General features: G+C 59.8%; 52 protein-coding genes, 1 other RNA gene and 3 pseudogenes (1 of these 56 cut by a window edge). 17 read left to right on the top strand and 39 right to left on the bottom strand.

Going from position 1 to position 55,828, the window contains the following annotated elements; translation table 11 throughout:
- The 6 genes from carB to grpE form a co-directional block, all read right to left on the bottom strand.
- Positions 1-1,339: the beginning of a carbamoyl-phosphate synthase large subunit gene (gene carB, locus ACZZ0Q_RS19975; protein WP_463541053.1), read on the bottom strand. It extends 1,883 nt beyond the left edge of the window; 1,339 of the gene's 3,222 nt are visible here — the first part of the coding sequence; it begins with the start codon at positions 1,337-1,339; the stop codon falls past the left edge of the window.
- Positions 1,340-1,374: 35 nt separating this feature from the next.
- Positions 1,375-2,511, bottom strand: coding sequence for a glutamine-hydrolyzing carbamoyl-phosphate synthase small subunit (gene carA / locus ACZZ0Q_RS19980; protein ID WP_463541052.1), 1,137 nt, complete (start codon positions 2,509-2,511; stop codon positions 1,375-1,377).
- Between the two features lie 196 nt (positions 2,512-2,707).
- A complete protein-coding gene (gene dapB / locus ACZZ0Q_RS19985; protein ID WP_463541051.1) occupies positions 2,708-3,511 on the bottom strand; it encodes a 4-hydroxy-tetrahydrodipicolinate reductase in 804 nt (267 codons plus the stop codon).
- 61 nt (positions 3,512-3,572) lie between these two features.
- Positions 3,573-4,706, bottom strand: a complete 1,134-nt coding sequence (gene dnaJ / locus ACZZ0Q_RS19990) for a molecular chaperone DnaJ (RefSeq protein WP_122454036.1) — start codon at positions 4,704-4,706, stop codon at positions 3,573-3,575.
- Positions 4,707-4,829: 123 nt separating this feature from the next.
- A complete protein-coding gene (gene dnaK, locus ACZZ0Q_RS19995) occupies positions 4,830-6,746 on the bottom strand; it encodes a molecular chaperone DnaK (protein WP_122493075.1) in 1,917 nt (638 codons plus the stop codon).
- A 100-nt stretch (positions 6,747-6,846) separates the two neighbouring features.
- The gene (gene grpE / locus ACZZ0Q_RS20000) at positions 6,847-7,614 is read right to left on the bottom strand and encodes a nucleotide exchange factor GrpE (protein WP_463560875.1); all 768 of its coding nucleotides are present in this window, start codon (positions 7,612-7,614) and stop codon (positions 6,847-6,849) included.
- Between grpE and recN the strand changes: the two genes are divergently transcribed.
- Entirely contained in the window at positions 7,613-9,292 is a 1,680-nt protein-coding gene (recN, locus tag ACZZ0Q_RS20005) for a DNA repair protein RecN (RefSeq protein ID WP_463541049.1), read from the top strand. The two genes, grpE and recN, sit on opposite strands and share 2 nt — an antisense overlap.
- Positions 9,293-9,486: 194 nt before the next feature.
- On the opposite strand, the gene fur is transcribed toward recN, so the two are convergent.
- Positions 9,487-9,891: a ferric iron uptake transcriptional regulator gene (fur, locus tag ACZZ0Q_RS20010; RefSeq protein WP_122454032.1), complete on the bottom strand. Its 405-nt coding sequence runs from the start codon at positions 9,889-9,891 to the stop codon at positions 9,487-9,489.
- Positions 9,892-9,988: 97 nt separating this feature from the next.
- On the opposite strand from fur, the gene ACZZ0Q_RS20015 reads away from it, so the two are divergent.
- A complete protein-coding gene (locus tag ACZZ0Q_RS20015; protein ID WP_463541048.1) occupies positions 9,989-10,507 on the top strand; it encodes an outer membrane protein assembly factor BamE in 519 nt (172 codons plus the stop codon).
- 114 nt (positions 10,508-10,621) lie between these two features.
- Here the strand turns inward: ACZZ0Q_RS20015 and ACZZ0Q_RS20020 are convergent, their stop codons facing one another.
- The 3 genes from ACZZ0Q_RS20020 to ACZZ0Q_RS20030 are packed head-to-tail and all read right to left on the bottom strand — an operon-like array spanning position 10,622 to position 12,765.
- Positions 10,622-10,927: an RnfH family protein gene (locus tag ACZZ0Q_RS20020; protein WP_463541047.1), complete on the bottom strand. Its 306-nt coding sequence runs from the start codon at positions 10,925-10,927 to the stop codon at positions 10,622-10,624.
- On the bottom strand, positions 10,920-11,354 hold the full coding sequence (locus ACZZ0Q_RS20025) for a type II toxin-antitoxin system RatA family toxin (RefSeq protein ID WP_463541046.1): 435 nt from the start codon (positions 11,352-11,354) through the stop codon (positions 10,920-10,922). The genes ACZZ0Q_RS20020 and ACZZ0Q_RS20025 overlap by 8 nt, the downstream gene beginning before the upstream one ends.
- Before the next feature lie 7 nt (positions 11,355-11,361).
- Positions 11,362-12,765: a sodium-dependent transporter gene (locus ACZZ0Q_RS20030; protein ID WP_463541045.1), complete on the bottom strand. Its 1,404-nt coding sequence runs from the start codon at positions 12,763-12,765 to the stop codon at positions 11,362-11,364.
- 176 nt (positions 12,766-12,941) lie between these two features.
- Between ACZZ0Q_RS20030 and smpB the strand changes: the two genes are divergently transcribed.
- Positions 12,942-13,424 carry an SsrA-binding protein SmpB gene (gene smpB / locus ACZZ0Q_RS20035; protein WP_463560876.1) on the top strand — a complete coding sequence of 161 codons (483 nt, stop codon included), beginning with the start codon at positions 12,942-12,944 and terminating at the stop codon, positions 13,422-13,424.
- Between the two features lie 109 nt (positions 13,425-13,533).
- On the opposite strand, the gene ACZZ0Q_RS20040 is transcribed toward smpB, so the two are convergent.
- Positions 13,534-14,301 (bottom strand): FCD domain-containing protein, encoded by a 768-nt coding sequence (locus ACZZ0Q_RS20040; protein ID WP_463381667.1) that lies wholly within the window; start codon positions 14,299-14,301, stop codon positions 13,534-13,536.
- Between the two features lie 310 nt (positions 14,302-14,611).
- On the opposite strand from ACZZ0Q_RS20040, the gene ACZZ0Q_RS20045 reads away from it, so the two are divergent.
- The 4 genes from ACZZ0Q_RS20045 (at position 14,612) to ACZZ0Q_RS20060 (ending at position 20,966) form a co-directional block, all read left to right on the top strand.
- The gene (locus ACZZ0Q_RS20045; RefSeq protein ID WP_463541044.1) at positions 14,612-16,303 is read left to right on the top strand and encodes a lactate permease LctP family transporter; all 1,692 of its coding nucleotides are present in this window, start codon (positions 14,612-14,614) and stop codon (positions 16,301-16,303) included.
- A gap of 91 nt (positions 16,304-16,394) precedes the next feature.
- Positions 16,395-17,564 (top strand): FMN-dependent L-lactate dehydrogenase LldD, encoded by a 1,170-nt coding sequence (gene lldD, locus ACZZ0Q_RS20050; RefSeq protein ID WP_122493085.1) that lies wholly within the window; start codon positions 16,395-16,397, stop codon positions 17,562-17,564.
- Between the two features lie 27 nt (positions 17,565-17,591).
- Positions 17,592-20,408 (top strand): FAD-binding and (Fe-S)-binding domain-containing protein, encoded by a 2,817-nt coding sequence (locus ACZZ0Q_RS20055; RefSeq protein WP_463541043.1) that lies wholly within the window; start codon positions 17,592-17,594, stop codon positions 20,406-20,408.
- 249 nt (positions 20,409-20,657) lie between these two features.
- The gene (locus tag ACZZ0Q_RS20060; protein ID WP_122493087.1) at positions 20,658-20,966 is read left to right on the top strand and encodes a hypothetical protein; all 309 of its coding nucleotides are present in this window, start codon (positions 20,658-20,660) and stop codon (positions 20,964-20,966) included.
- A gap of 88 nt (positions 20,967-21,054) precedes the next feature.
- Here ACZZ0Q_RS20060 and ACZZ0Q_RS20065 read toward each other — a convergent pair whose 3' ends face one another.
- A complete protein-coding gene (locus ACZZ0Q_RS20065) occupies positions 21,055-23,979 on the bottom strand; it encodes a response regulator (protein ID WP_463541042.1) in 2,925 nt (974 codons plus the stop codon).
- Positions 23,980-24,133: 154 nt separating this feature from the next.
- On the opposite strand from ACZZ0Q_RS20065, the gene ssrA reads away from it, so the two are divergent.
- Positions 24,134-24,521, top strand: a transfer-messenger RNA (tmRNA) gene (ssrA, locus tag ACZZ0Q_RS20070).
- A gap of 94 nt (positions 24,522-24,615) precedes the next feature.
- Here the strand turns inward: ssrA and ACZZ0Q_RS20075 are convergent.
- Together ACZZ0Q_RS20075 and mqo are read right to left on the bottom strand one after the other, a co-directional pair.
- Entirely contained in the window at positions 24,616-24,903 is a 288-nt protein-coding gene (locus tag ACZZ0Q_RS20075; protein WP_463541041.1) for a hypothetical protein, read from the bottom strand.
- A gap of 39 nt (positions 24,904-24,942) precedes the next feature.
- Positions 24,943-26,592: pseudogene (mqo, locus tag ACZZ0Q_RS20080) on the bottom strand (malate dehydrogenase (quinone)).
- 341 nt (positions 26,593-26,933) lie between these two features.
- Here mqo and ACZZ0Q_RS20085 point away from each other — a divergent pair.
- Positions 26,934-27,170, top strand: a complete 237-nt coding sequence (locus ACZZ0Q_RS20085) for a hypothetical protein (RefSeq protein WP_463541040.1) — start codon at positions 26,934-26,936, stop codon at positions 27,168-27,170.
- 74 nt (positions 27,171-27,244) lie between these two features.
- Here the strand turns inward: ACZZ0Q_RS20085 and ACZZ0Q_RS20090 are convergent, their stop codons facing one another.
- The gene (locus ACZZ0Q_RS20090; RefSeq protein ID WP_463541039.1) at positions 27,245-27,781 is read right to left on the bottom strand and encodes an RrF2 family transcriptional regulator; all 537 of its coding nucleotides are present in this window, start codon (positions 27,779-27,781) and stop codon (positions 27,245-27,247) included.
- A 294-nt stretch (positions 27,782-28,075) separates the two neighbouring features.
- Between ACZZ0Q_RS20090 and ACZZ0Q_RS20095 the strand changes: the two genes are divergently transcribed.
- Positions 28,076-29,278: an NAD(P)/FAD-dependent oxidoreductase gene (locus ACZZ0Q_RS20095; protein ID WP_463541038.1), complete on the top strand. Its 1,203-nt coding sequence runs from the start codon at positions 28,076-28,078 to the stop codon at positions 29,276-29,278.
- Between the two features lie 100 nt (positions 29,279-29,378).
- Here ACZZ0Q_RS20095 and ACZZ0Q_RS20100 read toward each other — a convergent pair whose 3' ends face one another.
- The 4 genes and pseudogenes from ACZZ0Q_RS20100 to ACZZ0Q_RS20115 form a co-directional block, all read right to left on the bottom strand.
- Positions 29,379-29,972, bottom strand: a complete 594-nt coding sequence (locus ACZZ0Q_RS20100) for a lysozyme inhibitor LprI family protein (RefSeq protein ID WP_463560877.1) — start codon at positions 29,970-29,972, stop codon at positions 29,379-29,381.
- 64 nt (positions 29,973-30,036) lie between these two features.
- The gene (locus ACZZ0Q_RS20105; RefSeq protein WP_463541036.1) at positions 30,037-30,558 is read right to left on the bottom strand and encodes an oxidoreductase; all 522 of its coding nucleotides are present in this window, start codon (positions 30,556-30,558) and stop codon (positions 30,037-30,039) included.
- Between the two features lie 98 nt (positions 30,559-30,656).
- Positions 30,657-30,761 (bottom strand): annotated as a pseudogene (locus ACZZ0Q_RS20110) (hypothetical protein); the annotation flags it as partial.
- 223 nt (positions 30,762-30,984) lie between these two features.
- Positions 30,985-31,197, bottom strand: a complete 213-nt coding sequence (locus tag ACZZ0Q_RS20115) for a hypothetical protein (RefSeq protein ID WP_463541035.1) — start codon at positions 31,195-31,197, stop codon at positions 30,985-30,987.
- 260 nt (positions 31,198-31,457) lie between these two features.
- Between ACZZ0Q_RS20115 and ACZZ0Q_RS20120 the strand changes: the two genes are divergently transcribed.
- Complete coding sequence (locus ACZZ0Q_RS20120) at positions 31,458-32,474, top strand: alpha/beta hydrolase (protein WP_463541034.1); 1,017 nt, start codon at positions 31,458-31,460, stop codon at positions 32,472-32,474.
- A gap of 72 nt (positions 32,475-32,546) precedes the next feature.
- Here the strand turns inward: ACZZ0Q_RS20120 and ACZZ0Q_RS20125 are convergent, their stop codons facing one another.
- The 8 genes from ACZZ0Q_RS20125 to ACZZ0Q_RS20160 form a co-directional block, all read right to left on the bottom strand.
- Positions 32,547-33,968: a mechanosensitive ion channel domain-containing protein gene (locus ACZZ0Q_RS20125; protein WP_463541033.1), complete on the bottom strand. Its 1,422-nt coding sequence runs from the start codon at positions 33,966-33,968 to the stop codon at positions 32,547-32,549.
- Between the two features lie 13 nt (positions 33,969-33,981).
- Complete coding sequence (locus ACZZ0Q_RS20130) at positions 33,982-34,899, bottom strand: LysR family transcriptional regulator (RefSeq protein WP_463541032.1); 918 nt, start codon at positions 34,897-34,899, stop codon at positions 33,982-33,984.
- A gap of 329 nt (positions 34,900-35,228) precedes the next feature.
- Positions 35,229-35,990 carry an ABC transporter permease gene (locus ACZZ0Q_RS20135; RefSeq protein ID WP_463541031.1) on the bottom strand — a complete coding sequence of 254 codons (762 nt, stop codon included), beginning with the start codon at positions 35,988-35,990 and terminating at the stop codon, positions 35,229-35,231.
- A complete protein-coding gene (locus ACZZ0Q_RS20140; protein WP_463541030.1) occupies positions 35,987-36,907 on the bottom strand; it encodes an ABC transporter ATP-binding protein in 921 nt (306 codons plus the stop codon). The genes ACZZ0Q_RS20135 and ACZZ0Q_RS20140 overlap by 4 nt, the downstream gene beginning before the upstream one ends.
- Positions 36,904-37,812 carry a LysR substrate-binding domain-containing protein gene (locus ACZZ0Q_RS20145; protein WP_463541029.1) on the bottom strand — a complete coding sequence of 303 codons (909 nt, stop codon included), beginning with the start codon at positions 37,810-37,812 and terminating at the stop codon, positions 36,904-36,906. Before ACZZ0Q_RS20145 ends, ACZZ0Q_RS20140 begins: the two co-directional genes overlap by 4 nt.
- 146 nt (positions 37,813-37,958) lie before the next feature.
- A complete protein-coding gene (locus ACZZ0Q_RS20150) occupies positions 37,959-38,237 on the bottom strand; it encodes a hypothetical protein (protein WP_122493408.1) in 279 nt (92 codons plus the stop codon).
- Positions 38,238-38,480: 243 nt separating this feature from the next.
- A complete protein-coding gene (locus ACZZ0Q_RS20155) occupies positions 38,481-39,134 on the bottom strand; it encodes a hydrolase (protein ID WP_122493409.1) in 654 nt (217 codons plus the stop codon).
- A 308-nt stretch (positions 39,135-39,442) separates the two neighbouring features.
- Complete coding sequence (locus tag ACZZ0Q_RS20160) at positions 39,443-41,800, bottom strand: DNA polymerase II (RefSeq protein WP_463541028.1); 2,358 nt, start codon at positions 41,798-41,800, stop codon at positions 39,443-39,445.
- A gap of 186 nt (positions 41,801-41,986) precedes the next feature.
- Between ACZZ0Q_RS20160 and ACZZ0Q_RS20165 the strand changes: the two genes are divergently transcribed.
- Complete coding sequence (locus tag ACZZ0Q_RS20165) at positions 41,987-42,475, top strand: GFA family protein (protein ID WP_463541027.1); 489 nt, start codon at positions 41,987-41,989, stop codon at positions 42,473-42,475.
- On the opposite strand, the gene ACZZ0Q_RS20170 is transcribed toward ACZZ0Q_RS20165, so the two are convergent.
- Positions 42,472-43,266 carry a bestrophin-like domain gene (locus ACZZ0Q_RS20170; protein ID WP_463541026.1) on the bottom strand — a complete coding sequence of 265 codons (795 nt, stop codon included), beginning with the start codon at positions 43,264-43,266 and terminating at the stop codon, positions 42,472-42,474. The genes ACZZ0Q_RS20165 and ACZZ0Q_RS20170 overlap by 4 nt on opposite strands.
- A 285-nt stretch (positions 43,267-43,551) precedes the next feature.
- On the opposite strand from ACZZ0Q_RS20170, the gene ACZZ0Q_RS20175 reads away from it, so the two are divergent.
- Complete coding sequence (locus tag ACZZ0Q_RS20175; protein ID WP_463541025.1) at positions 43,552-44,043, top strand: hypothetical protein; 492 nt, start codon at positions 43,552-43,554, stop codon at positions 44,041-44,043.
- 17 nt (positions 44,044-44,060) lie between these two features.
- Here ACZZ0Q_RS20175 and ACZZ0Q_RS20180 read toward each other — a convergent pair whose 3' ends face one another.
- On the bottom strand, positions 44,061-44,231 hold the full coding sequence (locus tag ACZZ0Q_RS20180; protein ID WP_463560879.1) for a hypothetical protein: 171 nt from the start codon (positions 44,229-44,231) through the stop codon (positions 44,061-44,063).
- Positions 44,232-44,267: 36 nt separating this feature from the next.
- Positions 44,268-44,456, bottom strand: coding sequence for a hypothetical protein (locus ACZZ0Q_RS20185; RefSeq protein WP_463541023.1), 189 nt, complete (start codon positions 44,454-44,456; stop codon positions 44,268-44,270).
- A gap of 96 nt (positions 44,457-44,552) precedes the next feature.
- Here ACZZ0Q_RS20185 and ACZZ0Q_RS20190 point away from each other — a divergent pair, with 96 nt between their 5' ends.
- Positions 44,553-44,717: a hypothetical protein gene (locus ACZZ0Q_RS20190; protein ID WP_463541022.1), complete on the top strand. Its 165-nt coding sequence runs from the start codon at positions 44,553-44,555 to the stop codon at positions 44,715-44,717.
- A gap of 4 nt (positions 44,718-44,721) precedes the next feature.
- On the opposite strand, the gene pcaK is transcribed toward ACZZ0Q_RS20190, so the two are convergent.
- From pcaK to ACZZ0Q_RS20235, 9 genes and pseudogenes are all read right to left on the bottom strand, one after another.
- A complete protein-coding gene (pcaK, locus tag ACZZ0Q_RS20195; protein ID WP_463541021.1) occupies positions 44,722-46,071 on the bottom strand; it encodes a 4-hydroxybenzoate transporter PcaK in 1,350 nt (449 codons plus the stop codon).
- Positions 46,072-46,485: 414 nt separating this feature from the next.
- Positions 46,486-47,314, bottom strand: a pseudogene (locus ACZZ0Q_RS20200) (IclR family transcriptional regulator domain-containing protein); the annotation flags it as partial.
- Positions 47,315-47,591: 277 nt separating this feature from the next.
- A complete protein-coding gene (gene zapE, locus ACZZ0Q_RS20205; protein ID WP_463541020.1) occupies positions 47,592-48,653 on the bottom strand; it encodes a cell division protein ZapE in 1,062 nt (353 codons plus the stop codon).
- 9 nt (positions 48,654-48,662) lie between these two features.
- Complete coding sequence (pcaG, locus tag ACZZ0Q_RS20210; protein ID WP_463560880.1) at positions 48,663-49,268, bottom strand: protocatechuate 3,4-dioxygenase subunit alpha; 606 nt, start codon at positions 49,266-49,268, stop codon at positions 48,663-48,665.
- Between the two features lie 13 nt (positions 49,269-49,281).
- Complete coding sequence (gene pcaH / locus ACZZ0Q_RS20215; RefSeq protein ID WP_463541019.1) at positions 49,282-50,001, bottom strand: protocatechuate 3,4-dioxygenase subunit beta; 720 nt, start codon at positions 49,999-50,001, stop codon at positions 49,282-49,284.
- A 103-nt stretch (positions 50,002-50,104) separates the two neighbouring features.
- Positions 50,105-51,034, bottom strand: coding sequence for a pca operon transcription factor PcaQ (gene pcaQ / locus ACZZ0Q_RS20220; RefSeq protein ID WP_463541018.1), 930 nt, complete (start codon positions 51,032-51,034; stop codon positions 50,105-50,107).
- Positions 51,035-51,086: 52 nt separating this feature from the next.
- Positions 51,087-51,446 carry a GtrA family protein gene (locus tag ACZZ0Q_RS20225; RefSeq protein WP_463541017.1) on the bottom strand — a complete coding sequence of 120 codons (360 nt, stop codon included), beginning with the start codon at positions 51,444-51,446 and terminating at the stop codon, positions 51,087-51,089.
- The gene (locus ACZZ0Q_RS20230; RefSeq protein WP_463560881.1) at positions 51,443-52,372 is read right to left on the bottom strand and encodes a glycosyltransferase; all 930 of its coding nucleotides are present in this window, start codon (positions 52,370-52,372) and stop codon (positions 51,443-51,445) included. Before ACZZ0Q_RS20230 ends, ACZZ0Q_RS20225 begins: the two co-directional genes overlap by 4 nt.
- Positions 52,336-53,682, bottom strand: a complete 1,347-nt coding sequence (locus ACZZ0Q_RS20235) for a hypothetical protein (protein ID WP_463541015.1) — start codon at positions 53,680-53,682, stop codon at positions 52,336-52,338. The genes ACZZ0Q_RS20230 and ACZZ0Q_RS20235 overlap by 37 nt, the downstream gene beginning before the upstream one ends.
- Before the next feature lie 309 nt (positions 53,683-53,991).
- Between ACZZ0Q_RS20235 and ACZZ0Q_RS20240 the strand changes: the two genes are divergently transcribed.
- The 3 genes from ACZZ0Q_RS20240 to ACZZ0Q_RS20250 all read left to right on the top strand — a co-directional run bounded on the left by ACZZ0Q_RS20240 (position 53,992) and on the right by ACZZ0Q_RS20250 (position 55,782).
- Positions 53,992-54,234, top strand: coding sequence for an exodeoxyribonuclease VII small subunit (locus ACZZ0Q_RS20240; protein ID WP_122453977.1), 243 nt, complete (start codon positions 53,992-53,994; stop codon positions 54,232-54,234).
- Positions 54,231-55,118, top strand: a complete 888-nt coding sequence (gene ispA, locus ACZZ0Q_RS20245) for a (2E,6E)-farnesyl diphosphate synthase (RefSeq protein WP_463541014.1) — start codon at positions 54,231-54,233, stop codon at positions 55,116-55,118. The genes ACZZ0Q_RS20240 and ispA overlap by 4 nt, the downstream gene beginning before the upstream one ends.
- Before the next feature lie 295 nt (positions 55,119-55,413).
- Positions 55,414-55,782, top strand: a complete 369-nt coding sequence (locus tag ACZZ0Q_RS20250; RefSeq protein ID WP_463541013.1) for a hypothetical protein — start codon at positions 55,414-55,416, stop codon at positions 55,780-55,782.
- Positions 55,783-55,828: the final 46 nt, after the last annotated feature.

A 55,828-nucleotide genomic window follows, 5' to 3' on the forward strand; every position in this document is an offset into this window, starting at 1 on the left:
TGCCGGCGCGGAAGGCGTCGGCCACATACCAGATGCGCTCAGCGCCCGGCACGGTCAGCTCACGTTTGAGAATGCCCTTGGCTTCTGGATTGCTCAGGTCGAGCTTCGGATCAAAGCCGTTCACACCTACTTCAAGGCCGCGCAAAGCTTTCTGTACGGACTCCTGGAAGGTGCGACCGATCGCCATCACCTCACCGACCGATTTCATTTGCGTAGTCAGGCGGGCGTCAGCTTTCGGGAATTTTTCGAAGGCGAAACGAGGAATCTTGGTGACGACGTAGTCGATGGCAGGCTCGAACGAGGCCGGGGTTTTACCGCCAGTGATGTCGTTCTGCAGCTCGTCGAGGGTGTAACCCACGGCCAGCTTGGCGGCGACTTTGGCAATCGGGAAGCCGGTGGCTTTTGAGGCCAGCGCGGAGGAGCGAGAAACCCGTGGGTTCATCTCGATCACGACCATACGGCCGGTGTCCGGGCAGATGCCGAACTGCACGTTCGAACCGCCGGTTTCCACGCCGATTTCACGCAGCACTGCCAGCGAGGCGTTGCGCAGAATCTGGTATTCCTTGTCGGTCAGGGTTTGCGCCGGCGCCACGGTGATGGAGTCGCCGGTGTGCACGCCCATCGGGTCGAAGTTCTCGATGGAGCAGACGATGATGCAGTTGTCCTTTTTGTCGCGGACCACTTCCATCTCGTACTCTTTCCAGCCGATCAACGACTCGTCGATCAGCAGCTCTTTGGTCGGCGACAGGTCCAGACCGCGAGCGCAGATTTCTTCGAATTCTTCACGGTTGTAGGCGATACCGCCGCCGGTGCCGCCCATGGTGAAGGACGGACGGATAATGCACGGGAAGCCGAGCTTCTCGAGCACCGCGTTGGCCTCTTCCATGTTGTGGGCAATGCCGGAGCGCGGGCAGGCCAGGCCGATGTCCTTCATGGCCTTGTCAAAACGCGAGCGGTCTTCGGCTTTGTCGATGGTGTCGGCGTTGGCGCCGATCATTTCCACGCCGAACTTTTCCAGAACGCCGTGGCGCTCCAGGTCCAGGGCGCAATTCAGTGCAGTCTGGCCACCCATGGTTGGCAGCAGCGCGTCCGGACGCTCTTTCTCGATGATCTTGGCAACGGTTTGCCACTTGATCGGTTCGATGTACGTGGCGTCAGCCATGGCCGGGTCGGTCATGATGGTGGCCGGGTTGGAGTTCACCAGAATGACCCGGTAACCCTCTTCGCGCAGGGCCTTGCAGGCCTGGGCGCCGGAGTAATCGAACTCGCACGCCTGGCCGATAACGATGGGGCCGGCGCCGAGGATCAGGATGCTTTTAAGGTCTGTACGTTTTGGCATTTTCTACTCTCGAATCCTTTGGTCAGTCGGCAGGCTTAACGGCGCGCGGCCATGGCTTCGATGAATCGGTCAAACAGAGGAGCAACGTCCAGCGGACCCGGGCTCGCTTCAGGGTGGCCCTGGAAGCTGAAGGCAACCTTGTCGGTGCGCTCGATGCCTTGAAGGGTGCCGTCGAACAGCGACTTGTGCGTAGCGCGCAGGTTGGACGGCAGGGTTGCTTCGTCCACTGCGAAACCGTGGTTCTGGCTGGTGATCATCACCACGCCGGTATCGAGGTCTTGCACCGGGTGGTTGGCACCGTGGTGACCATGACCCATTTTCACGGTCTTGGCGCCCGAGGCGAGGGCCAGCAGTTGGTGACCGAGGCAGATGCCGAACACTGGGATCTCGGTTTCCAGGACCTCTTTGATCGCCTGAATCGCGTAGTCGCACGGCTCCGGATCGCCTGGGCCGTTAGACAGGAATACGCCGTCCGGTTGAAGCGCTAGCACTTCGCTGGCGGGCGTCTGTGCCGGCACCACGGTCACGCGGCAGCCGCGTTCAACCAGCATGCGCAGAATGTTCAATTTCACGCCGTAGTCGAACGCAACCACATGGTGCGGCAGCTCGCTCGCGTCAATTTCCGGGTGGCTGTCGGTCTTGAGATTCCAGACACTGGAGCGCCATTCGTAGCGCTCGGTGGAACTGACCACCTTGGCCAGATCCATTCCTTTCAGGCCTGGGAAGCCGCGTGCCGCTGCCAAGGCTTGCTCGTCGGAGATGTTGTCGCCAGCCAAGATGCAGCCGTTCTGGGCGCCTTTCTCACGCAGGATGCGGGTCAGGCGGCGAGTGTCGATACCGGCGATAGCCACAACATTGTTGGCTTTCAGGTAATCGGACAGCGACATCGTGTTACGCCAGTTGCTGGCGACCAGAGGCAGGTCGCGAATAACCAGACCCGCCGACCAAACGCGATTCGACTCGGCATCTTCCGGCGTAGTGCCGGTGTTGCCGATATGGGGGTAAGTCAGGGTAACGATTTGTTGGGCATAGGAAGGATCGGTGAGGATTTCCTGATAGCCGGTCATAGCAGTATTGAACACCACCTCTCCGACGGTTTGACCGTCGATTCCAATGGCTTCGCCGCGAAAAATGCTGCCATCAGCAAGGGCGAGTATGGCTGGCTTAGTCAAGAAGACCTCCGGTAAATCAAGCCTGACGGGGCGTACGCAGGTTGTAAAAAAGCGGGATGACGCTTAGACACGTCACCCCGCTTTTTTGAGAATCACTTTTTCAAGTTAACTGCGCGCTTTTAGTGGACACACTAAAGCTGTAGCTTACAGAAAAAGGCATTTTTGGTCTACCCACGATGACAACCGTTTAGTCGTCTCAGTGCAGATCAAGCACATCCTGCATATCGTAAAGCCCCGCTGGCTTTTCGTTCAGCCACAGCGCCGAACGCACAGCGCCTCGCGCGAACGTCATGCGACTTGATGCTTTGTGCGTGATCTCAACGCGCTCGCCGTCGGCCGCAAACAGCACCGTGTGGTCGCCAACGATGTCGCCAGCGCGCACGGTAGCGAAGCCGATAGTTTCGCGATCTCGGGCTCCGGTCTGACCTTCACGACCGTATACCGCCACTTTCTGCAGATCACGCCCAAGCGCCTGCGCGACCACTTCACCCATGCGCACGGCTGTGCCAGAGGGCGCGTCGACTTTATGCCGGTGGTGCGCTTCGAGGATTTCAATATCCACGTCGTCGCCCAACACGCGCGCGGCGGTATCGAGCAACTTCAAGCACAAATTGACGCCGACGCTGAAGTTGGCGGCGAAGACGATCGAGATGTTCTTGCCCGCGTCAGCCAGCCGCTGTTTTTCCTCAACGCTGAAACCGGTAGTGCCGATCACCATGGATCTGCCAGCCTTGCGGCAGACTTCCAGGTTTTTCAGGGTTACGGTGGGATGCGTGAAGTCGATAAGCACATCGAACTGCTCAACCACCTCGGCAAGATCGCCCACCAGGGTCAAACCCAGCTTGCCCATGCCAGCCAACTCGCCGACATCAGCACCGATCAGACTGCTGTCCGGACGATCAACCGCAGCGGTCAGCTGTGCGCCATCGGCTTGCTGAATCGCCTCGATCAGGGTTTTGCCCATGCGCCCGGCGGCGCCCACTACAGCTATACGTTGCATTCATCCAGCTCCCAGCTAATAACTTGCAGCCGGCGAAGCACTCAGACCTCGCCAGCTCCGTTTACACGTCGCCGAAGAAACGCTTCACGCCTTCGAACCAGCCGCTTGCCTTCGGCGAATGGCTGTCGTCGATAGCAAGAGACTTACGGAATTCTTCGAGCAGTTCGCGCTGACGCTTATCCAGGTTGACGGGTGTTTCCACCGCAACCCGGCACATCAAGTCCCCAGCACCACCACCGCGAACCGGTGCAACGCCCTTGCCGCGCAGACGGAACAGTTTGCCGGTTTGCGTACCTTCCGGAATCTTCAACTTCACGCGACCATCAAGGGTCGGCACTTCCAGTTCGCCACCTAGCGCCGCGTCGGCAAAGCTGATTGGTACGTCGCAGTAAAGATGCTTGCCGTCACGCTGGAAGATCGCGTGCTCGCGCACGTTCACCACCACATACAGGTCGCCAGCCGGACCGCCCATGGCGCCCGCCTCACCTTCGCCAGACAGGCGAATGCGGTCGCCAGTGTCCACACCCGGCGGCACTTTGACCGACAAGGTTTTATGTTCTTCAACACGACCATGACCATGGCAAGTGCCGCACGGGTCGGCGATCATTTTGCCGTTACCATGGCATCGCGGGCAGGTTTGCTGAACCGAGAAGAAGCCCTGCTGCATCCGCACCTGACCGATACCACCACAGGTGGTACAGGTGACCGGACTGGTGCCCTTCTTGGCACCGGAACCATCGCAGGTTTTGCAGTTGACCAGCGTCGGCACGCGAATGGTGACCGTGGTGCCGCGCACGGCTTCTTCCAGGTCCAACTCCAGCGTGTAGCGCAAGTCGCTACCGCGCTGCGCACCGCCGCGCGAACCACCGCGAGCGCCGCCAAAGAAGTCGCTGAATACGTCGCCGAAAATATCGGAGAAATTTGCCCCACCAAAGCCGGCACCACCAGCACCGGCGCCACCCATGCTCGGGTCGACACCGGCGTGACCATACTGGTCAAACGCCGCGCGCTTGTTGGCGTCCGACAGCACTTCATAGGCCTCATTGGCCTCCTTGAAGCGTTCTTCAGCTTCTTTGTCGCCAGGATTGCGGTCCGGGTGGTGCTTCATCGCCAGGCGACGGTAAGCCTTTTTCAGCTCGGCTTCGCTCGCGCCACGCTCAACACCCAACACTTCGTAAAAGTCACGCTTAGCCATAATTCTTCAACACTCTTAAATCGGCTTCTCCAGACACGCCAACGCGGGAGCAAGCTCCCGCGTGGCGGATAACGCCCGGCCAACTGGTTAGTTGGCCGGGCTGGAGAGCAAGCAAATGGACGCTTACTTGTTTTCCTTGACCTCTTCAAACTCAGCGTCGACTACGTCGTCAGCGCCGCCTTTGGCCTCTTCCTGGCCAGGTGCCGCTTCGCCAGCCTGAGGCTGCTCGGCGTACATTTTCTGAGCCAGCGGAGCAGTCGCTTCGGAGAGCGCAGCCACTTTGGCGTCGATGGTTTCCTTGCTGTCGCCTTTGATCGCAACTTCAAGTTCACCCAGCGCCTTTTCAATCGCAGCCTTCTCGTCTGCGGTGGCTTTGTCGCCCGCTTCGGTGATCATCTTACGGGTAGCGTGAACCAATGCGTCGCCTTGGTTACGAGCACCAGCCAGCTCTTCGAACTTGCGATCTTCCTCGGCATTGGCCTCGGCATCACGCACCATTTGTTCGATTTCTTCCTCGGACAGACCGGAGTTGGCCTTGATCACGATGGACTGCTGCTTGCCAGTGGCCTTGTCTTTCGCCGACACGTGCAGGATGCCGTTGGCGTCGATGTCAAAGGTCACTTCAATTTGCGGCACGCCACGCGGTGCTGGCGGAATCTCGGCCAGGTCGAACTTGCCCAGCGACTTGTTCTGCGCGGCTTGCTTACGCTCGCCCTGCAGTACGTGAATAGTCACCGCGCCCTGGTTATCGTCAGCGGTCGAGAACACCTGAGATTTCTTGGTAGGAATCGTGGTGTTTTTCTCGATCAGCGCGGTCATCACGCCGCCCATTGTTTCAATACCCAGGGTCAGCGGGCTCACGTCCAGCAGCAGCACGTCTTTTACGTCGCCAGCCAACACGGCGCCTTGGATAGCAGCACCCATGGCCACAGCTTCGTCCGGGTTGACGTCTTTACGCGCTTCTTTACCGAAGAAATCGGTAACCAGCTTCTGCACCAGCGGCATACGGGTCTGACCACCGACGAGGATCACGTCGTGGATCGCGCCAACGTCGATACCGGCGTCTTTTAACGCGATACGGCACGGCTCGATGGTGCGCTGCACCAAGTCTTCTACCAGCGACTCCAACTTGGCGCGCGAAATCTTCACGTTCAAGTGTTTAGGACCGCTAGCGTCTGCGGTGATGTACGGCAGGTTGACGTCGGTCTGCTGAGCGGACGAGAGCTCGATCTTGGCTTTTTCAGCGGCTTCTTTCAGACGCTGCATCGCCAACGGATCACCTTTAAGGTTGATGCCGCTTTCTTTCTTAAATTCGTCAACGAGGTAGTCGATCAGACGAATATCGAAGTCTTCACCACCCAGGAACGTGTCGCCGTTCGTGGCCAACACTTCGAACTGGTGTTCGCCATCGACTTCGGCAATTTCGATTACCGAGATATCGAACGTACCGCCACCCAGGTCGTAAACAATTACAGTGTGATCGCCTTTGGCCTTGTCCATACCGTAAGCCAGAGCGGCTGCGGTTGGTTCGTTGATGATGCGCTTAACTTCGAGACCAGCAATGCGGCCGGCGTCTTTGGTGGCCTGGCGCTGGCTGTCGTTGAAGTAGGCCGGAACGGTGATTACCGCTTCGGTCACTGGCTCGCCGAGGTAGTCTTCGGCGGTTTTCTTCATCTTTTTCAGCACTTCGGCGGAAATTTGTGGCGGTGCCATTTTCTGGCCCTTCACTTCTACCCAAGCGTCGCCGTTGTCAGCTTTGACAATTTTGTACGGCACCATCTCGATGTCTTTCTGTACGACGTTTTCTTCAAAACGACGACCGATCAAACGCTTCACCGCATACAGGGTGTTGTGCGGGTTGGTCACTGCCTGGCGCTTGGCCGACTGGCCAACAAGGATTTCGCCGTCGTTGGTGTAAGCGATGATCGAAGGAGTGGTACGCGCACCCTCGGCGTTTTCCAACACCTTGACGCTGCCGTTTTCGAGGATCGAGACGCAGGAGTTTGTGGTCCCCAGGTCGATACCGATAATTCTGCCCATGTTTGCTCTCCTGAAACTGAATTTGGTTGCCGCAGCAGTGGTGGCTAACTGCGGTAGCACTTAAACGCTTGACTGATAAATGGGGGCCTTACGGCGAATTTCAAGCCTGCTCGTCAATCGAAGGTTGCGGCTCGGCTGACGCCTTGCTGACCACCACCATCGCGGGGCGCAGCAAACGGCCGTTGAGCAGATAACCTTTCTGGAACACTTTGAGCACGCTATTGGGCTCAACGTTGGTGGCCTCTTGCATCGCCATCGCCTGATGATGCTCGGCGTTGAACGGCGCGCCGTGCGGGTCAATGGCTTCGAGGTTGTAACGCTTGAGCGTGTCCTGGAACAGCTTAAGCGTCAGCTCGATGCCCTCACGAACAGGCTTGATCGCCTCGTCGTTCGGGTTGGACAGTTCAAGGCCACGCTCAAGGCTGTCGACAACCGGCAGCAGGTCGTTGGCAAACTTTTCCAGCGCAAACTTGTGCGCCTTTTCAATATCCTGCTCGGCGCGGCGGCGCACGTTCTGCATGTCAGCCGCAACGCGTAACGCTTGGTCTTGGGCAGCAGCGAGCTGTTCTTCCAACGTTTGCACGCGGGCCGCCAGGTCTTCGCCCACTGCCGACTCGGCAGCATTTTCAATATCTGGATTCTGGGCGTTCTGGGTCTGTTCGTCGGCCATGCGGTTCTCCTCTTTATATCGCTTGCCTGCTCGGGCTAAACCGTTCCGAGCGGTGAGTATCCAAGTCGCGAGCCTCAACTCACGGTTCTGCCGCTTATATGGGGCCACAATCTGACGATTCAAGAGCACGAGAGGATTGTCAGGCATAAAACAAACACTGTATAAATAACCAGACTTTATGCCTGGAGCCTCCGCCATGCTGGTACATCTCTCCGTACACAACTACGCCATCGTCGAGCACCTCGACCTCGAGCTGAATGGCGGAATGAGCGTGATTACCGGCGAAACCGGCGCCGGCAAATCCATCATGCTCGACGCCCTCGGCCTCACGCTCGGCGACCGCGCAGACAGCGGCGTGGTGCGCCCCGGCGCCGATAAAGCCGACATTCTCGCCAGCTTCGATCTCGCCGACATTCCCGAAGCCAAGGCCTGGCTGGCCGAGCGCGACTTGGACAATGATGGCCCGTGCATCCTGCGCCGCGTCATCACTGCCGAAGGCCGGTCACGCGGTTACATCAACGGCTCGCCGTGCCCGCAAGGCGACCTGAAAGCCATCGGTGAATTGCTCATCGATATCCACAACCAGCACGAACACCAATCCCTGCTAAAGCCGGAAACACACCGCCGTCTGCTTGATGAGTTCGCTGGTAGCCAGGAGCTGGCGCGCCAAGTGCAACTGGCTGCGCAGCGCTGGAAGCAAACTCGAAACGAGCTGGAGCGACTCTCCAGCGCCAGTGATGAGCAGCGCGCGCGCCATCAGTTGCTCAGCTATCAGCTAGAGGAACTGGACAACCTGGGCCTCGGCGAAAATGAGTTGGAGCAGCTTGAGCAGGAACATAAAACCCTGACGAATGCTGAAGGGCTGCTGAGCGCCTGCCGGCTGGTGATTGAACAGTGCAGCGAGAATGACGGCGGCAACGTGCTGTCCGCGTTAACTAGCAGCGTGAGCCGCCTGAGCAACTTCCGCAGCCAACCGGGCTCGCTAGGTGAGGCGGTCAACCTGCTCGCCAGCGCGCAGATTCAAGTGGAAGAAGCGGTCGGCGAACTGAACCGCTTCCTGGACCACTTCGACGCCGATCCCGAGCGCCTCCAGCTCTTGGAAGAACGCCTCGATACTATTTATACCTTGGCGCGCAAGCACCGCATTCTGCCCAGCGAACTAGCGAACCTGCAGCAGCAGTTGTTCGAGGAGCTGGAAAGCCTTAACGCGGACGACCAAGCCACCGAGCGACTCGCCGAAGAGCTGACGGCGTTCGCACGTCATTACCAGGAAAAAGCTGAAGAACTCAGCGCTCTTCGCCACGGCGCCGCCAGCAACCTGGCCCGCGCCGTCGAGGTTGAAATGCAGCGCCTGGGCATGCCCGGCGGACGTTTCACCATTGAACTGCACAACACCAACACCACCGACCCGCACCCGCAAGGGCTGGAACAGGTGGAGTTTTTGGTCAGCGCCAACCCGGGCCAGCCGCTTAAAGCATTGGCGAAGGTTGCCTCTGGCGGCGAGCTGTCGCGGATCAGCCTGGCGATTCAGGTAATCACGGCGCAGACCTCCCGTGTACCCACGCTAGTATTTGACGAAGTGGATGTCGGCATTGGCGGCCCAACGGCCGAAGTGGTCGGCCAATTGCTACGCCGGCTTGGTGAGCGTGGCCAGGTGCTGACCGTGACGCACCTGCCGCAAGTGGCCGCGCAAGGGCATCAACATTTGTTCGTACACAAGGCGCGCGGTGATGGCGAAACCCACACGGCCGTGGCAACCCTCGACAGCGCCGGTCGCGTTGAAGAAGTGGCGCGGATGTTGGGCGGCGTCGATCTCACCGAAGAATCTCTGGCCCATGCAAGGAAAATGGTCAGCAGCGCTGCAGCCAGCGCTTAAAAACGGCCGCCATAAAAAACGCCGCGCTCTTTCGAGACGCGGCGTTTTTATTTCGGGAGTCTAAAACATGGATTAGGGCTTCTGGGCTAGAGCCAGGCAAGGCGAGCGACGGCAGAAAAGCGAAGCGTACTCAAGTACGTGAGCATTTTATGGTGGCGCTCAACGCAGCATGGCCGACGACCAGAAGATTCCAATCAACGTTTTTTGCGGACGTAGAGAACCAGGTTGTGATCCACCAGTTCGAAACCATGCTCACGCACGATTTCCTTCTGGCGCTTCTCGATTTCCGCATCGAAGAACTCGATCACTTCGCCGGAATCGACACAGACCATGTGGTCGTGGTGACCGCCATCTGCCAATTCGAATACGGCATGACCGCCATCGAAGTTATGGCGCACCACGAGACCAGCAGCTTCGAACTGAGTCAGAACACGGTAGACCGTGGCCAAGCCCACATCCTCGCCAGCCTCCATCAGTGCCTTGTAGACATCTTCCGCACTCATATGGCGCTGCTCTGCAGAGTCGAGCATCTGCAGAATCTTGACCCGCGGCAGGGTCACTTTCAGGCCAGCTTTACGTAGTTCGCTATTTTCTACCATGGTCAGCTTTCTCGTGGTTGCTGCTTCGCAGCTCCCTTCAATGCAGGTATGATCGGTGGCCAAATTGCCCAGCCAAGATAGTGGAAGTCTCCCACCGATGCAAAACACCAAGCTCTTGCTGACTAGCCTCACCGTTGTGGGCCTACTCGCACTCGCCGGCTGTTCATTCCCCGGGGTTTATAAAATCGACATCCAGCAGGGCAATGTCGTGACGCAGGACATGATAGACCAGTTGAAGCCTGGAATGACCAGACGCCAAGTGCGGTTTATCATGGGCAACCCGATGATTACCGACACCTTCCACGCCAACCGCTGGGACTACCTCTACAGCATCCAGCCTGGCGGCCGTCAGCGCTTGCAAGAACGCGTGAGCATCCTTTTCGACGCCAATGACCAACTGGCAGGCTTGTCCGGTGACTTCATGCCAGGCGTGAGCCGCGATCAGGAAATTCTTGGCCCGGATGACGCCCCAGCCGCAGCGCCGAAAGCGGAGGAAAAAGCCAAGCCCGAAGAGCCCGCCAAACCTGGCTCGCTGCTTGAGAAAATCCAGAAAGACGTCGACGTCGAAACCGTACCGGTTCCAACGCCAACTCCGCTGGAAACCTCGCCTCAGTAATCCTTTACTGGCGACACAAAAAAGCCCGGACCAGTCCGGGCTTTTTGTTGCCTAAAATTCGTTACCGAAGCGCAGAAGGCAGTGCGACGCTTCGCAAGCGAGCCAGGAACAAGGCTACTGCCGCTTGGCCGCCGCCTTTGCCGCTCGCTGCTTGCGCACCTCTTTAGGGTCGGCCAGCAAGGGCCGGTAAATTTCCACCCTATCCCCCTCCTCCAACACACGCGCCTGCGGGTCAGCCAGCGCCTTGCCGAAGATTCCGAGCGGGCAGGTTTGCGCATCCAGTTCGGCAAACGTTGCCATCAGATCGCACCGCTGTACCGCTTGCCGCGCCGTCGTACCCGCCGGCACCTGGAAGGACAACAGGTGCTGCTCATCGGCCAAGGCATACACCACTTCAACCGTAATTAACGCTTCAGCCATACAACTCTTTTGCCCGCTGGCAGAACGCATCCACCAAGGTGTTAGCAGCCTGGTTGAACAGCGGCCCCAAGGTGGCACGCACCAGTTGGCCGGAATACTCGAAGGAAAGGTCCAAGCTGATTTTGCAGGCCTTGTCGGTCAGCGCCTTGAACTGCCAGACGCCGTGCAATTCGGTGAATGGGCCTTCTTCCAGATTCATCTCGATGCTTTGGCCATTGACCAGCGTATTGCGTGTGACGAAGCGCTGGCTCAATCCACCTTTTGCCACTTCCAGACTCGCGCGCATCAAGGTGTCGGTTTCCTCGATCACCGTGGTTGAGGCGCACCACGGCAAGAAGTAGGGGTAACTCGCCACGTCATTAACCAGGTCGAATAGCGCCTGAGCCGGATACGGCAGTAAAGCGGAGCGTTGAATATGGGTGGTCATGCAAATCTCACTTAAATAACTGCGTAGCGAACACGATGAGGATACCCAGCGGCGCTACATAACGCATAAGGAAGAAGGTAATGGCGAACAAGCGGCGGTTGCGCATCGCCAGTTCGTCGCGGACGGTCTCGCGGCCCATGATCCAGCCGGCGAACACCACGAAGGTCAAGGCGCCGAGCGGCAGCATGATGCGTGAGGTGAAAAAGTCGATGACGCCGAACAGGTCCAGCCCACCGGAAGCGCCCCACTGGTAAAGCTGAAACCCTTCGCCTTCGTTGATGAAGAACTTCGCCTCTTTCCAGATGTTGAACGAAAACACCGTACCGAGCCCAACGAACCAGCAACTGAAGGCCAGCGCCGAGGTGATCTTGGCGCGACTGAAACGGGTGCGTTCAACCAGATACGCCACCATCGGCTCCAGCAGCGAAATCGCCGAGCTCCAGGCGGCAACCGTCACCAGCACAAAAAACACCACGCCGATCACCTGCCCGAACGCCACGTTGCCAAATGCCAGCGGCAAGGTCACGAACATCAGCCCTGGCCCCTCGCCCGCGTTCAAACCGGCGGCGAACACAATCGGGAACAAGGCCAAACCGGCGATCAGCGACACGAAGGTGTCCAGCAATGCCACACCCACTACCGTGCCGGTGATGGACGTTTGCTTGGGCATGTACGCGCCATAAACCAGAATGGCGCCGATTCCCACGCTCAACGAGAAAAACGCATGCCCCATGGCCGGTAGCAAGCCATCCATCAGCTTGGAAGGGTCGAGGTGGAACATAAACCGAACCCCCTCCATAAAGTGGCCGGTGGTCAGGCTGTAACCGAGCAAAATCAGCAGCAGTACAAACAGCAGCGGCATCATTACCCGCAAGCTGCGCTCCAGCCCTTCGACCACACCGCGAGCGATCACCACAGCTGACAACAGCATGAAGGCAGAGTGCCAAAGGATCAGTCGCCAGGGGTCAGCCACCATATCGGCGAAATAGCGCGCGGCCTGTTCGCCTTCGATGTTCTGAAATTTCCCCCAGCCAACGCCGAGGATGTAATCCAAAGCCCAGCCGCCGACCACGCTATAAAAGGAAAGAATCAGCAGGGCGGTGACCATTCCGGCGAACGCTGCCCACGACCATTTGCCTGCGTGGGCGGTGTGAGCGGCTAGTGCGCGCAGGGCGTTGGCGGGGCTCAGTCGGGAGCGGCGGCCGATTAATGTTTCGGCCACCATCACTGGCACGCCCAGTAGCGCGATGCACAGCAAAAACATCAACACGAACGCGCCGCCGCCATACACGCCGGTCATGTACGGGAATTTCCAGATACTGCCCAAGCCGACGGCCGAGCCAGTCGCGGCGAAAATAAATACCCAGCGGCTGGCCCACGAGCCGTGAACCGAAACCTTGTCGCCTGCCATAAAAAACCTGCCGGTTGATGCGGCCCAAGGGAGGCCGAAAAGAAGAGGCGCGCATTGTCCGAGATTCACCCCTGCCCCTCAAGGGCACGCGCCGTGATGGCAACACGAGCAGGCTTAGCGTAGCGGCTGCGTAAACTGTCGCCAGCAGCAAGACTGTTGCTTATAATGCCGCGCCTATGGCCAAGCAAAAAAAACACCCTCAGGGCACCATCGCCCAAAACAAGAAAGCCCGTCACGACTACTTCATCGAACACAAATTCGAAGCAGGTCTGGTGCTCGCTGGCTGGGAAGTCAAAAGCCTGCGCGCCGGTAAAGCGCAGTTAGTCGACAGCTACGTACTGCTGAAAAACGACGAAGCCTGGTTGATTGGCGCGCACATCGCGCCACTGACTGCCGCCAGCACCCACGTTATTGCCGACCCGGTCCGCACCCGCAAATTGCTTCTCAACAAGCGCGAAATCGAGAAGCTCACGTCATCCGTGCAGCAGAAAGGCTATGCCTGCGTGGCGCTGTCCATTTATTGGAAAGCGCACCTGATCAAGTGCGAAATCGGCTTGGGCAAAGGTAAAAAGGAATACGACAAACGCCACACCGAGCGTGAGCGCGATTCCGACCGCGAGCTGCAACGCGCTGTTCGCAGCAAAGGCAAGGACGACTAGCAAAGGCTGAATCTGCTAGATCCGAAAGCATCGCGGCTAAAGCCGCTCCTACGACTCGCACAATTTGTAGGAGCGGCTTTAGCCGCGATGCTTTTTTGCTTCAACTCGCTTAAAACCCTTGCCGCCGCTCTGCCCGCGCCACGCGCTGCGCCTCTTGCAGCCCTTCGGCCAGCACTTCCTGCACGTAGTGAATATGGCGATTGGAAACTTCACGCGCCTCTTCCGCGCGTCCGTCAATAATCGCTTGATACAGCTCGCCGTGCTGCTGCATGAGCATTTTGCGCGTCTCGCTGCGCAGGGCGTACATGCCGCCGATGTTGGTCACCACGTTGCGCTTGAGCAGGTCGAACAGCCCACGAATGGTGTGGAGCAAAACGGCGTTGTGGCTGGCTTCGGCGATCGCCAGATGAAAGCGTGCATCCGCCGCACCCTCTTCCGCACGACTGACTTTGCCTTCGCTGGCGTAGCACTGTTGCAGCGCTTCGAATGCCTCGCGCAGGCGCTGGTGGTCCAGTTCAGTGGCACGTTGCGCGGCATAAAACGCGCACGAGCCTTCGAGGGTGTGGCGAAACTCCAACAAGTCGCGTTGCGCCTCCGGGTTGCTTTCCAGCAGATGCAGCAGCGGATCACTGAACGTCGAGCCCAGCGACTCCGCCACATAGTTGCCGCCGCCCTGACGACTGACTAAAAGCCCCTTGGCCGCCAGCTTCTGAATGGCTTCGCGCAACGAAGGGCGCGACACGCCGAACTGTTCCGCCAGTGCTCGCTCGGCCGGCAAGCGCTCACCGGCTTTGAGCGTGCCCTCCAAAATCATGCGCTCGAGCTGCGAAACAATATCGTCCGACAAGCGGCGCTGCTGTATATGACCGAACCCCATGCCTTTCTCCGCTACGCCCGATTTCAACTCGCGACCGTTATGGCCTGCGCCTGAGACGCGTCGGCAGCAGCCTAACGACGGCGCCGTTCATCTCACAAGAATTACCTGACTCCGCCCACCCCAAGACCAAAGTCGTATGTAGGCAAATTGACAGAGTCCGTGTAGGGCTTTTACCCTGAGCCGTCGGATTTGTAAATTGGTATGACCAATTAACCGACGCACAAGTTGAGCACACCCATCCCGCCACAAGCGCCTGGACCGTGACCCAACACCCAGGCACACCCAACAATAATCAGGGAGCCAACCGACGATGCAAACCTGGCAACAGCTGTACACCCCATTGGGCAGTCTTGGGCTGTCCGCCCTGGCGGCCGTCGTACCGATCGTTTTCTTTTTCCTTGCGCTCGCCGTGTTTCGCCTCAAAGGCCACGTGGCGGGCAGCATCACCCTGGCGTTGTCTATCGTCATCGCCATCGTTGCCTTCCAGATGCCGGCGGACATGGCGTTTGCCGCTGCCGGCTACGGATTTATGTACGGCCTCTGGCCAATCGCGTGGATCATCGTCGCGGCGGTATTTCTCTACAAACTGACCGTGAAGAGCGGCCAGTTCGAAATCATCCGCAGCTCCGTGCTTTCCGTTACCGACGACCAACGCTTGCAGGTGTTGCTGATCGGTTTTGCCTTTGGCGCGTTCCTCGAAGGCGCGGCGGGCTTCGGCGCGCCAGTGGCGATTACCGCCGCGTTGCTCGTGGGCCTGGGTTTCAATCCGTTGTATGCGGCAGGCCTGTGCCTGATCGCCAACACGGCACCGGTGGCGTTCGGAGCGCTGGGCATTCCGATCATCGTCGCAGGCCAGGTAACCGGTATCGACGCCTTCAAGATCGGCGCCATGGCCGGCCGCCAACTGCCGCTGCTGTCGGTGATCGTGCCGTTCTGGCTGGTGGCGATGATGGATGGCTGGCGCGGCATTAAAGAAACCTGGCCCGCCGCCCTGGTGGCAGGTCTGTCGTTTGCGATCACTCAATACTTCACCTCGAACTTCATCGGCCCGGAACTGCCCGACATCACCTCCGCACTCGTCAGCCTGGTGTCGCTCACCTTGTTCCTGAAAGTGTGGCAGCCGCGTCGCAGCGCCAATGCGCAAATTGCCGGCGCTACGGGTGGCAGCGCAGTGGCGAGCGTGGGCGGTTTCGGCCAACCGCGTACCACCACCGCTTCGCCTTATAGCCTCGGTGAGATTTTCAAAGCCTGGTCGCCCTTCCTGATTCTCACCGTGCTGGTGACCATCTGGACGCTCAAGCCCTTCAAGGCCATGTTCGCGGCGGGCGGTGCGATGTACAGCACCGTGTTTAATTTCGCGATTCCGCACCTGGATCAGTTGGTGATCAAAACGGCGCCTATCGTTACCGCGCCAACGGCCATTCCGGCGATCTTCAAGCTCGATCCGATTTCAGCCACCGGCACGGCGATTTTCTTCTCAGCGCTCATCTCCATGCTGATCCTGAAAATCGATTTCAAAACTGGTCTGACCACTTTTAAGGAAACCCTGTACGAATTGCGCTGGCCGATCCTGTCCATCGGCATGGTGCTGGCCTTTGCCTTTGTCACCAACTACTCGGGCATGTCCTCGACCATGGCCTTGGTACTCGCTGGCACTGGCGCGGCCTTTCCGTTCTTCTCACCGTTCCTTGGCTGGCTGGGCGTGTTTCTGACCGGCTCGGACACCTCCTCCAATGCGCTCTTCAGCTCGTTGCAAGCCACCACCGCGCACCAGATCGGGGTGAACGACACCCTGTTGGTGGCCGCCAATACCAGCGGCGGCGTGACGGGCAAAATGATCTCGCCGCAGTCAATTGCCGTGGCCTGCGCCGCGACCGGCCTGGTGGGCAAGGAGTCGGATCTGTTCCGCTTCACCCTCAAGCACAGCCTGATCTTCGCCGCGTTTGTCGGTCTGATCACGCTGGCCCAGGCCTACTGGCTTACCGGCATGCTGGTGCATTAAACCCGCTGGCCCCGACCCGCGTTGCGGTGTCGGCGCTGAACTGAACGAGGCGGTTCGCCGCCTCGGGTCTTTTTCCACACGGGACGACCCTATGATTATTTCCGCCTCCTCCGACTACCGCATCGCCGCCCAGCGCAAGCTGCCGCCGTTTCTGTTCCATTACATCGACGGTGGCGCATACGCCGAGTACACCTTGCGGCGCAACGTAGAGGACTTGGCCAGCATCGCCCTGCGCCAGCGCGTCCTGCGCAATATGTCTGAGCTGAGCCTGGAAACCCGGCTGTTCAACGAAACCTTGGCCATGCCCGTGGCGCTGTCACCTGTTGGCCTGACAGGCATGTACGCGCGCCGGGGCGAAGTGCAGGCTGCCAAAGCCGCCGCCGCCAAAGGTATTCCGTTCACCTTGTCGACCGTTTCGGTGTGCCCCATCGAAGAAGTCGCGCCCGCCATCGACCGCCCCATGTGGTTCCAGCTGTACGTGCTTAAAGACCGTGGCTTTATGAAAAACGCCCTGGAGCGCGCCAAGGCAGCCGGTGTGACCACGCTGGTATTCACCGTCGACATGCCAGTGCCCGGCGCCCGCTACCGCGACGCGCATTCCGGCATGAGTGGCGCCAACGCGCCGATGCGCCGTATGTTGCAAGCCATTACCCACCCGAGCTGGGCGTGGGATGTCGGCCTGCTCGGCCGCCCGCATGACCTCGGCAATATCTCCGCATACCGGGGAAACCCCACCGGCTTGGCCGACTACATCGGCTGGCTGGGCGCCAACTTCGATCCCTCGATTTCGTGGAAAGACCTGGAGTGGATCCGCGATTTCTGGGACGGCCCCATGGTGATCAAAGGCATCCTCGACCCAGAAGACGCCAAAGACGCGGTGAAATTTGGCGCCGATGGCATCGTCGTCTCCAACCACGGCGGCCGCCAACTTGATGGCGTATTGTCCAGCGCGCGCGCCATGCCAGCCATTGCCGATGCGGTCAAAGGCGACCTGGCGATTCTGGCCGACTCCGGCATTCGCAACGGCCTCGACGTGGTGCGCATGATTGCCCTGGGCGCCGACACGGTCATGCTCGGCCGCGCGTTTATTTACGCCCTGGCCGCAGCGGGCGGCGCCGGTGTGACTAACCTGCTGGAGCTGATCGAAAAGGAAATACGCGTGGCCATGGTGCTGACGGGCGCCAAAACCATCGCCGACATCAACGCCGACTCACTGGTGCGCGAACTCGGCCAGCCCGTGATTGAGCAATTTCAGCAGTAACCCGCGCCATCGTTCAGGAGTTGCCCTTTGAGTTTGCCCACTGCTTTGCTCGCCGCCGTAGAACAGCTGATTCCGCGCGAACGGCGTTTCGACGATGCGCTGTCCACCTTGGCCTTCGGCACTGACGCCAGTTTTTATCGGCTGATTCCCAAGCTGGTCGTGCGTGTCGAAAGCGAAGACGAAGTGGTGCAACTGCTGCAATTGGCCCACGCCGAACAGGTGCCGGTCACCTTTCGCGCGGCCGGCACTAGCTTGTCCGGCCAGGCCATCAGCGACTCGGTGTTGATTGTTCTGGGCGACAACTGGAACGGCCGTGAGATTCGTCAGAACGGTGCGCAGATTCGTCTGCAACCTGGCGTCATCGGCGCCCAGGCCAACGCCTGGCTGGCGCCGTTCGGGCGCAAAATCGGCCCTGATCCGGCCTCGATCAACGCCTGCAAAATTGGCGGCATCGTCGCCAACAACGCCAGCGGCATGTGCTGCGGCACGGCACAAAACACCTACCACACGCTCGCCGGCATGCGCCTGGTATTAGCCGACGGCACGCGCCTGGACAACGAAGATCCGGTCAGCGTCGCCGCCTTTCACGGCACCCATGGCGCCCTGTTGGAGCAACTCGCTGAACTGGGCCGCAGCACCCGCGCCAACAGCGAGCTGGCGGCGAAAATTCGGCACAAATACCGGCTGAAAAACACCACCGGTTTGTCGCTCAACGCACTGGTCGACTACGACCAGCCGCTCGACATCCTCACTCACCTGCTGGTGGGCTCCGAAGGCACGCTCGGCTTTATCAGCGCAGTGACCTACGACACCGTCATCGACCATCCGCACAAAGCCTCGGCGCTGATCGTATTCACCGATGTAGAGAGCTGCTGCAACGCCGTGACCGTGCTGAAAAGCCAACCGGTTTCAGCGGTGGAACTGCTCGACCGACGCAGCCTGCGCTCGGTGGAAAACAAAGCCGGCATGCCGGCATTCGTTCGCCAATTGTCAGCGGGCGCGTGCGCGTTGCTAATCGAATCCCGCGCGGCCAGCGACAGTCTGCTGCACGAACAAATCGGCCTGATCATGGCCTCGCTCGCCGGCTTCCCCGTGGAAAAACAGGTCGACTTCAGCACCGACCCGACGGTGTACAACCAGCTCTGGGCGATTCGCAAAGACACCTTCCCTGCCGTCGGCGCCGTGCGCGAAACCGGCACCACGGTGATCATCGAAGACGTGACCTTTCCGGTCGAACACCTGGCCACCGGCGTCAACCGCCTGATTGCCCTGTTCGACAAGCACCGCTACGACGAGGCGATCCTGTTCGGCCATGCGCTGGAGGGCAATTTGCACTTCGTCTTCACCCAGGCCTTCGACACCCCGGAAAAAGTGGCGCGCTATTCGGCGTTTATGGATGACGTGGCGCAACTGGTTGCGGTGGAATTTGGTGGGTCGCTGAAAGCCGAACACGGCACCGGCCGCAACATGGCGCCGTTCGTGGAATTGGAATGGGGCAGCGACGCGTATCAACTGATGTGGCAGCTCAAACGCCTGCTCGATCCGCGCGGCATTCTCAACCCCGACGTGGTGCTCAGCGAGGATCCGCAGGTGCACCTCAAGCACCTGAAACCGCTGCCGGCCGCCGACGAGATCGTCGACAAATGCATTGAGTGCGGCTTCTGCGAGCCGGTGTGCCCATCGAAGGGCCTGACGCTGAGCCCGCGCCAACGCATCGTGATCTGGCGCGACATTCAAGCCAAGCAACGGGCTGGCCTCGACACCACCGACCTGGAGCGCGACTTCCATTACCAAGGCATCGACACCTGCGCCGCCACCGGCCTCTGTGCGCAGCGCTGTCCGGTCGGGATCAACACCGGCGAGCTGGTGAAAAAACTCCGCGCGCAAAGCGCCGATCAGGGCAAAGCCGCCGACTGGCTGAGCAACAATTTTCACACCGCCTTACAAGGCGCACGCTTCACCCTTCACGTCGCCAACGGCGCTCGCATGCTACTCGGCGCGCCACGCCTGGCGAAGGTTTCGGCGTGGTTTAGCAAGGCCTCGAAACAGCGCGTTCCGCAGTGGTCGCCGGCCATGCCGCAACCCGAACGGGCGGTTCGCTTCACCCCGCCGGTAGAAGATGCAAGGCCGCGCGTGGTGTACCTGGCGGCCTGCGCTTCCCGCGCAATGGGGCCAGCGGCGGGGGATCGGGAACAACAGTCGCTGTTCGGCAAAACCCAAAGTTTGCTGGAGAAAGCCGGCTATCAAGTGGTGTTTCCGAGCAATCTGGACAACCTCTGCTGCGGCCAGCCTTTCGCCTCGAAAGGCTACAACGAGCAGGCAGACGCCAAACGCCAGGAACTGATCAACGCCCTGCTTGAAGCCAGCCGTGGCGGGCTCGACCCGATCTATTGCGACACCAGCCCGTGCACGCTTCGACTGGTGCAAGACTTGGGCGAACAGCGGCTGGACCTCTACGACCCGGTGCGCTTCATCCGCACCCACTTGCTCGACAAGTTGACGTTCATCCCGCAGGACGCGCCCATCGCCGTACACGTAACGTGCAGCACCCAACACCTCGGCGAAAGCCAGGCACTGATCGACCTGGCGCGCCTGTGCAGCAAACACGTGGTGGTGCCCGAAGGCATTCATTGCTGTGGGTTCGCCGGCGACAAGGGCTTCACCACGCCACAACTAAACGCCCATGCCTTGCGCAGCTTGAAAGACGCCGTGCAGCACTGCGACGAAGGCATTTCCACCAGCCGCACCTGTGAAATCGGTCTGAGCCAACATAGCGGCATCGACTACCACAGCCTGGTTTATCTGGTGGATCGGGTGACGCAGCCGCGGGTGCCGTCGGCGTAGGGTTGGTGGTTGGGATTCAGTGCGAGCAGGACGGCATCAGTGCAGCGGGCCAATCGCGGCTGAAGCCGCTCCTACAAAAGTCGCGCGGGAAAAGGCTGGAAAAAACACTGAACCGCTTCGTTTAGGTGCAAGTCCATCTGTATACGCCCGCTGATAAAGCGGGTTTTGACAGTCTCGCCCCCTCACGGCTCCGCGAGCCCCAACCCGGGGTTCTGGACGAGAGCTGCAGCCACGAGAAGGAGATTCACCATGAAGCGCACCGCCTTGCTGTACCCAGCGGCACTACTGTCCGCGACTCTGATGGCATCACCTGTTTTCGCCGCCGACCTGTGCGAAGCCAACCTGCAGAAAATCCAGGACACCCTGACCACCAAGCAGGCCACGATGAGCGAGTCGCTGAAGACTCAAGTGATGGAACTGCAAACCTCCGCCAAGCAAGCGAAAGCCGCTGGCGATGAGAAGAAATGCGTAGAAGCCTCGGCCATGGCCGTGCAACGCCTCGAAGCGCCGAATACCGAAGGCAGCGGCGACAGCGGTGGCGGCAGCGGCGGTAGCTGATTGTCCGTTTTCGCGTAAATGAAAAGCCGGCGGTGTGCCGGCTTTTTTTTGGACGGAGTTTCGTCGCCGTCATGCGTCTTGCGTCGCCCTACTGATCAATCACCACCACTTCCACCAAGAGCTTCATCGCCACTTGCCGCAGCTCTTGCAAGTCCACGGGTTTGGCCAGGCAGTCTTGCGCGCCACGGCGCAGGGCGTCGGCGAACACGTCTTCGTCGGCAGCGGCGCTCACCACCAGCACCGGCACATCGCTGAGGTGCGGGGTGCGGCGCAGCAGGTCGAGAATATGCAGGCCATCGCCGTCGGGCAGGTCGAGGTCGAGCAGCACCAGGTCCGGCGTGAAACTTTCGAGCATGGCGTACGCGCGCTGTATGGACGCGGCACCCCGCACGTCCGCCATTCCTCGCAGGCCCTCCTGCAATACCCGCATGCACGCCGGGTGATCTTCCACACACATCACGGCCGCCAATTCCTTGCTTTCCTTCGCGGCTGCGGCGTCCGACGGTGTGCTGGTTTCCGGTGCGGCGGCGCTAGGCAGGTCGATCCAGAAACGGCTGCCAATGCCGGGCGTGCTCATCAACCCCAGCTCACCGTCCATCAATTCCGCCAATTCGCGGCTCAGCACCAAGCCGATGCCGGCGCCGGGGATGGTCGAGTTTTCCCAACCCAGACGCTGAAACGGCTGAAACAGTCGACTCTGTTGTTCTTCCGTCAGCCCCGGCCCGGTGTCCTGTACCCATAGACGAATGCCACTGGCCCGCACTTCGTACCCGAGGCTGACCATGCCTTGCGGGCTGTTGTATTTGATCGCGTTGGACAGCAGGTTGAGCATCACCTGCCGCACCCGACGGACATCGGCCCAGACGTACATGCCGGACTGTTCCGACGCCATCACCTGCAACTGCTGGCCACGTTGAGAGGCTTCCGGCTGCACCAACTCGGCACAACTGCGCAGCAGCTCCGCCACGTCGACAGAGGAAAACTGCAGTTGCTGGCGCCGGCTTTCGATGCTGGAGAGGTCGAGGATGTCTTCCACCAGCGAGGTTAAATGGCGACTGGCGTTAACGATCTCGCGGGCATAGTCGGCCTGCTGTTCGGCGCCGGGCTGCTCCTGGGCATCCAACTCGATCAACTGCGCAAAGCCGTAAATCGCGTTGAGCGGTGTGCGCAACTCGTGACTCATGCTCGACAGAAAACGGCTCTTGGCCTGGCTGGCTTCCTGCGCTTCGAGGCTGGTGCGGCGCAAGTCTTCCTGCACTTGTTTGAGCCCGGAAATATCTACGTGAGTGCCTGCCACGCGCATGGGTCGACCTTGCGCATCGCGTTCCAGCACTTTGCCGCGACTGAGCAGCCAGACGTAATTGCCCTCGGCGTCGGCGAAGCGATATTGCGCCTCGAAGGTGTCTTCGGTGCTGTCGGCAAAACCGAAACGTAGCTGACGCAAGCGGTCGAGATCGTCGGGGTGCACGCGCTGGTTGAACTCGGCAAATGTCAGGCACTGGATATTCAGACCGTAACGCTTCACGCCCCGCCCGCGCACGGTAATGGTCATGCTCCGCGCTTCAACTTCCCACAGGCTTTCGGTGGTGCTTTCGAGCACCAACTCCAGCTGGGCTTGGGCTTTGAAGCGCTCGTCTTCGCTGGCCTGAAGTTGCTGCCCGGTCTGCTGAGCCGCCTCGGCCATGTAGGCCAGTTCGTCGATCTCGATGTCGGTGGACTGCGGCTTGTAATTGCCTTTTCCCAGCTCGCCCATCATGTCCACCACGTCCGCCATGGGCTTGGCCAATTTGGCCGTCAGCAGCCGCGAGCGGCGCCACATCCAGGCGAAGAACAGCAGGTAGAAAAACACCAGACCGGCGATCAGCAGGTAGCCAATCTGCTGGTAGCGCTCGGCCAGATTTTCGGTGGCCTGGAAGATGTTTGCTTCATCCACCACAACCATCAAACGCCAGCCGGTTTGCGGAATTTCGCTCCAGGCCACCAGCTGCTTACGGCCGCCCAGCATCACTTCTTTCACATCGCTGCGGCTGGCGGTCATGGCTTGCAGCAACGGCTGCAAATCGCGGCGGTCTTTCAGGTTGAAGTCGTCGGGCTTGAGCACCTCGCGCCGCACCGCTTCGGCGTAGCTGTATTCGGTCAGTTCGTTAAGGCCAAAATCCTGCTCGCCGGCAGCGGGCAAGGCGATGACTTTCTGATCGCGGCTGACCAGCACGGCATAGCCATGCCAGGGCACTTGCAGGTTGCCGATTTCGCTGACCATCTGGCCGACCGTGATGTCGAGCCCGACCACACCTTCAAGAAAATTGTCACGGTACACCGGCGCCACTGCCGACATCATCCAGCCCTGGCCGGCGGGGTCGAGATACACGTCGGTCCACACCACCTTGCGCTCGGGGTTGTGCTTGGCGTCGGCCAGGTAATAGAAGTTGTAATCGGGGATGACCATGTCGTGGGCATAGCGATCCGGCGTCATGAAGAACGGGTAGATGCGGTTGTAGCTGTCCCAACTGTTGAAATACAGCGCTGACACCAGCGGGTTGGCGTCGCGTATCCAGCGCATCAACTCGTCCACGCGGGACAGGCGCAGCACTTTGTCGTGGTCCTGTTTTTCCACCGGTGTGGCATTGGAATAGAACGACGCGGCGCGGCCCTCGTCGCGGTGGCTGTAATGCACGCCGTCTGGCGTTGTGGAATAGCGCGAACGCTCCACTGCATCCGGCTGATAGGTGGGATCAGATAACGCGCGGGTGGTGGCGGCCTGGTAGATTTTCGTCTGCGCCTCCAAGCCCTCGAGGCGTCGGCCGATAATCTCACCCTCGCGCTGCACCGCACCGGTTAAATCCTGAGCGGCGCGCTGTTGCAGGTAGTCCAACTGGGTGTCGCGAATGGCTGTGTTGGTGAGCAGGTACACGGCAATCAGCACCGACTCCACCAGCACCAGAGGAATCAACGCACTTTGCAAAAACGCGCGCCAAATCCATTGGCGCAAGGGGTAACGCGGGCTACACGGCATAGGGCAGGTCTCAGCAATAACTGCACGTTACGACAGAATACTTATGAGCCTAATCTTATAGCCTGTTGGCGCCGATGGCGTACGGCAAGCTGGTCGACGCGCTGGAACCTTTGCAGTAGACTGCCGGTCCCAATCGTTAACCACGATAGGTTTTGGGGCCGATTAGGATTCGACGCCGGTTACAAAACTTGAGGGGCATGCCGAGTTGGTAACAGAACTCGTAAATCCACTGTTGCAAAACTCTATAATTGCCAATGATGACAATTACGGTGCCCAACTAGCTGCGTAAGCAGCCTAGTCGCACTTCTGGTAGCTTCGGCTCCAGCAATCATGAGGGGATGTCTGTAAACCCAAAATGATTGTCATATAGAACAGAATCGCCGCGTAGTACGTTGTGGACGAAACGGCTAAAACTTACACAACTCGCCCAAAGCACCCTGCCCGTCGGGCGGCTGAGGGTTAACTCAATAGACACGGCTAAGCATGTAGAACCGACAGCAGCGGACTGGCGGACGGGGGTTCAAATCCCCCCGGCTCCACCAAATACGGAAACCCCGAAGGCGCAAACCTTCGGGGTTTTTCTTTGGGCGGTGGACTAACGAAGTTGCCGCTCCAACCGCTACGACGCTGAACCGTCTATTTAGCGCAAACGTCGCTGCACCCCTCAGGCAATCGCAGCGAAGCCACATTGACGCAGTCCTTTTCGTTGCGCTCAAGCCCGTCGCAGGTGCGTTTATAAGCTTGGTCCGCGGCATCTTTCAGCAGATTCCAATCCGATTCGCAGATCACTGCGCGCGCTAGCAGCTCATCGGCGCGCGTCATCAGGGTTCGATGGAAATCCTCGGGGAAGCCCAGGCGATACACGTCGTCTTCAAGCAGGAATCGCCAGGCTGCCATTTCCTTCGCGCGTTCGGTTTCACTCATGGGCGTCGTCCTTCTCATGCCTCATGTGTTTCGATCTCTTCAAGGGTTTAAGTCCGGGTCTTGATTCTCGTGCGTCTCTCCCGGCTCCCCCACCGGTCCCGTGGGCTGCGGCACTTTTTCTTTGTTGATGCCGGGTGGCGGCGCCAGTTGCAGCAATTCGCTGGTGTAGGCCCATTCTTGCTCGACACGTTCGGGGCTGTCGTTCAGATGAGTGCCGTAGCTGGGAATAATCTGGTGCAGCTTTTCCTGCCATGCAGGCGTTTCCACTTGGTCTTTGAAGGACTTTTTCAGCACTTCAAGCATGATCGGCGCAGCAGTCGAAGCGCCCGGCGAAGCACCGAGCAGGCCGGCGATGGTGCCGTCCTAGGAGGTGACTACTTCGGTGCCCAGTTTCAGCACCCCACCCTTATCTTCGTCTCGCTTGATGATCTGCACGCGCTGGCCGGCCTGTACCAAGCGCCAGTCTTCTTTCTTGGCTTGTGGGAAGTACTGTTGCAGCGCTTCGAAACGGTCATCGTCCGATTGCATCACTTGGCCAATCAGGTACTGCACCAAGTCGAATTCACGCAGCCCAACACGGGTCATGGGCCAGACGTTCTCGGTGGTGGTGCTGCTGAACAGATCCCAGAACGAGCCCTCTTTGAGGAATTTGGTGGAGAACGTAGCGAAGGGTCCGAACAAAATCACGCGCTTGCCGTCGAGTACGCGGGTGTCCAGGTGCGGAACCGACATGGGCGGCGCCCCGGTCGGCGCGATGCCGTAGGCCTTGGCCATGTGCTGCTCGGCGATGGTCGGGTTTTCCGTGACCAGGAACGAGCCGCCTACCGGGAAGCCGCCGTATTCGTGAGCTTCGGGTATGTCGGATTTCTGTAGCAGCTTCAACGCACCACCACCGGCGCCGACGAAGAGAAATTTGGTATCGGTGGCGCCTTCGCTGCCGTCTTTCAGGTTCTTGTATTCGACGTGCCAGGAGCCGTCGTCGTTGCGAGTGATGTCCTGCACTTCGGTGGACAGTTTTAGCGCGAAGTTAGGCTGACTCTGCAAATGGCCGACGAATTGGCGGGTGATTTCGCCAAAGTTCACGTCGGTGCCGATGGGGGTCCAGGTGGCGGCGAGCTTCTGGTTGGGGTCGCGGCCTTCCATCATTAGCGGCACCCATTGCTTGATTTGCTCCGGGTCTTCGGAATATTGCATCGGCCGGAACAGCGGGCTCGCCTGCAGCGCCTCGTAGCGTTTTTTCAGGAATTTTATGTTGTCGTCACCCCATACAAAACTCATATGCGGCGTGGAATTGATGAAGGAACGCGGGTTTTTCAGCGCCCCTTTTTTCACCTGCCAGGCGAGGAATTGCCGGGTGATCTGGAACGATTCGTTGATCTCCACCGCCTTGCTGATCGAGACGTTGCCGTTCTCGTCCATCGGCGTGTAGTTCAACTCGGCCAGTGCCGAGTGGCCGGTACCCGCGTTGTTCCAACCGTTCGAGCTTTCTTCGGCTACGCCGTCGAGGCGCTCGATCATTTCCATCGACCAACCGGGCTCCAGCTCGTTTAGCCAGATCGCCAAGGTCGAACTCATGATGCCGCCGCCCACCATCAGCACATCCACCTTCTTCGTTTCTGCGGCCAACGCGCTTTGCATGCCCAGCGAAACACACAGCCCTAGCGAGGCCAGCTTAAAAGTCGTGTTCATGAATCACCTCTAAAAAATCAGGGCACATACGCTTGGGAACGGGTCGAGCGGACAGCCTCTAAGGGTTTTAAAAAGTGGCAGCGGCTTCCCACGCTGCCGGCGAAGCGGGCGAGGAAATCTGCAGAAGTCGGAGAGTCGACGGTGAGGCTTCGGAGTTTGTTCAACCTCTGTGACCGTCGGCCGCGAGGTTGCGAATTCGACTAAAAGCACGTCGCCGCTTGCCGAATCCCTAAGCGAATCGCTGCAGAAACGACGCGAGGTACGAGCAACGACACGGTGTGAACGATTTTCTTGACTGCCAGGTCAATTAGTTATCCGCTCACTCGCACAGGAAACGTGTCATGCCTCAATTCACCATCCATTACCGCTTCGAAGCCGAACCGCGCTCGTATGCCATCGATACCGAGCACGCACAGCTAAGCCAGGCCGACGCCGTGCGCCACCTTATTGAGCTGCACCATGGGGATGCCGAAAACAGCCTGTTGATGCCTGACGCCGAGGCAAGCGAAGCCGAGGTGCTGGAACAGGCGGAGGTTCTAAAAATTACTGATGTGCAGGTCCAAGCCGGCAGTGAATAGCGCCTCTGTCGCTGCAACAAAAACGCCCGCTTCGTGAGAATGCGGGCGTTTTTTTATCGGCGATGCGTGCTTGGCTAATCGGTATCAGACGCCGGCGCACTGGCTTTCCCGTCGCGCTGCTCATCCCACCAACGCATCACCTGCTCGCCAAACTCCGGCGGTGCTTTGCGGCCGAAGCGGCGGGCGATATCGAGCACGGTTTGTTGCGCAAGCGCTTCCTCCATGCGCTTTTGCGCGGTGAGCATGACGGCATGAACGCCGCAGGTTCCGGCCATTGCCCATTCGGGCGGGGAACCGTCAAACACGGCGCAGCGCTCGCGCACGTTTCGGCAATCGAAGATGGATTTCTCGCCATCAATGGCACGCACGATATCGAGCATGGTGATCTCGTCCGCTGGGCGCGCGAGCTTGAAGCCGCCGCGTACGCCCGTGGTGGCAACCACCAACTCGGCCTTGGCCAGCCGGGTAAAAATCTTGGCGAGCAGTTCCGGCGGTACGCCTTGCAATTCTGCCAAAGCACGCACGCTGGCCTCGCGGCTATCACCCTTCTCGTCCGCTAACCACAACATGCAGTGGATGCCGTACTCCACACCTGCGCTGTACAAAGCCACTCTAAACTCCGACTAATATTGTCGCACACATGATGCGAACGCTTTGATATTTTATCAACCAAAAACAAATTTCGACTTTCGCAGAATGCCAGTCAAACCGTACAAGTCCCTGTTATTACACAAGAAATACACGCACCAAACGAAACCTAGTCGTTCAGCCTAAAAAATCCCCTTGAAGCACTTAACTCCGACCACTATAGTCGGCGTTACGAGAGCGACAGCCTGCCCGGGCCTAAGGCGATCGATGTACTCGTTTTTGAGCGGCTTTTTCCTTCCCATAAAAGAGATAAGAACATGAAACAACGCATTCTGATCGTCGGCGCGGGCTTTGCGGGTATGTGGAGCGCCCTGAGCGCAGCACGTCTGCTGGACCAACACCATCACACCGACACCGAAGTAGCGGTGCTCGCACCGCAAGCCGAGCTGCGCATTCGCCCGCGTTTCTATGAGCCCAACGTTCACGGCATGACTGCGCCGCTGGGCGAGCTGTTCGACGCGGTCGGGGTTCGCTTTGTGCAGGGCAGCGTGGAAGAAATTGACGTCGCCGGCAAGCAGGTCGGTTACCGGGACGGCGCAGGCGTGCTCGCTACGCTCACTTACGACCGCCTGGTGTTGGCCAGCGGTAGCACGGTGTGGCGGCCGGAGCTGCCAGGGCTTGAGCACGCGTTTGACGTCGATCAAATCGAACACGCCATGCAGCTGGAACAGCACCTGAAAGCCCTGAGCCAACGCCCTGCCTCTACGGCGCGCAACACCGTGGTGGTGGCGGGTGGCGGATTTACCGGTATCGAAACGGCGACCGAGATGCCGGCGCGGCTGCGCGCAGCACTCGGGGCCGATGCGGATGTACGGGTGATTGTGGTTGATCGCGGCGGCCAAATCGGCGGCGCAATGGGCGACGGTCCCCAGCAGCTGGTTGCCCAGGCGTGTGAAGAACTGGGTGTCGAATGGCGGCTGAACAGCAGCGTCGCCTCGGTAGACGCCACTGGCGTGACCCTCGCGGATGGTCAACGTATCGAAGCCCACACCGTCATCTGGACCGTCGGCGTGCGGGCGAGCGCCCTCACCGCACAGGTGCCGGGCGAGCGGGATAACCAAGGCCGCTTACACGTGGACCGGAACCTGAAAGTGCTGGGCCAGGCCGACGTTTATGCCACGGGCGATGTGGCCTGCGCGCAGGTCGACGACAGCGGTAATCACGCGCTGATGACCTGCCAACATGCCATCGCCCTGGGCCGCTCGGCCGGCAATAACGCGGCCGCCGACTTGCTGGGCGTCGCGCCTATTGCCTACAGCCAGGTCAAGTACGTTACGTGCCTGGACTTGGGCGCTTGGGGAGCGGTGTTTACCGAGGGCTGGCAACGCGAGGTGAAATTTGTGCGCGAGGAAGGCAAGCGGATCAAAAGTGAAATCAACGGCTTCTGGATTTATCCGCCTAAAGCCGATCGCGCCGAGGCGTTGGCGGCAGCCGATCCGTTGATTCCTGTGGTGGCGTAAGCGGGAAAACAGGCACACCAAGCCCGTTGTTGCTCCCGCGAATGCTCTGCCGCGCGTGCAGGATTCTATGAAGAGAAGTCCTGCACGCGCGACGGACCTTCTAGTTTTTCTGGCAGTGCATCGGCGTCGCCTCATAGCCCCAGACAACCGTTGCGCCGTCGTCATGCAGTTCGAACGATTCATTTCGGCCCTGGTACTCGCTGCTAGCGCCCATCGAGCGTGCGAACATCAACGAGGTGCTGTCGCCGTAGCTCGCTATCAGGGTGGAAGGCTGTGTCGGGTAAAACGTGGCGGTGACGACGTTGGTGGCCTTGTTATCGCAGACAAAACGTATCGGCCCCTTACCCGCCACCAGCGCGTAATGCGCCTGCAACTCGGCGATGCGGCGCCGGTAGCTGTCGGTCAGGCACTGGTTTTTGTCACCGGTCTTCCAGCATTCATCACGCGCCTTCAGCCAGCCACGCTGCTCTGCTTTGAGAGTGGGCGGTTTTTCGCTTTTGGCCTTGGCTTGGGCCTGCTTGTAGACCCGCGCCAAGTCCTCGTCCAGCGCACTCAGCGCGGGCGTTTTACACACCAACGCTTCAACGCTGCCGGCGACCACCTTGGCGCAGTTGAACGATGCCGCGTTCGCGTAACTTACCGGCCACAGCACCGAAAAAAGCGCCAGGCCAAACACTCGAAATTTCAGATTCATCATGCCCCTCCCGTTAAACGACCCCCGATTGAGCAGCCTGATACCAAAGCCAGCCGAGCTGATTTCAGGCCGGTTCGACCGTGGCAGCATAACGCGGGTAGTCGCTGTAGCCCTGCTCGTTACCGCCGAACAACTGAGTGGCGTCAAAGCCTGCCAATGGCCAGCCATGGAGCAGCCGTGCGGGCAAATCGGGGTTGGCGACGAAGGCTCTGCCGAACACAACCAGGTCCGCAAGGCCAGCAGCAAAAATGGCCTCGGCGCGTTGCAGGTCGTAGCGTCCAGCCACAATTACTCGCCCGTGATAAACCGCCCGCAACTGGTGACGAAAGTCTTCTGGCACCTGCGGTGCGTCATCCCAATCAGCCTCGGCTAGGTGGATATAACTCACACCCAAGCCCTGCAGTTTCTCGGCGGCCAACAAAATGGTCGGGATAACGTCGGGACAATTCATACCGCGTGCGGTGATAAAGGGCGCCATACGAACGCCGGTACGCGCCGCGCCAATTTCCTCGGCGATACCGCTGGCCACTTCATACAGAAACCGCACGCGATTATCGCGGCTGCCGCAGTACTGGTCGTCGCGCACGTTAGAGGTAGTGCGCAGGAATTCATCGATGAGGTAGCCAAATAGATGCCCGGAGTAAAGCTGTAACCCTTGCCCTGCGGGCTTATTTGCGTGGCTTCGGTAACGATTAGGCCGGCACTGGCGCGCTGGGCGTAGTACTCGGCCATCAGTGGGTTGGGAACGTCGCCTGGCTGGTCGGTGCGCGACCGCGTCATCGGCGCCATGCGATTCGGTTAGGCAGTTGCTGCATGCCCAGTTGCAGAGGCTCAAACAGGTGAGAAGCCGTGTTCATGAGGCGATTCCTTGATTAGGTGACGGCGGTAAACGTGGCCGTACCATCACCGATCTCAAAACCGAGCAAACACCTAGCGGCTTGAGAAGCCCCTTCAAGGAATCGTTAAAAGTCCGCGGGTCTTGCGGCGCGAAGCAGGCGCGCAGGGCGCTCAGTCAGAAGGTCGACTTGGCATTCGGCTCGCGCTCCGAATGGTGCACGCGGCAACCTTTGCGCTGACGAATTTCCTCATCACTGGGGCGCACATGCTCAAACTCGAAGACCCCGTCGCTGTACACCACGAGATACCCCCACTCCAACTGCATTTCTCCCTGCCCCGGTAATGGCGGCTTGGCCCACCACGGCTCTCGACTGACGATGGTTCGCATACTTCCCCCTCACTGCAACGGGTCGACGGCTTCAGGCGTTTGACCCCTTAACCCTAGATTCTTCTGCGTTTCTGTCACGCCGAGAACCCACGTGCGTTCGTGCAACGGCGCCCTTGCAGTTCTGCAAAGTGCCCGTGCAGCCCTGTCTATTCCCGACCTTGCGCCGTGCCGCCATCATTTGCTCACGGTCTGGCACCCAGCGCAGACCCACCTTACGGCACTACCTAATTCGGTCTCTCAATTCTTTAAGGAGCTTCACCATGAAACTGCAAAAAACCCTGATCGCCGCCGCTATGACGTTATCGTTCAACGCCGCGTTTGCCGCCGGCAGCCCGGGCGTGGAGCAGGACACCCAGGCCTTTTTGCAGGCCCTGGAAGCCGGTGGTGGCAAACCGCTTGAGCAGATGTCGCCAAAAGATGCACGCGCCGTACTGACTGGCGCACAGGCTTCGGTGAAGTTCGACCTTTCCGATACCCAGGTTGAAGACAAAGTGATCAACGCCGACGGCCAGAGCATCAAGCTGACTATCGTTCGTCCGGCCGGCGTTACCGGCACCTTGCCGGTCTTTATGTTTTTCCACGGTGGCGGCTGGGTGCTAGGCGATTACCCAACGCACGCCCGCTTGATTCACGATCTGGTGGTGAATTCCGGTGCGGTAGCGGTGTATGTCGATTACACGCCGTCGCCTGAAGCGCACTACCCCACTGCCATCAACCAAGCGTACGCAGCGACCAAATGGGTAGCTGAGCACGGTCAGGAAATTAACGTAGACGGCACTCGCCTGGCCGTTGCCGGTAATAGCGTGGGCGGCAACATGACCGCTGCCGTGGCGCTGATGGCGAAAGAAAAAGGCACGCCGAAACTGCGCTTCCAGGCCCTGCTGTGGCCGGTGACGGATGCCAACCTGGAAACCGGTTCGTACAACCAATTTGCCCAAGGCCACTTCCTCACCAAGCCGCTGATGAAATGGTTCTGGAATAACTACACCACCGACGCCAAAGAACGCGCCAACATCCACGTGTCGCCGCTGCGTGCCAGCCTGGACCAACTCAAAGGCTTGCCGCCAACCCTGATTCAAACCGCCGAGTTCGACGTGCTGCGCGATGAAGGCGAAGCGTACGGCCGTAAGCTCGATGCAGCAGGCGTGGAAGTAACCACCACCCGCTACAACGGCATGATCCACGACTTTGGTCTGCTCAACCCGCTGGCCCATATCAGCGGCGCGAAATCGGCGATGTTGCAAGCCGGTGGCGAACTGAAAAAACACCTGCAATAACCCAACGCCGTAAACCAAAAAGCCGCCGACGCGAAAACGTTGGCGGCTTTTTTGTGCGTGCGAAACGTGCGACTAAGAGCGCTGCAACCAGCTGAGGAATTTGCCCTTCTTCACTTCTGCCGGCTTTTGCAACAACAACGAATCGGTGGCGCTCATGCGGAAAGCGTGAAGCTTCGTCAAGGCGCTCGACACCTCAGTGCTTTCTTGCAGGCAATGCTGAATGTGCTCTTTTTCGATGAGATAAATCATGGCCGAACTGAGTGCCGTGAACCGACCGTGAGACGGCACCGCGTCGGTGATGCCTTCTTCCCCGAGAATCTCACCCGGCCCCATGCGTCCGGCCTCGACAAAAACACCGCCGCTGCCAGGCACCGATGCCGACACCACGCCAGTGCCAATCACCATCAAATGCTCGGCCACTTCCTCGTATTCCAGCACCACTTGCCCGGCCACATAGCGTTGCCCCTGCATGTGCTGGGCGAGTTCGTCTTTTTGCTCGTTGCTCAGGGAGCGGAAAATCTTCACGTCATCCAATACGCCGCGCATACGGCTGACCGGTGCTTCGCTGCCGCGTTGAACACCGGCCGCTTCGAGGTGCCGATGGGCCAGGTCGAACATCAGGTTGCGCGCTTCGGCGCTGTTGTTGCCGGCGGCGATAAAGCCGCTGGCTTCGTATTCCACTGCCTCCAGGTCCGAGCCTTTTACCGACACGCGACCCGGTGGTTTAGCCAGCAGGGCACTGACGCCCTGCAAGGTTTTTTCCAGCGCCTCGATGACCACGCGCGGGCGCACCGCGGCCGGCACGCTAATGCTGATGGACACGCCCTGCACGTTGGCGGCGCGATTGAGGTTGATCACCTTGGCTTTCGCCGCCACTGAGTTAGGAATCACCACGGTGCTGCCTTGGGCGGTGCGCAGGTAGGTGGCGCGCCAGTCGATCTCGGTCACCTGGCCTTCAACGCCGTCGATGCTGATCCAGTCATCCAGGCGATACGGCTTGGTGGTGTTCAGCACGATGCCGGAGAACACATCGCTCAAGGTGCTCTGCAACGCCAAGCCGACCACGATGGCGACAATGCCCGACGTGGCGAGCAAGCCCTTGACCGGCAGCTGCATCACATACGCCGCTGCGGCCACGGCGGCGAGCAGGAAAATCAGCGCACCGAGCACGTCTTGCAACAGCCGTCCGGTATGGCCGCTGCGCGGCATCAGCACCACGCCCATCAGCACCGTGCCGGCGCGCGCGAGCATCAGCCACCAGGCGATGCCCAATACCGAACCGAGCATATTCAGCGCTGGCGTTTGCCAGGGCGGCGGCAACAACGGGCTGAGTCCGGCTTCAACAATCACCAGGCTGTAGGTGAGGAAAAACACCACACGAAGCACCACGCGCCAGAGCTTGGCGTCGGCCGGCAGCAGCCGCCAGGCGGCGATGTCCACCAGCAGCAAGGCGGCGGCAATTAGCAGCAGATGACTGTTGATCAGCTCGAGCATGGGTCTTCCTGATTCAAAGGGGCGGCGCCGGCGCGCGACATTCACCGCGCAAGCGTACAGCGTCTTTTTCGAACACGTCTTTCAACCAGTTGGCCACCGCCTGAAAACGGCCGATACGCCCGGCGTCACGGTGGCTCAGCAGCCAGACTTCGCGGTGCACTTCCACGTCATCGCTGAGGCGGCGCAAGCCAATGCGATCCCCCAACAAGCACGGCAACAACGCCAGGCCCAAACCGGTTTCGCAGGCATTGACCAACGTGCTCACGCTACTGACCCGCAGGGGGTAGTGGGCCAGCGGGGCGATGTCGCGCAGCCAGCGCATCTCCGCCATCTCCGACAATTCTTCGCCGTAGGCCAGCCACGGTTGCTCGCACCAGAGGTCGCGGGGAATGTCGGCGAAACGCTCGGCGCCATACACGGCAAAACCCAGCTCGCCGATTTTGCGCATTACCAAGGCAGCGTCATCGTGCGGGCGCGCCAGGCGCAAGGCGAAGTCTGCTTCGCGACGGGTGAACGACAGCGCTTGGTTGGCCACCAACAATTGCAGCTGCAGCTGCGGATGGCATTCCATCAGCGCTGGCATGTGTTCGACCAGCCAATGGCTAAACAGGAAATCAATAGAGGTGATGCGCACCGGCCCGGCCACCCCGTCGGCCTCGCTGCAGGTGTCAAGCAGCATGCTTTTCACATCACCCAGCACGCGCTCGGCATAGGTGAGAAACACCGTGCCGGCTTCGGTGGCGTGGTAACCGGAGTTGTCGCGGATAAACAGCCGGCGCTGCAACGCCGCCTCCGCTGCGGCCAGACGCCGGCTCATGGTCGACGGGTCGATACCCAAGGTGCGCCCGGCCGCGCTCATGCTGCCCTCGCGCGCCAAGGCCAGCAGGAGCGGAATGTCGTTCCAGTCAAAATTAGTAGCGTCGGGCCCCACGGGTACTCCTTGTCCTCAGAACGAGGCGACAAACAAACCGGCATCGTTACCGCCGGTTAGCGCACAAGGATAGGATTTTGGTGCTGACCTGGGGAAGGAATTTGCGGGAGGTGGCTCACAGGTGGGGTGCGACGGCGTGGCACATGCACAGCCCCGACGTCATTTATACAAAGCTGCGAGCAGCGGTTCGGAGTGAATCGGTCAATCACCGCGCCTGGACCCCCGCCTGCGCGGGGGTGACGGTGTTAGGTGGTGGTACGCGGTCATTGTCACGGAGGCGGCGGTGCCACGTAGGTACACGTGAGTGGCTACCTGTCGAGCGTACCTTCTCAATGTTGCAGCCGATAACCCGTACGGAATATCTGCCCAACAATAACGATGCACACCAGCAAAAAGCCGAGCAAAAACGCGATGTCGACCATTGGGTTGAATTCGGTGATGTCGAAGAACGCCCAGCGAAAGGCGTCAACCAGATAGACCACCGGGTTGAACAGGCTGATGGTCTGCCAGGTGGGCGGCAGCATGTTCAGCGAGTAGAAACTGCCGCCGAGAAAGGTCAGCGGCGTGATGACCAGCGAGGGCACCACTTCCAGTTTGTCCCAGCCGTCGACGCACAACCCGACGATAAAGCCGAGCATGCTGAACGACACCGCGCACAGCAGCAAAATGCCAAACGCCCAGAACGGATGCGCCACTTCATACGGCACGAATACGCGCGCGGTAATCAGAATGGCGCCGGCCAGCACCATCGACTTGACCACCGCCGCGCCGACATAGCCGAACACGATTTCGGTGGGCGACAGCGGCGCCGACAAAATCTCGTAAATCGCGCCGGAATAGCGCGGCATGTAAATGCCAAAAGCGGCGTTGGAGACGCTTTGCGTCAACACTGCCAGCAACGTCAGGCCGGGCACGATAAAGCTGCCGTAGGGAATGCTGCCGATTTCCGCCATGCGCGAACCGATGGCCGAACCGAACACCACGAAATACAACGCGGTGGCCAATACCGGCGCCGCCAGGCTTTGCATCAGGGTGCGGGCAGAGCGCGCCATTTCGAAGCGGAAGATGGCGTAGATGGAGTAGAAATTCATGCGGGTTTTCTCAGCAATTCGACAAAGATGTCCTCAAGCGAGCTTTCTGAGGTGTGCAGGTCTTTGAAGTCGATATCGTTGGCGGCCAGACGGCGCAGGAAGTCGGCGATGCCTTGGTTGTTGCGCGCGACATCGAGGACCAATTCGCGGCCCTGGTCGGCTAATTCCACCGGGAAACCGGCCAGGTCTGCCGGCAGTTCTGTCAGGGGCTGCTGCAATTGCAGACGCAATTGACGACGGCCCAGGCGCGCCATCAAATCGGTTTTGTTTTCCACCAGCAGCAAACGCCCGTCGCTGATCACCCCCACGCGGTCGGCCATTTCTTCGGCTTCTTCAAGGTAGTGAGTGGTCAGCACGATGGTCACGCCACGGTCGCGCAGGCGGCGCACCATGGTCCACATGTCGCGGCGCAATTCCACGTCGACGCCGGCGGTGGGCTCGTCGAGGAACAACACCTGCGGCTCATGGGCCAGCGCCTTGGCGATCATTACCCGGCGACGCATGCCGCCCGATAACGTCATGGTGGCGTCGTCGCGTTTGTTCCACAGCGACAGGTCGCGCAAAATTTGTTCGAGCAGTTCGGGCGCGGGAGGCTTGCCGAATAAACCGCGGCTGAAGCGCACGCTCGACAGCACGCTTTCAAAGCCTTCGTTGACCATTTCCTGCGGCACCAAACCGACCTTGGCGCGCGCCTCGCGGTATTGGCGGGGTAGTTCCAGGCCGTCGATGAAAATGCTGCCACCGGTGGGTTTGACCAGGCCGCAAATGGCGCCGATCAAGGTCGACTTGCCAGCGCCGTTTGGCCCCAGCAAGGCGAAAATTTCACCGTGTTGAATTTCCAGATCGACCCCGCGCAAGGCTTGAAAGCCGTTGGCGTAGGTCTTTTCCAAGCCCCGAAGGGATATAGCGCTGCTCATGCAGAATCACCCAGGCATTCAGTAATTTTGCTGCGCAACCAGCGTTGCGCAGGGTCCATATCCTGGGTTGCGCCCCAGGCCATGGACAGATCATAAACCGGCGCCTCGAAGGGCAGTTCGTCGACGCGCAAACCGCCGTTGGAGGTCAGCGCGGCGGCGGCATAATCCGGCACCGTGGCGACCATACGCGTACCGGGCAACAACTGGCTCAAACCGTAGAACTGCGGCACCGCCAATTTCACCTGACGGCTGCGTCCGCGCTTGGCCAGTTCCTCATCGATAAAACCGCTGAGGTCACCGGCGAAGGTCACGAGTGCGTGGGGGCGGTCGCAATAGTCGTCCATGGTCATGGGCGTGTCTTCGATATCGCCGCGCACCATTACCGAACGGCTGCGGCGCAGGGTTTTGCATTTGGCATTGGCAGGCAAGTCGCCGGTGTAGCAGATGCCCAGCGAAATTTCGCCGGCTGACAGTTGATTGCAAATCGACAAATAGTGCGTGCGGCGAACCACCAGGGTGATGTGCGGCGCCTCAACGCTGAGCACACGCATCAGTTGCGGCAACAAACCCAGCTCGACGTCATCGCTCAAACCGATGCGAAACACTTCGCGGCTGGTGCAGGGGTCGAATTCCACGCTTTGGCCGATGGCCGAGGAGATGGTGTCCAGCGCCGGACGCAACAAGCCCTCCAGCTCAATGGCGCGCGGCGTAGGTTCCATGCTGCGGCCCACGCGCACGAACAGCGGATCGTTGTACAAGGTGCGCAGGCGGCCGAGGGCGGCGCTCACTGCCGGTTGGCCCAAAAACAAACGCTCCGCCGCGCGGCTGACATTGCGCTCGATCATCATCATTTCGAAAACGATCAGCAGGTTGAGGTCTACGCGGCGAAGGTCTATGCGGTTCATGAGTGGGGCTCCCTGTGGTGTGGGAGCCATGATCGTCCGCTTGGCTTGGCCTGAGAATAGACACGCTTGCATAGCCGCCGTGCAGAAATGCAAGGCGCCTGCGCCACTAAGGCTGAGGCGCGTTTCTTGGTTGAAAACGAACAGAATCAGTTCTCGGCTTTGCCCTTGGCAGCCTCAAGTTCTTTCATGCGTTTGTCGTACAAATCGCAATGGCTGTCGCGATCGGCCGAGTCGGTATCCAGGCGCATCTTCTCGACCTCATCGTTGATCTCTTTGGCTTTCTGCGGATTTTGCTCGGTGAGCTGATGCACCTTAGCCGCCAGTTGCTGCGCCTTTTGCTCGGCTTCTTCAGGCGTACAGCTGGCCCAGGTGGACCCTGCGGCAAGCAGGGTGGCGGCGGCGGTAATGCTCAATAGAAGCTTCATAGTCCTGTCCTTTGGCGTGATGGCTCTCATGGGGTGGAGGACTGAGCACAGCAGAAAGTTCAGGCGAAACGACGGAAGACGGGCGACAGCGTGCGCTGGGGAAAATCGCGGCTAAAGCCGCTCCCACAAGTTTTCGGTGTCGTGTAGGAGTGGCTTTAGCCGCGAGCTTTTTGGGTGCATACGAAAAAACTCCCGCCTCGAAGCATCGAGGCGGAAGTGTTTATACGCCGCAGCGTTTAACCATTAATGACCTTCAGAGGCATTGAACATGGTCTTGGCGTAGATCAAGCCCAGGCCGTATGCGCCGCCGTGGGCGATGGAGGTTTTGACGGTTTCGTCGTAGGTCTCGCCGCGCGCCCAGTCGCGTTGCAGTTCGAGCAGGTATTGCAGCGAGGTCATCGGGCGGGCGCCCAGTTGCACCATGCGCTGGATTGCCATTTCGTGAGCTTCTACCGACACGTCACCACAGGCGTCAGCGATGAAGTACACCTCGAACCCTTGGTCCAGGGCAGACAGCGCTGGGCCCACGATGCAGACCGAGGTCCACAAGCCGGCGAGGACGATTTTCTGCTTGCCGGCGGCGTTCACTTGCACCGCAATGCGCTCGTCTTCCCAGGTGTTCATGCTGGTGCGGTCGATGATGGTGTGCTCAGGAAATACCGATTTGATTTCATCGAAAATCGGACCGGAGAAGCTCTTCTCGGCGACGGTGGTGAGGATGGTCGACACCTTGAATTCACGTGCTGCCTTGGCGACCAGTGCAGCGTTGTTGCGCAGGGTGGTGGCATCAATCGACTTGGTCGCGAAGGACATCTGCGATTGGTGGTCGATCATGATCAGGGTGTGGTCGTCGTGGTTCAGAAGGGTTTTGCCTGGAACTGCTTTTGCGATTGCCATGGGTAGATTTCCTTTTAGTCGTAATGGTCTGAGTAGCGGGTTTAGTTGAATTCGTTGGCTTGTTTGCAAACCGTGGAGCCATGATGCCCGGTCACCGAAAAGCCCGGAATAGACAGGGCTGCACGGGCACTTTGCAGAAATGCAAAGGGGCTGGATTGACGTTTTGTGCGTAGGAAATGAAAGGGGGCAATCGCGGGGATTAAGGCGTTTCCAGGAATCGAGGCTAAAGCCTCTCCCACACCAACCGCTGCCCCTGTAGGAGAGGCTTCAGCCTCGATGCTGTTGATCTGCGAAACCGAACGGCGAACTCAGAACAGATCCAACTGCCCACCCACCAACGTGCCGAAGTCGTCATCGACGAAGGGCAGGATGGCGTCGGCCACCGGCTGCAGTTGCCGGGTCAGGTAGTGGTCGTAGTCGATGGGCGAGGTGATGGCTTCCAGCGGCTGCGGGCCGGCGAGGGTAATCAGGTAGCTGATCCAGCCGCCGCGCTGGTATTGCCGGGGCCGGCCAAGCTCGGCGTTGTAGGCATCGGCAATGCGCGCGGCGCGTACGTGGGGCGGCACGTTGCGTTCGTAGTCATCCAGCGGACGGCGCAGGCGCTTGCGGTACACCAGCAAATCGTCTTGCTCACCGGCCAGCGTCGCGGCCACGAAGTCGCGCACATAGGCTTGGTAGGGTTGGCGGCGGAAGATGCGTTCGTAAAGCTGCTGTTGGAACTGCTGCGCCAGCGGCGACCAGTCGGTGCGCACGGTTTCCAGGCCTTTGTAGACCATCTTCTCGCCCATCAAACCGGCGTAGCGTTTCTTGCTGCCCTCCTCCGCGCCGCGAATGGTCGGCATCAGAAAACGGCGGAAGTGGGTTTCGTATTGCAGCTCCAGGGCGCTGGTCAAACCCAGTTCGTGAGTCAGGTGTTCACGCCACCAATCGTTAACCTGCTGCACCAAACCCCGGCCGATCACGCCGGCCTCTTCCTCGCTGTGTTCGCGACCGAGCCAGACAAAGGTGGAGTCGGTGTCGCCGTAGATCACGGTGTGGCCTTGGGCTTCGATGAGCTCGCGGGTTTTGTGCATGATCTGGTGGCCGCGCAAGGTGATGGACGACGCCAGGCGTGGATCAAAGAATCGGCAACCGCTGGAACCGAGCACGCCGTAAAAGGCGTTCATGATGATTTTCAGCGCTTGCGACAGTGGCTTGTTGCTGTCGCGTTTCGCCTGCTCCCGCCCTTCGGCCACGCGCGACACAATGGCGGGCAGGCAATGTCGCTGGCGGGAAAAACGCGCGCCGCGAAAACCTTCGACGGTGGCGCCCTCGTCGCTCTCGCGCAGCCCTTCGACCAGGCCAACCGGGTCGATAAGAAAGGTGCGAATGATCGAGGGGTACAAGCTCTTGTAGTCGAGCACCAGCACCGACTCATACAAGCCGGGCTGTGAGTCCATCACGAAGCCACCGGGACTGGCTTCTGGCGGACGCTCGCCGAGGTTTGGCGCGACGAAACCCTGGCGGTGCATCAGCGGCATATACAAATGGGTGAAGGCGGCCACCGAACCGCCGCTGCGGTCGGCGGGCAGGCCGGTGACGCTGGCGCGCTCGAGCAGAAAACTCAGCAGTTCGGTTTTGGCGAAGATGCGCGTCACCAGCTCGCAATCTTTGAGGTTGTAGCGCGCCAGCGCCGGTTTGTCCTCGGCAAACATGCGGTCGATTTCGTCCATGCGCTGGTACGGCGTGGAAATATCCTTGCCCTCGCCGAGCAGGGTTTGCGCGACGTTTTCCAGGCTGAATGAAGGAAAGCTCCAGGTCGCCGACCGCAGCGCCTCAATGCCATCGATGATCAACCGCCCCGCCGCCTCGGCGAAAAAATGGTTGTTGCGTGCGCCATGTTCGCGCCAGCCCATGGCCTCGCCGTCGCGGCCCAAGCGCAGTGGAATTTGCAGTTTTTGCGAATGCTCCAGTAACACGCGCAAGTCGAACTGCACCACGTTCCAGCCAATGATGGCGTCGGGGTCGTGGGTGGCCAGCCAAGTGTTCAGGCGCTCCAGCAACTGGCCGCGGGTGTCGCAATATTCGAGGTCGAAATCCACCGCACTGTCGTCGGCATTGGGCGGGCCGAGCATGTACACCTGACGCTGGCCGCAGCCTTCGATGGCGATGGAGTACAACTCGCCGTGGCGGGTGGTTTCGATGTCGAGCGAGGCCAGTTTCAGCTGCGGACGGTAGTCGGGGTCGGGCTTGAGTTGCGCATCATCGAAACCGCCGTGCCCGTCCGGCGTGCCGGAAAACAGCACCGGCGCAGTAATAAAACGCTCCATCAGGTAGCGCTCGGGCGGGCGAATGTCGGCTTCGTAGACATCGACGCCAACACTGCGCAGCAGTTTGTCGATGTTCATCAGTTGGCGGTGCTGACGGGTATAAACGCCGAGCACCGGGCGGTGATGAAAGTCCTGCAATTGCAGCTCGCGCAGCTCGACGTCTTTCTCTTTGCCGAGCATGCCTTCCACGCGCAAACGCTGCTCGGCTGGCACAAATGCTACCGAGGGCTGCACCGGCAAACGCACCAGCCTCGGCCCATCATCAGTGGCCAACCAGAAGCTCACCTGCGTGCCCGCCGGCGTGTCACGCCAGTGCCGTGAGAGCAGAAAGCCGCGCTGTAGGGGTTGCGCCGTCATGAAGATGCCGAGAGCCGCGTCAGAAAGAGCGGACGATTCTACTGTATCGATATACAGACGGCCGCTTGTTTTTCCGCAGCCGTGGCTTACAGCCTTGCGCCAATCCGACAGACGTTATGGCCAAAACCGGCGCAACGGGGGTCTAGAACACCGAAAGCAACCCGGCCTTCCCACGGAGATTTGCCCATGCAGCTCAAAGGTTCCTGCCATTGCGGCGCCGTCGCCTTCAGCCTCACCAGCCAGCATCCGTACCCGTACCAACGCTGTTATTGCTCGATCTGTCGCAAGACCCAGGGCGGCGGCGGTTACGCAATCAACCTCAGCGGGGACGCGCGCAGCATGAAAGTGCGCGGGCGCAAACACATCAGCATTTACCACGCGAAAATCAAACCCACCGGCGCCGGTCGCGTCCGCATCAGCAGCGCCGAGCGGCATTTCTGCAACCAGTGCGGCAGCGCCTTGTGGCTGTTCAGCCCCGAATGGCCGGAGCTGATTCATCCCTTCGCCAGCGCCATCGACAGCGAGCTGCCGGTGCCGCCCGAACACACCCATTTGCTGCTCGATTCAAAGGCCAGTTGGGTGGAGGTCGACAAACGCAAGGGCGACAAAACGTTCGAGGGTTTCCCCAAAGAATCGATTGCGCAGTGGCATCAACGGCTGGGGTTGGAGACCTAATGCATAGGGCCGTAGGGCGGTCGGTTGAACAGTTGCAGCGTGTCGATAAGCGCATCGGGCATTACCCGCACGCTGCCGGTATACGGGCAGTCCATGGCCATCACCAGCAACAGTCCAAAGCCGATTACCGCCGCGAGGCTGCCAGTCATGCAGGCCTGGCTGCGGTTGTGCCCGGTGCGCAATGCCACGGCAAAGGCCACGGTGATAAAGCCTCCGCCCAACAACAGGCCCCACATCAGCGGCGGCAGCTGCGAATTGCTGTCGCGCAGGCGATTGCGCCGATGGTCAGTGAGGGCCACGACGTGCTGGTAGAAATGCTCGCTGCGGGTGTGCTGAGAGGGTTCGCTTTGTTCGAGCTGACGGTGCACATGCCACAACTGGTTCAGGGCAATCACCACTTCAATGCTGCTCCGCCCCTGTTCCATCGTTCGCCATTCGCTGTTGATGACGTGGTCGGCGTAGGTGTCGAGCGCCGTTTGCAGGTCGGTTTGGTGCGGCAGCGGCAGTTGTTGGGCCAGGCGGTACAAGCGACCGAGGGCGTTGGACTCGTGCGAGACGTTGCTGGCCGCTACGTCAAATTCGGCATACACCGCGGAAATAGTGAACGCCAACGTAATGCCGAACACGGCGCCCACCGTCTGGAAGATCGACAGCCCCACGCCATTGTCGTCGCTCGGTTGCGGGCAGTAGCGGTTGACCAGCAACGAGGCACCGGCGACCAGCACGCCGCTGCCGACCACCAGCACCAAAAATAATGTCCACAGGGGAAATGAGAGCAGGTACATCTGCATGGAAAGTCCTTGGGTTAGCCAGCAAATATCGCCAATTCGCTCGGCGACAACGCTCAGCAGCCTTGCCCAACACCCTCGCTCGCACCATCCGCCGCTACGCAGCCAAACGTGGGTTATTGCCTGATTCGTCCGGGAAAACCGGGCGGCAAACGCTTGCCGCTGCTGGCAAGCTCGCGCCGCCTGCCTCGCGCCAAGACGCGCCGAAACACTTGTTGTAGAGCCATCGGACAAGTTGGCCCGTGATGTGCAATCCCGGCTGCACCTACTCGCTAACGGCACACACCCATGACCAGCGTATCGAGCAACCTTTCGCTGCTGAGCTTTATCAACTCGATCTCCAAATCGGAAGCCAGCGACAGCACCAAACCCGCCACCGGCACCGGCACCGGCACCGGCAGTAGCACCGCCCCGGCAACGGACACGGCGGCTGAAGAACCCAAAGACCCGATTGGTGAGTTGCGCAAATACGCGGCCGCCATCGTCGCGCAGTCACGCGGAGGCCTGTTCAACGCGCTGGCTGGTGGCGAGCAGACCAGCCCCGCCCAGTCGGCCGGCTTCAATGGCGCCAGCAGCCAAAGCGCCATTCAACTGCCCGACGTGGCGAGCATGAACCGCGACGACGCCGCCAGCTTGCTGCCGCAGGTGCAGAAGCTGATCGACAAAGGCCTGAGTGATTCGGTGGCAGTGGCCGGCTTTAACGGGGACAAACAAACCGAGTCGCTGGAGACTTACCGCGACTGGCTGCAAAGCAAAGCCGGCATCAGCATTTACGTGTGAGCGTCGGGGCGGCGCTTTCAGAAGGCGTAGCGGTACTGCACCTGAACGCCGAGCACCGGGCGCTGTTCATGGAAGGTTGAGGCCCGCGCGTGCACCTGAGCGGCCACGCTGCTGGCCGGACTCAGCGCGTAACAGCTGCCGGCGGTTGCGCTGGGTACGAGATAACGCTGACGCAACGGGCTGCGCACTTCGAACTGATCCAACCCTGGAATATCGGACGGCCCCTAGAACACCGGGGCGTCTTCGTTAAGCAGTACATCCATGGCCAGCGCCGCTGTCAGCGTGAGTTGCGGGTCGACCGGCAGGCTGCCGCGCAGCGTGGCGGTGGCGTAGGTTTGCTCACTGTGCGCGCTCTCAATGTTCAACGGCAGGGCGACGTGGCGCTCTTCAAAGCCACGGTGTGTCCCTTGCACATGGTAAGCGCCAACTCCGGCACCAGCCGCGAATCGCCGACCGCCACGCCATAGCCCACCGCCTGTCAAAGCGGGGGCACCCACGGCGGCGCTCTGGTGCCAACCGATGCGTTGTTTCAGGTACTGATTCAGCTCGACCTACCGCCGCCCTCGCTGCACGAAACCCGTGGGCACGTGAAGATCGAGGGGCAGCGGCGCGCTCTGTTGGCCGACGGCGCGACCCATGTGGCGGCGGTGCTGATGCGCGAAAGCGGCTTCTAGCTGCTTAGGTGGCGTCGGCGTGGCTGACCATGCCTTTGATCACCACGGCGACGCTGGCCACCGCCGCCGGCAGCACAAGCGCAGTAAGCACCTGCTCGAAATTCCAGCCCAAGCCCAGCAAGGTGGCGCCGATCCAGGCACCGAGAATGGCGCCGAAGCGGCCAATGCCGAGCATCCATGACACGCCGGTGGCGCGGCCTTGGGTCGGGTAGAAACGTGCCGCCAGCGATGGCATCGCCGATTGCGCGCCGTTGATGCACATGCCGGCCAACAGCACCAAGGTCGCCAACACCGTGACCTTGCCCAGGCTCTGCCCGACGAAATAAGCGAAGACGCCGGCCAGCAGGTAGAACGTGCCGATGACTTTGTGCGGATTGAATTTATCCATCGCCCAGCCCACGCCAACGGCGCTGAGCACGCCACCGAACTGGAACAACGCACCGATAAACGCCGCCTGCTCCATGCTCGCGCCGCTGTCGCGCATCAGGGTCGGCAACCAGCTGGTGAGCAAGTACACGATGACCAGCCCCATGAAATAGGTCAGCCACAGCAACAACGTGCCGGCGCTATAGGTGCCGGAAAACACCACCTTCAGCACGTTGCGGCTTTGAACGGTTTTCTGCTCGGGCACGCTGAAGTCATTAGCCAGCCCCACTTCCGCTGGCGAGATAGGGGCCAGCACCTTGCGCACCTTGTCGGCACCACGATTGCGCACCACCAGAAACCGCGCCGACTCCGGCAGCCACACCAGCAGCACCACCGCCAGAATCAACGGCAAGATGCCACCCAGCAGCAGCAAACTGTGCCAGCCGAACGCCGGAATCATCTTCGCCGAAATAAACCCGCCGCCGGCCATGCCCAGGTTGAAGCCGCAAAACATGCTGGTCACCAGCAGCGATTTCAAACGCTCCGGGGTGTATTCGGACAGCAGCGTGGTGGCATTCGGCATCGCCGCGCCCAGGCCCAAGCCGGTGAGCAGACGCAGCACCAGCAATTGATCGAGGCTGGTACTGAACGCGGAAATAAGGCTGAAGAAACCAAACAAGCCGACCGCCACGACCAGCACGACCTTGCGCCCGAAGCGGTCAGCCAAAGGCCCGGAGCCGAGGGCGCCGAAGACCATTCCGATCAGCGCGGCGCTCATCACCGGGCCGAGGCTGGCGCGGTCTACGCCCCAGTCCTGGGTGAGCGCGGGGGCGATAAAGCCCATGGCGGCGGTGTCGAGGCCGTCGAGGAAAACGATGAGGAAACACAGCAGCACGATCTTCCACTGATAACGGGAAAGCGGCTGGGCGTTGATAAAGGTTTGTACGTCGAGCGTGCCGGTGGTGGGCACGTGAGCAGGGCTGGTCATGCGAGCAATTCCTGTGAGTTTTTCTTCGCCATGGCACTGCAGGCGAATGGAACAGGAATGAGGGACGGGCTGGACAGGCGCTGCACAGCGAACATCAGCAAAGCGCGGGCACGCTGCGGTGAACGCAAATCCATGGCTGGCTCTCATTTGTTTTTATTGGAAGCAAAGCGTGGTCGCACAGAACGACCGAAGGCCAACAGTACGCAGCGGGATGGGGGCGATTCAATCCGATAATCGACTAATTGGGCGTTTATCGAACACTTGTAGAGGATTGCGGCGCCTGCTGCCCTCTCCCCTAGCCCCTCTCCCGCAAGCGGGCGAGGGGAACGGTACGGCGATTGCCCGCCGAGCTCGGTCAGGCCCCCTCGCCCGCTTGTGGGAGAGGGCGGGGGAGAGGGCCGCGCCAAACACGCCTTAATGAAACAACCGCGTACTCAACTCCTTGCTTGCCTCCAACAACACCGGCAAAAACCGCGTCTCCAACTCCTGCCGTGACACCCGCCCTGCATGAGTGCCCACGTTCAACGCCGCCAGTACCTGGCCGGCCGAGTCTTTCAGCGGCACGGCAATGGAGCGCAGCCCCACTTCCAGCTCCTGGTCGATGATGACCCAGCCTTGCTGACGGATCTCGGCAACACTGGCGCGCAGAGCATCCGGCGTGTGCACGGTGCGGCTGGTTTTGATCTGCATCTCGGCGTGGTCGATGTAATCGTCCAGCGCGGCGTCATCCAGCGCGGCGAGCAAAATGCGGCCCATGGAGGTGCAGTACGCCGGCAAACGACTCCCCACGCTCAGGTCGACCGAGATCAGGCGTTGCGGCGTGGCCGAGCGGGCGATGTAGAGAATTTCGTCGCCTTCCAGCGTGGCCATGGAGCACGCCTCGTGCAGCTGTTCGCTGAGTCGGTCGAGAATCGGCTGCGCGGTAACGGCCAAGGGCGTCGACGACAAATAGGCGTGGCCCAAGGTCAGCACTTTGGGCAGCAGCGAGTAGGTGCGCCCGTCGGTGGTCACGTAGCCCAGGCTCATCAGCGTGTGCAGGCACCGGCGCACGGCGGCACGGGGGATTTCCGTGCGGTGGCTGATCTGGGCGATGGTCAGGTGGCGTTTGCGCTCTTGAAACGCATGAATCACCGCCAGCCCACGGGCCAGGGAGGTCATGAAATTCGGGTCGCCGGTGAAGGCTTCGATGCGTTTGGCCGGCGAGGCAATAATCGGCGGCGCCAAGGGAGGCAGGGTGATGCGGGCTTCGTCAGTCATGTTGTTATAGGTCTCGTGCAGCCTGGCCAGAAACGCTGTGGATGAAGTGTGGCCGATTATCGAACCGAAGTTCGATTATCGCAATTGACCCTCTCGGGCACGGCGCCTACCGTGACGCCGCTGCGCCCACATCGGTGCCGGCACAGGCTCGGCTCACAAGGCTGGGCCTTGGAAATACCTCGGTGTTTCCCTTCTCTGTCCGAGCCCTGCCACCGCCGCGCTACCCGCGCGTCGGCAGGCCGGCTCAATTTCCCTGCAACGGTTTAGAAGGTCTGCGCGGTGAGCTGACGCAAGCGGCTGCGGGTGCGCACAAAGTCCAGGTGCGAGCCGGGCCGGCACACCTCGTCCAATTCGGCTTCACAGCCAAGCAGCAAATGCACGCCGCTGTCGTAGGCGATGTCGACGAAGTTGAGGATGCGCTGCTGCACGTCGATGCCTTCGCCATCCAGCGGCGGCACGCCGTAAATGGCGATGCGCCGGAAGCGTTGGCAGAGCCAAAGAAAGTCCGAACTGGAATGGGGGTGGCGGCACAGCTCATCGAAATCCAGCAATGCGCGGTTGCCCTCGTAAGCCTGCACACGCAGCGGATGGTGATTGACCGCCAGCACCGCGTCGCGCTCAACCGCCGCGCTGAACTCCAACTGCTGCTCCAGCCAATCGCTAAGTGCTGGGCACAACGGCCAGGCGTAATGCCCCCACGCTTCCTGGGCCCCGGCACGCTCGCGGTAGTCTTCGCCGGCGTCCAGATTGAGCACGGTGAAACGCGACTCCAGCAGGTCGATCGCGGGTCTGAAACGGTCGCGATACAGCGGATTCGGGCACAGGTTGATCGGCGCGTAGTTCGAGGTGCAGACCAGCCCCACGCCTTCGTCCACCAGTACCTTGAGCAAGCGACCAAGCAGCATGGCATCGGCGATGTCATGCACGTGGAATTCGTCAAAGCACAGCAAGCGCGCCTCTTGCGCCACCTCGCGGGCGACCCGCACCAGCGGCTCGCTCTGCCCGGTAAACGCGCCCATGCGTTGCTGCACCTCCTGCAAAAACGCATGGAAATGCACCCGGCGCTTGGCTTTTACCGGCGCGGCGGCGAAGAAGGTGTCCATCACAAAACTCTTGCCGCGCCCCACGCCGCCCCACAGATAAATGCCGGCAACGGGCTTGCGCAGCCAACCACGACGCCCCGCCAGCCAGGCGTCTAGCCAGCTGGCGAGGGTGTCGATGGCAGCTTGTTGCGCGCTGTCGGCCCGGTAACCCCGGGCGTCCAGCGCATCACTAAAGCGCCGCTGAATGCGCAGGCCAACGGGCTCGGCGTTATCGGACGTCAAAACCCACCCTTAGAAATCAAAGAAAACCGTCTCACCTTCGCCCTGAATACGGATATCGAAGCGGTAAGCCAGCTTGCCGTCAACTTCACAGCGCGTAGCGATCAGGGTTTCGCGGCGCTGCGGCTGCTCAATCAGATTGAGCACCGGGCACTGCGCATTGGCCTGGGCTTCGTCATCGAAATACAGGCGCGTGTGCAGGTGAATATTGATGCCCCGGGCAAACAGCGACACGTTGATATGCGGCGCCATCGGCACACCCGCCGCGTTTTTCACCGCACCGGGCTTGATCGTGTGCAGCGTCCACTCACCGGCATCGAAGGTGGTGGCCGTGCGGCCAAAGCTATTAAACGATTTTTCCAGGTTGTAATCGGCGTCGTACTGGCCTTCGTGGTTGGCCTGCCAGAACTCCAGAAACGAATCGCGCACCAGGTGACCGTTGCCGTCATACACATTGCCCAGCAGCACGATGTGCTCACCAGGTGCGTCGGGCTTGGCCATCTCGTTCCAAATTTCCTGCTCACGCGGCGGGTTGCCGGCCGCGCTCAGGGCCAGGCCGATGTGCACATAAGGGCCGGCGGTTTGCGAGGGGGTTTCGTTCAGCAATTGGATGGGCATGGACTCACCCTCCTTAAATGTTTTCGAAGTGGGTCTTGCGCTGTCCGCGCAACACGATATCGAAGCGATACGCCAGGCAATCCATCGGATTGGCCGCGCTCATATCGAGCTTGGCGATCAGGCTTTGCACCGCCTCGGGGTTGGCAATCGACTTCACAATCGGGCACATGGGAATCAGCGGATCGCCCTCGAAATACAGCTGCGTAATCAAGCGCGTGGCGATCGACGGGCCGCTGATGGAGAAGTGAATATGCGCCGGGCGCCAGTCGTTCGGGCCGTTGCGCCAGGGGTATGGGCCGGGTTTGATGGTGCGGAAGCTGTAATAGCCGTCGCGGTCGGTGAGGGCACGGCCCACGCCACCGAAATTCGGATCCAGCGGTGCCAGGTAACGGTCGTTCTTATGGCGATAGCGGCCACCGGCATTGGCCTGCCACATCTCCACCAACGTATGGGGAATTGGCTTGCCGTATTGGTCGCACACCCGACCGGCCACGATGATGCGCTCGCCCACCGGCAAACCGCCGTTATTGAAGTTCAGGAGCAGATCGTTGTCGTGCTCGCCCATTTTCAGGTGGGAAAAGTCAGGGCCAGTGGTTTCGGAAACAGACTGCGGAATGCTCACCAACGCTTGGCGCGGCGAACGGGGCACGGACGTTTTGTAATCAGGCGTCAGGGCTTTGGGGTGCCAATTGCGGTCACGGATGACGAAGCGACTGCTGTCTGCATCAGACATGTCCTTCTCCTTTGTTAGATTTATCGGGCGAACAGGCAGGCAGTCTGCTGCGGCAAAGCGCCGCGGGAAAATGAAAGTTAGGCGGTTATCCATAACCGTATGGTTATGGAAAGCGCTTTTCCCGATACGCCTGCCCCACCTCGCGCAGCACCTCCACGCTCCAGTGCGCCGCCAGCGACAACGGCAACGCCGCGTTACTGCAAATACCCACCGAACCGCCCGGTTCCTTGATGCCCAGCTGCAACTCGGCCAGATCACCATTGGCGAGATCCAACTGCACCGCGTCGTAGGGCGCGATCCACACCGCATCGCTGCTTTGCACATAACGGCGGCTCAAACTCAACGACAAGGTTTCCAGGCGCTGGCGCGGCTGGGCGATGCCGCACTGCACAAACAGCGCGTCGGCATATTTGCGAATAGTGGTGCCGGCCAGGGGCAGCACCAGCGGGTAATCCTGCAACAACTGCTGGGCCTGACCCTCGCTCAATAAGGGGTGGCCGGCGCGCACCACCAGGGTCATCGACTCGCTGTACAAATGCTCGAACGTCAGGCCTTGAATTTGTGGGCTGTCGGTCATGCGGCCGACCACCAAATCCAACTCGCCCACATGCAGCTGCGACAACAAATACGCGCTTGGCCCGGTGACCACGCTGGCCACCAGTGCCGGGTGCCGTTCGTGCAGCCGGCGCACCACCTCGGGAATCAACAGACTTTCCACCGTCGACAACACGCCCAGGCGCACCGTGCCGGACTCATGCTCACCACTGCGCAAACTGTTCACCCCATCGCGCAGCGCCTGCACGCACGGGCCGGCATAGCGCATAAACGCCACGCCCGCCTCGGTGAGCGCCACGCCGGCCTTGCTGCGCTCAAACAGCGTGGCGCCGAGCAGTTCTTCCAGCTCTTTTAGCGTTTTGGAAATCGCCGGCTGGCTCACCGCCAACTTATCCGCCGCCCGCGCCAACGTGCCTTGACGGGCCACTTCGAGGAAACACACCAGGTGGCGGAATTTGATGCGGGTATCGATGTTCATAGAAACATTTGACCGTTGCGTGGCGTCGCGGTGCGTATGAAAAACATCCTTCTCAATGCATCGCAACGTATTTGGCATAGGCGAAATTGAAAAACAGGGCGACTGCAGAACCGGCGAGGAACGCTACGGTGTGTCCCCACGGCGTGGTTTTCAGCCACATCAGGCAGACAGTGAACACTAAATAATTGAGCACAAACCCTTTGGCCTGCCCGAATACGTACCAGCCATACCGCGCCTGCCCGTTCGCGAACGTAAGCCGTTTATTCAGGGCGAAGGTCACGTTGACCGCTACCAAAAATGAAAGCAGCCTCGCCAATTCTGCTGGCAAAAGCAGCGCGATGAGCAAAAAGGAAAGGTAGTCCGCCCCGAGTCCTGCCAGGCCTACCAATACAAATAGGCCGAACTGCTTCATGGCATAGAGAGAAAAGCTATTTTTTTTATGTCACGCCGGCTCTTGGCGATCGCACTCAAAATGATGCCGGTAAAGGACGAAAGAAACCCAAGGATCATCAACGCGCTGGCCAGAATGGCAGAGGGAAACCGCGGCACGAGCCCGGTTTTGAGGAATTCCAATACAACGGGCGTGCCCACGCCCACGCTCAGCATCGCCATAAACAGGCCCATCAGACCGTAGACCACGAACGGCTTATGATCCTTGTATAAACGGAAAATAGTCATAAATATCCGCGTGCCGTCGCGCAGCGTGTTGAGCTTGCTGGTGGTGCCGTCAGCCCGAGCCAGATAAGCCACAGGCACGTTTACGCATTTCGCTCCGACTTCTACCGCATGAATAGTCATCGCCGTTTCAACCTCAAAGCCGCTCGAAAACAGTGGCATCGATTTCACGAAACGCCGCGACATCACCCGATAGCCGGAGAGCAAATCGCCCACATCGGAATCGAACAGGTAATCCACCGTTCGAGTAAGCACGCGGTTCCCCCAAAAGTGTCCCGAGCGGCTCTGACTATCGCGATAAAGCGCCATACGGCTGCCTACAACCACATCGGCGCGGTTCGCTACCATCTGCGCCACCATCGCCGGGGCCTCGGTGGCGGGGTAAGTTCCGTCGCCATCAGCGATCACGTAGTAATCGGCAAACACGTCCCGGAACATCGCTTGAACTACGTGGCCTTTGCCGCGCTTTGTTACGCGGTGAACCTGAGCACCATGGGCAAGTGCGACTGCAGCGGTGTTGTCGCTAGAGGCGTTGTCAAAAACATGAATAGCCGCATCAGGCAAGGCGGCTTTGAAATCATCAACAACCTGGCCAATCGCCGCCTCTTCATTAAAGCAAGGCAGGATTACTGCGATTTTTTCAACAGTCGCTGCAGTATCCATGTCGACGCCTCTTTCATGGCCAGAACGGAAAGCGGGATTAGGCAAACCTTGAATGGAATGCCATAACGCGGAAACGGTGCGAGCACCATGTGTACCAAAGTCGCGTAGATGACGATTGAGGCCAATAAAAGGACAAACAACGATGCATCGTTCTTTTTTGCTATTTGCGCTAGCAAAACAACCGCAGCAGAGAGCACGCCGAGCGCGACCCAATACGGGTGAATCTCATAGTTGAATACATGCGTGACATGGAAATCGAGCAGGAAAAAATACGGTGACTTGACCATGGGATAAATGAAAATATCGCTTGGCCCGGCGATGTTGTCCCACTGCCAGAGCACTTGAGCCTTATCCCACAGATACCATTGCAGATATTCACCGGGACTTTGAGAAGCCCGCTCGAAAATGATCGACAGCGCTCTGCCCAGGCTTTGATACATTTCACTCTGGCGCGGATCGCTGGCGTAGGGAAATCCAAATGTCTCGGGCTGATTGTTGTACATAAAGCCTGGGAAGCTACCGTGGTAAAACCCATTAATAAGCAGAGTGGGATCGGAACTTTCGCCGACCGCCAACACGTTGCGGACTTTCCAGAGCAGCGTAGGCACTACGGCCGCAATCGCAAAAGCCAGTACCGGCCTCCAATAATGACGAAAGAACAGAACGCAGCTTAAGAGCAGAAATGGAGGGAAATGCTCGACTACCGGGCGGGTCAACGCCGCCATAGCGAAAAGCATACCGCTAACGCCCATACCAACACCCATTGAGTCTTTTTTCTGCAGCGAATACCAAGCACACACCAGACTTAGCGCCAGCAAGCTAGTGAACAAAGACTCGGACAAGTAGTAGGTGTTGATTGATACAAAATGCGGGAAGGTCCATAGCACGAGCACTGCAGGTATTGCCCAACCGGCGCCCAGCAGGCGCACAAAAACCAGACTCAGCAGAATAAAAGCCAAAATCTGCAATGCCGTCTGGGCTTTAAGGGTGGAGCCCAACATGCCTTCAATATCGTCGGCGACGAAAAACTTGCCGAAATAAGGAAAACCGGGGCTTCTGAGCGCGTCCGGTTTCGGGGCTTGCGCGCTGTCCGGAGCGACGTAGTCCTTGCTGAACACATTCCAGTTTTGCAAGTTCAAGGCATAGCCGAAATAGTCCCGGGCATCTGCCCGAATGGGCGTATCTACCTGAGTGTCGGTGTAGGCGGTGACTCGAAGATGAATGCCGAACGCGACTGTTAGCGCGATGACAAACCATGCGATCCACACCATGTTTTCTCGGGTACTGGACTTTTGACCGGCAACCTGCATCGACTCTTCCTTTTGATCAAGGCCCTGCCTCGCGCTATTCACTTAGCGGCAAACCTGGCGACATCTATAGCTAGCGGCATGGCCGATAGGCCCTTCTGGAGGCGGCCATATTATTCGCTAACGGCATTCTATAAACAGCGAAATAACTTGCAGTTTGAGCAGCCGGCGAATACCCGAACGTAGTTCATTGGACGGACTCGAATGCGGTGAAAGCGATTGTTCGCGAGCACGATACCGAGCTCGGCGTTTGCCCCACCTGCCCCGCTCTGCTAGCCTCCCGCCCGTTCCAGCCTGCCGAGACCCCTGCCCATGGCCCGCAAAAAAGCCGCCGTCGATTTCGAACAATCCCTTGCCGAGTTGCAGACCCTGGTCGAGCGCTTGGAAAACGGCGAGTTGTCGCTGGAGGATTCGCTCACCGCGTTTGAGCAAGGCATCCGCCTGACGCGGGAATGCCAAGGCGCGCTCGCGCAGGCGGAACAGAAGGTGCAAATCCTGTTGGAGCGCGACGGCGAGCTGGAGGAAGCTCCCTTCGACGCGGACGAGCAAGCATGATCGCGGCATACCAGAAAACCTGTCAGACCCGTGTGGATGCCAAGCTCGATGAGCTGTTGCACGCGCCCCGCCCCGAGCTTTCCACTATTTACCAAGCCATGCGCTACAGCGTCATCAACGGCGGCAAGCGCGTGCGGCCATTGCTGGTGTACGCGGCGTGCGAAGCGCTGGGCGGTAAGCCCGAGCGTGCCGATGCGGCGGCCTGCGCGGTCGAGTTGATTCACGCTTACTCGCTGGTGCATGACGACTTGCCCGCCATGGACGACGACGATCTGCGTCGCGGCCAGCCCACTACCCACAAAGCCTTCGACGAAGCGAGCGCGATTCTGGCGGGCGATGGCTTGCAGACGCTGGCCTTCGATGTACTTGCCGACGCCCAGCGCAACCCGCTGGACGCCGAGGTGCGCCTGGACATGATCAGCAGCCTGAGCAAAGCGGCGGGCCCGGCCGGCATGGTCGGCGGGCAGGCCATCGACCTCGGCTCCGTTGGCCAGTGGCTCGACCAACAGGCGTTGGAAGTGATGCACCGGCACAAAACCGGCGCGCTTATAGAAGCCAGCGTGCGCCTCGGCGCCCTGGCCAGCGGTGAAGCCGACGCCCTGTCCCTGCGCGCCTTGCAGGATTACGCGCAAGCCGTGGGCCTGGCCTTCCAGGTGCAGGACGACATTCTCGACGTCGAAAGCGACACCGCCACCCTGGGCAAAACCCAGGGCAAAGACGAAGCCAATCACAAGCCCACTTACCCGGCACTGCTGGGGCTGGATGCGGCGAAATCCTATGCTCTGGAACTGCGTGACTTGGCGTTGCATGCCATACGCCCGTTTGGCGAAGCGGCGGAGCCGTTGCGTGATCTGGCGCGTTATATCGTCGAACGGCGTAGCTAAATACCCTAGTTGGCTATTCCTCGCGACCGCATAACTATATAGCCCAGCGGCCTATATTGAGAAAAACGCAATTTGGCTCTGCATCTTCGTCAAAGCATTTATTCCTTGCAACTCATATAAACAATCGTCGCTGGATTTTCGGCGGCTTCATCCTTATATACCGTCTCTTTGGAAGTTATCTTACACAACAAACTCCAAAACTTAGCCGCACGGCGGCCTTTAAGCCACAGCCAAGTCATGCTTATAAATCTATTGTCCCCTTGGTGTTTTTAACAACAAACCAAGGAATCTAGCAATGACCAACCTCCCTCGCAGACTTTCCATACTCGCTCTTTTAATATCAAGCACAGCGGCACCTCTTTCAGGCCATGCCGATCAGCTATGCGAGCATGGGAGGCTGACATTCTTTTCCCATCCGGGCGGTACCGCATCAACTTTACGGGTGGCCGTCGTTCAGGGACCCGATGGGTACAGCACGCTTAAAAGAAAAACTGGAAACACCTATGCCACCGAAATGCGTTGGGCTGAGTCTCCTACTCGCTGGAATAACCGTTTCGCCATGTTGGCACAGGCACATGCAACTCAAAGCCTCGTAAGCATTTACAGTAGCGACGACAATTGCATGGGCCCCATTGATGAGTTCGAAATAACTATTCTCGACTAATGGAACATCTCCAAAAACGCCGAGCTGTGCCCATAAAACGAGGAGA

It is taken from the genome of Pseudomonas sp. AC070, assembly GCF_979258635.1.

What these genes read in the sequence shown, in the direction of transcription:
- ACZZ0Q_RS20025 (WP_463541046.1), bottom strand. Translation starts at nt 11,354, where the DNA reads ATGACCACCCATATTCAACGCTCCGCTTTACTGCCGTATCCGGCTCAG.
- ACZZ0Q_RS20155 (WP_122493409.1), bottom strand. Translation starts at nt 39,134, where the DNA reads ATGGCAATCGCAAAAGCAGTTCCAGGCAAAACCCTTCTGAACCACGAC.
- ACZZ0Q_RS20100 (WP_463560877.1), bottom strand. Translation starts at nt 29,972, where the DNA reads ATGAATCTGAAATTTCGAGTGTTTGGCCTGGCGCTTTTTTCGGTGCTG.
- ACZZ0Q_RS20135 (WP_463541031.1), bottom strand. Translation starts at nt 35,990, where the DNA reads ATGAATTTCTACTCCATCTACGCCATCTTCCGCTTCGAAATGGCGCGC.
- ACZZ0Q_RS20170 (WP_463541026.1), bottom strand. Translation starts at nt 43,266, where the DNA reads ATGCAGATGTACCTGCTCTCATTTCCCCTGTGGACATTATTTTTGGTG.
- ACZZ0Q_RS20235 (WP_463541015.1), bottom strand. Translation starts at nt 53,682, where the DNA reads ATGCAGGTTGCCGGTCAAAAGTCCAGTACCCGAGAAAACATGGTGTGG.
- ACZZ0Q_RS20060 (WP_122493087.1), top strand. Translation starts at nt 20,658, where the DNA reads ATGAAGCGCACCGCCTTGCTGTACCCAGCGGCACTACTGTCCGCGACT.
- ispA (WP_463541014.1), top strand. Translation starts at nt 54,231, where the DNA reads ATGATCGCGGCATACCAGAAAACCTGTCAGACCCGTGTGGATGCCAAG.
- ACZZ0Q_RS20085 (WP_463541040.1), top strand. Translation starts at nt 26,934, where the DNA reads ATGCCTCAATTCACCATCCATTACCGCTTCGAAGCCGAACCGCGCTCG.
- ACZZ0Q_RS20075 (WP_463541041.1), bottom strand. Translation starts at nt 24,903, where the DNA reads ATGAGTGAAACCGAACGCGCGAAGGAAATGGCAGCCTGGCGATTCCTG.
- ACZZ0Q_RS20030 (WP_463541045.1), bottom strand. Translation starts at nt 12,765, where the DNA reads ATGGCAGGCGACAAGGTTTCGGTTCACGGCTCGTGGGCCAGCCGCTGG.
- ACZZ0Q_RS20225 (WP_463541017.1), bottom strand. Translation starts at nt 51,446, where the DNA reads ATGAAGCAGTTCGGCCTATTTGTATTGGTAGGCCTGGCAGGACTCGGG.
- recN (WP_463541049.1), top strand. Translation starts at nt 7,613, where the DNA reads ATGCTGGTACATCTCTCCGTACACAACTACGCCATCGTCGAGCACCTC.
- pcaQ (WP_463541018.1), bottom strand. Translation starts at nt 51,034, where the DNA reads ATGAACATCGATACCCGCATCAAATTCCGCCACCTGGTGTGTTTCCTC.
- ACZZ0Q_RS20250 (WP_463541013.1), top strand. Translation starts at nt 55,414, where the DNA reads ATGACCAACCTCCCTCGCAGACTTTCCATACTCGCTCTTTTAATATCA.
- smpB (WP_463560876.1), top strand. Translation starts at nt 12,942, where the DNA reads ATGGCCAAGCAAAAAAAACACCCTCAGGGCACCATCGCCCAAAACAAG.
- ACZZ0Q_RS20175 (WP_463541025.1), top strand. Translation starts at nt 43,552, where the DNA reads ATGACCAGCGTATCGAGCAACCTTTCGCTGCTGAGCTTTATCAACTCG.
- ACZZ0Q_RS20165 (WP_463541027.1), top strand. Translation starts at nt 41,987, where the DNA reads ATGCAGCTCAAAGGTTCCTGCCATTGCGGCGCCGTCGCCTTCAGCCTC.
- ACZZ0Q_RS20020 (WP_463541047.1), bottom strand. Translation starts at nt 10,927, where the DNA reads ATGGCTGAAGCGTTAATTACGGTTGAAGTGGTGTATGCCTTGGCCGAT.
- ACZZ0Q_RS20145 (WP_463541029.1), bottom strand. Translation starts at nt 37,812, where the DNA reads ATGAACCGCATAGACCTTCGCCGCGTAGACCTCAACCTGCTGATCGTT.
- ACZZ0Q_RS20045 (WP_463541044.1), top strand. Translation starts at nt 14,612, where the DNA reads ATGCAAACCTGGCAACAGCTGTACACCCCATTGGGCAGTCTTGGGCTG.
- fur (WP_122454032.1), bottom strand. Translation starts at nt 9,891, where the DNA reads ATGGTAGAAAATAGCGAACTACGTAAAGCTGGCCTGAAAGTGACCCTG.
- pcaK (WP_463541021.1), bottom strand. Translation starts at nt 46,071, where the DNA reads ATGACCAGCCCTGCTCACGTGCCCACCACCGGCACGCTCGACGTACAA.
- pcaH (WP_463541019.1), bottom strand. Translation starts at nt 50,001, where the DNA reads ATGTCTGATGCAGACAGCAGTCGCTTCGTCATCCGTGACCGCAATTGG.
- pcaG (WP_463560880.1), bottom strand. Translation starts at nt 49,268, where the DNA reads ATGCCCATCCAATTGCTGAACGAAACCCCCTCGCAAACCGCCGGCCCT.
- ACZZ0Q_RS20150 (WP_122493408.1), bottom strand. Translation starts at nt 38,237, where the DNA reads ATGAAGCTTCTATTGAGCATTACCGCCGCCGCCACCCTGCTTGCCGCA.
- dnaJ (WP_122454036.1), bottom strand. Translation starts at nt 4,706, where the DNA reads ATGGCTAAGCGTGACTTTTACGAAGTGTTGGGTGTTGAGCGTGGCGCG.
- ACZZ0Q_RS20015 (WP_463541048.1), top strand. Translation starts at nt 9,989, where the DNA reads ATGCAAAACACCAAGCTCTTGCTGACTAGCCTCACCGTTGTGGGCCTA.
- ACZZ0Q_RS20040 (WP_463381667.1), bottom strand. Translation starts at nt 14,301, where the DNA reads ATGGGGTTCGGTCATATACAGCAGCGCCGCTTGTCGGACGATATTGTT.
- ACZZ0Q_RS20065 (WP_463541042.1), bottom strand. Translation starts at nt 23,979, where the DNA reads ATGCCGTGTAGCCCGCGTTACCCCTTGCGCCAATGGATTTGGCGCGCG.
- dnaK (WP_122493075.1), bottom strand. Translation starts at nt 6,746, where the DNA reads ATGGGCAGAATTATCGGTATCGACCTGGGGACCACAAACTCCTGCGTC.
- ACZZ0Q_RS20230 (WP_463560881.1), bottom strand. Translation starts at nt 52,372, where the DNA reads ATGGATACTGCAGCGACTGTTGAAAAAATCGCAGTAATCCTGCCTTGC.
- dapB (WP_463541051.1), bottom strand. Translation starts at nt 3,511, where the DNA reads ATGCAACGTATAGCTGTAGTGGGCGCCGCCGGGCGCATGGGCAAAACC.
- ACZZ0Q_RS20125 (WP_463541033.1), bottom strand. Translation starts at nt 33,968, where the DNA reads ATGCTCGAGCTGATCAACAGTCATCTGCTGCTAATTGCCGCCGCCTTG.
- ACZZ0Q_RS20160 (WP_463541028.1), bottom strand. Translation starts at nt 41,800, where the DNA reads ATGACGGCGCAACCCCTACAGCGCGGCTTTCTGCTCTCACGGCACTGG.
- ACZZ0Q_RS20115 (WP_463541035.1), bottom strand. Translation starts at nt 31,197, where the DNA reads ATGCGAACCATCGTCAGTCGAGAGCCGTGGTGGGCCAAGCCGCCATTA.
- ACZZ0Q_RS20095 (WP_463541038.1), top strand. Translation starts at nt 28,076, where the DNA reads ATGAAACAACGCATTCTGATCGTCGGCGCGGGCTTTGCGGGTATGTGG.
- grpE (WP_463560875.1), bottom strand. Translation starts at nt 7,614, where the DNA reads ATGGCGGAGGCTCCAGGCATAAAGTCTGGTTATTTATACAGTGTTTGT.
- lldD (WP_122493085.1), top strand. Translation starts at nt 16,395, where the DNA reads ATGATTATTTCCGCCTCCTCCGACTACCGCATCGCCGCCCAGCGCAAG.
- ACZZ0Q_RS20120 (WP_463541034.1), top strand. Translation starts at nt 31,458, where the DNA reads ATGAAACTGCAAAAAACCCTGATCGCCGCCGCTATGACGTTATCGTTC.
- ACZZ0Q_RS20140 (WP_463541030.1), bottom strand. Translation starts at nt 36,907, where the DNA reads ATGAGCAGCGCTATATCCCTTCGGGGCTTGGAAAAGACCTACGCCAAC.
- ACZZ0Q_RS20240 (WP_122453977.1), top strand. Translation starts at nt 53,992, where the DNA reads ATGGCCCGCAAAAAAGCCGCCGTCGATTTCGAACAATCCCTTGCCGAG.